General features: G+C 65.1%; 44 protein-coding genes and 1 pseudogene. 23 read left to right on the top strand and 22 right to left on the bottom strand.

Features of this window, described 5'->3' with window-relative positions:
* Positions 1–2,642 (bottom strand): annotated as a pseudogene (locus AC628_RS26970) (hypothetical protein); the annotation flags it as partial.
* Positions 2,643–2,915: 273 nt separating this feature from the next.
* Positions 2,916–3,503: a PadR family transcriptional regulator gene (locus tag AC628_RS26965; RefSeq protein ID WP_074129825.1), complete on the bottom strand. Its 588-nt coding sequence runs from the start codon at positions 3,501–3,503 to the stop codon at positions 2,916–2,918.
* Positions 3,504–3,666: 163 nt separating this feature from the next.
* Between AC628_RS26965 and AC628_RS26960 the strand changes: the two genes are divergently transcribed.
* From AC628_RS26960 to AC628_RS26945, 4 genes are all read left to right on the top strand, one after another.
* A complete protein-coding gene (locus AC628_RS26960; protein WP_074129824.1) occupies positions 3,667–4,074 on the top strand; it encodes a nuclear transport factor 2 family protein in 408 nt (135 codons plus the stop codon).
* Positions 4,075–4,313: 239 nt separating this feature from the next.
* The gene (locus AC628_RS26955) at positions 4,314–6,101 is read left to right on the top strand and encodes an acyl-CoA dehydrogenase C-terminal domain-containing protein (protein ID WP_074129823.1); all 1,788 of its coding nucleotides are present in this window, start codon (positions 4,314–4,316) and stop codon (positions 6,099–6,101) included.
* A 137-nt stretch (positions 6,102–6,238) separates the two neighbouring features.
* The gene (locus AC628_RS26950) at positions 6,239–7,447 is read left to right on the top strand and encodes an acetyl-CoA C-acetyltransferase (RefSeq protein ID WP_074129822.1); all 1,209 of its coding nucleotides are present in this window, start codon (positions 6,239–6,241) and stop codon (positions 7,445–7,447) included.
* A gap of 165 nt (positions 7,448–7,612) precedes the next feature.
* Entirely contained in the window at positions 7,613–9,826 is a 2,214-nt protein-coding gene (locus tag AC628_RS26945; protein ID WP_074129821.1) for a 3-hydroxyacyl-CoA dehydrogenase NAD-binding domain-containing protein, read from the top strand.
* 467 nt (positions 9,827–10,293) lie between these two features.
* Here the strand turns inward: AC628_RS26945 and AC628_RS26940 are convergent, their stop codons facing one another.
* Both AC628_RS26940 and gstA read right to left on the bottom strand, forming a co-directional pair.
* Positions 10,294–10,545: a hypothetical protein gene (locus tag AC628_RS26940; RefSeq protein ID WP_245321327.1), complete on the bottom strand. Its 252-nt coding sequence runs from the start codon at positions 10,543–10,545 to the stop codon at positions 10,294–10,296.
* Between the two features lie 290 nt (positions 10,546–10,835).
* Positions 10,836–11,453: a glutathione transferase GstA gene (gstA, locus tag AC628_RS26935; protein ID WP_074129819.1), complete on the bottom strand. Its 618-nt coding sequence runs from the start codon at positions 11,451–11,453 to the stop codon at positions 10,836–10,838.
* A 130-nt stretch (positions 11,454–11,583) separates the two neighbouring features.
* On the opposite strand from gstA, the gene AC628_RS26930 reads away from it, so the two are divergent.
* The 3 genes from AC628_RS26930 to AC628_RS26920 all read left to right on the top strand — a co-directional run bounded on the left by AC628_RS26930 (position 11,584) and on the right by AC628_RS26920 (position 14,282).
* Positions 11,584–12,120 carry a MarR family winged helix-turn-helix transcriptional regulator gene (locus AC628_RS26930; protein ID WP_074129818.1) on the top strand — a complete coding sequence of 179 codons (537 nt, stop codon included), beginning with the start codon at positions 11,584–11,586 and terminating at the stop codon, positions 12,118–12,120.
* Positions 12,121–12,213: 93 nt separating this feature from the next.
* On the top strand, positions 12,214–13,584 hold the full coding sequence (locus tag AC628_RS26925) for a glutamate--cysteine ligase (RefSeq protein ID WP_074129817.1): 1,371 nt from the start codon (positions 12,214–12,216) through the stop codon (positions 13,582–13,584).
* 143 nt (positions 13,585–13,727) lie between these two features.
* On the top strand, positions 13,728–14,282 hold the full coding sequence (locus tag AC628_RS26920) for a PAN domain-containing protein (protein ID WP_074129816.1): 555 nt from the start codon (positions 13,728–13,730) through the stop codon (positions 14,280–14,282).
* Between the two features lie 219 nt (positions 14,283–14,501).
* On the opposite strand, the gene AC628_RS26915 is transcribed toward AC628_RS26920, so the two are convergent.
* The 5 genes from AC628_RS26915 to AC628_RS26895 all read right to left on the bottom strand — a co-directional run bounded on the left by AC628_RS26915 (position 14,502) and on the right by AC628_RS26895 (position 18,607).
* Positions 14,502–15,068, bottom strand: a complete 567-nt coding sequence (locus AC628_RS26915) for a nucleotidyltransferase family protein (protein WP_074129815.1) — start codon at positions 15,066–15,068, stop codon at positions 14,502–14,504.
* 137 nt (positions 15,069–15,205) lie between these two features.
* Entirely contained in the window at positions 15,206–15,547 is a 342-nt protein-coding gene (locus AC628_RS26910; RefSeq protein ID WP_074129835.1) for an MmcQ/YjbR family DNA-binding protein, read from the bottom strand.
* A 118-nt stretch (positions 15,548–15,665) separates the two neighbouring features.
* Complete coding sequence (lepB, locus tag AC628_RS26905) at positions 15,666–16,436, bottom strand: signal peptidase I (protein WP_074129814.1); 771 nt, start codon at positions 16,434–16,436, stop codon at positions 15,666–15,668.
* Entirely contained in the window at positions 16,436–17,860 is a 1,425-nt protein-coding gene (tldD, locus tag AC628_RS26900) for a metalloprotease TldD (RefSeq protein WP_074129813.1), read from the bottom strand. The genes lepB and tldD overlap by 1 nt, the downstream gene beginning before the upstream one ends.
* A 276-nt stretch (positions 17,861–18,136) precedes the next feature.
* A complete protein-coding gene (locus AC628_RS26895) occupies positions 18,137–18,607 on the bottom strand; it encodes a winged helix-turn-helix transcriptional regulator (RefSeq protein ID WP_083633158.1) in 471 nt (156 codons plus the stop codon).
* A 135-nt stretch (positions 18,608–18,742) separates the two neighbouring features.
* On the opposite strand from AC628_RS26895, the gene AC628_RS26890 reads away from it, so the two are divergent.
* From AC628_RS26890 to AC628_RS26880, 3 genes are read left to right on the top strand one after another with little or no spacing between them, the layout of a single operon-like run.
* Positions 18,743–19,135, top strand: coding sequence for a DoxX family protein (locus tag AC628_RS26890; protein WP_074129812.1), 393 nt, complete (start codon positions 18,743–18,745; stop codon positions 19,133–19,135).
* Positions 19,136–19,145: 10 nt separating this feature from the next.
* A complete protein-coding gene (locus AC628_RS26885) occupies positions 19,146–19,664 on the top strand; it encodes a DsrE family protein (protein ID WP_074129811.1) in 519 nt (172 codons plus the stop codon).
* A 35-nt stretch (positions 19,665–19,699) separates the two neighbouring features.
* A complete protein-coding gene (locus AC628_RS26880; RefSeq protein ID WP_074129833.1) occupies positions 19,700–20,293 on the top strand; it encodes a TlpA family protein disulfide reductase in 594 nt (197 codons plus the stop codon).
* A gap of 141 nt (positions 20,294–20,434) precedes the next feature.
* On the opposite strand, the gene AC628_RS26875 is transcribed toward AC628_RS26880, so the two are convergent.
* Positions 20,435–20,932 (bottom strand): invasion associated locus B family protein, encoded by a 498-nt coding sequence (locus AC628_RS26875; RefSeq protein WP_050422247.1) that lies wholly within the window; start codon positions 20,930–20,932, stop codon positions 20,435–20,437.
* A 614-nt stretch (positions 20,933–21,546) separates the two neighbouring features.
* Here AC628_RS26875 and coxB point away from each other — a divergent pair.
* The 8 genes from coxB to AC628_RS26835 all read left to right on the top strand — a co-directional run bounded on the left by coxB (position 21,547) and on the right by AC628_RS26835 (position 28,166).
* The gene (gene coxB, locus AC628_RS26870) at positions 21,547–22,386 is read left to right on the top strand and encodes a cytochrome c oxidase subunit II (RefSeq protein WP_050628320.1); all 840 of its coding nucleotides are present in this window, start codon (positions 21,547–21,549) and stop codon (positions 22,384–22,386) included.
* A 95-nt stretch (positions 22,387–22,481) separates the two neighbouring features.
* The gene (gene ctaD, locus AC628_RS26865) at positions 22,482–24,098 is read left to right on the top strand and encodes a cytochrome c oxidase subunit I (protein WP_050422215.1); all 1,617 of its coding nucleotides are present in this window, start codon (positions 22,482–22,484) and stop codon (positions 24,096–24,098) included.
* 65 nt (positions 24,099–24,163) lie between these two features.
* The gene (locus tag AC628_RS26860; RefSeq protein WP_074129810.1) at positions 24,164–25,102 is read left to right on the top strand and encodes a heme o synthase; all 939 of its coding nucleotides are present in this window, start codon (positions 24,164–24,166) and stop codon (positions 25,100–25,102) included.
* 38 nt (positions 25,103–25,140) lie between these two features.
* Positions 25,141–25,305, top strand: a complete 165-nt coding sequence (locus tag AC628_RS26855) for a cytochrome c oxidase system small membrane protein (RefSeq protein ID WP_050422213.1) — start codon at positions 25,141–25,143, stop codon at positions 25,303–25,305.
* 5 nt (positions 25,306–25,310) lie between these two features.
* The gene (locus AC628_RS26850; protein ID WP_074129832.1) at positions 25,311–25,940 is read left to right on the top strand and encodes a cytochrome c oxidase assembly protein; all 630 of its coding nucleotides are present in this window, start codon (positions 25,311–25,313) and stop codon (positions 25,938–25,940) included.
* A 105-nt stretch (positions 25,941–26,045) separates the two neighbouring features.
* A complete protein-coding gene (locus AC628_RS26845) occupies positions 26,046–26,942 on the top strand; it encodes a cytochrome c oxidase subunit 3 (protein ID WP_074129809.1) in 897 nt (298 codons plus the stop codon).
* Between the two features lie 67 nt (positions 26,943–27,009).
* Positions 27,010–27,396, top strand: a complete 387-nt coding sequence (locus tag AC628_RS26840) for a DUF983 domain-containing protein (RefSeq protein WP_074129808.1) — start codon at positions 27,010–27,012, stop codon at positions 27,394–27,396.
* Positions 27,393–28,166 carry an SURF1 family protein gene (locus AC628_RS26835; protein ID WP_074129807.1) on the top strand — a complete coding sequence of 258 codons (774 nt, stop codon included), beginning with the start codon at positions 27,393–27,395 and terminating at the stop codon, positions 28,164–28,166. The genes AC628_RS26840 and AC628_RS26835 overlap by 4 nt, the downstream gene beginning before the upstream one ends.
* Before the next feature lie 19 nt (positions 28,167–28,185).
* On the opposite strand, the gene AC628_RS26830 is transcribed toward AC628_RS26835, so the two are convergent.
* Genes AC628_RS26830 through AC628_RS26820 form a run of 3 tightly spaced genes read right to left on the bottom strand, consistent with a single transcriptional unit; the run spans position 28,186 to position 33,034 of the window.
* Positions 28,186–31,305 carry an efflux RND transporter permease subunit gene (locus AC628_RS26830; RefSeq protein WP_074129806.1) on the bottom strand — a complete coding sequence of 1,040 codons (3,120 nt, stop codon included), beginning with the start codon at positions 31,303–31,305 and terminating at the stop codon, positions 28,186–28,188.
* Complete coding sequence (locus AC628_RS26825; RefSeq protein WP_083633157.1) at positions 31,302–32,498, bottom strand: efflux RND transporter periplasmic adaptor subunit; 1,197 nt, start codon at positions 32,496–32,498, stop codon at positions 31,302–31,304. Before AC628_RS26825 ends, AC628_RS26830 begins: the two co-directional genes overlap by 4 nt.
* The gene (locus tag AC628_RS26820; protein ID WP_245321325.1) at positions 32,495–33,034 is read right to left on the bottom strand and encodes a hypothetical protein; all 540 of its coding nucleotides are present in this window, start codon (positions 33,032–33,034) and stop codon (positions 32,495–32,497) included. Before AC628_RS26820 ends, AC628_RS26825 begins: the two co-directional genes overlap by 4 nt.
* Before the next feature lie 92 nt (positions 33,035–33,126).
* Here AC628_RS26820 and AC628_RS26815 point away from each other — a divergent pair, with 92 nt between their 5' ends.
* Positions 33,127–34,071, top strand: coding sequence for a LysR family transcriptional regulator (locus tag AC628_RS26815; RefSeq protein ID WP_245321323.1), 945 nt, complete (start codon positions 33,127–33,129; stop codon positions 34,069–34,071).
* A 79-nt stretch (positions 34,072–34,150) separates the two neighbouring features.
* On the opposite strand, the gene AC628_RS26810 is transcribed toward AC628_RS26815, so the two are convergent.
* The gene (locus AC628_RS26810; RefSeq protein ID WP_074129805.1) at positions 34,151–35,743 is read right to left on the bottom strand and encodes a DHA2 family efflux MFS transporter permease subunit; all 1,593 of its coding nucleotides are present in this window, start codon (positions 35,741–35,743) and stop codon (positions 34,151–34,153) included.
* A 15-nt stretch (positions 35,744–35,758) separates the two neighbouring features.
* Complete coding sequence (locus tag AC628_RS26805) at positions 35,759–37,012, bottom strand: HlyD family secretion protein (protein WP_074129804.1); 1,254 nt, start codon at positions 37,010–37,012, stop codon at positions 35,759–35,761.
* Between the two features lie 204 nt (positions 37,013–37,216).
* Here AC628_RS26805 and AC628_RS26800 point away from each other — a divergent pair, with 204 nt between their 5' ends.
* Positions 37,217–37,957 (top strand): TetR/AcrR family transcriptional regulator, encoded by a 741-nt coding sequence (locus AC628_RS26800; RefSeq protein ID WP_083633156.1) that lies wholly within the window; start codon positions 37,217–37,219, stop codon positions 37,955–37,957.
* Between the two features lie 24 nt (positions 37,958–37,981).
* On the opposite strand, the gene AC628_RS26795 is transcribed toward AC628_RS26800, so the two are convergent.
* From AC628_RS26795 to AC628_RS26765, 7 genes are all read right to left on the bottom strand, one after another.
* A complete protein-coding gene (locus tag AC628_RS26795; protein ID WP_074129803.1) occupies positions 37,982–38,299 on the bottom strand; it encodes a hypothetical protein in 318 nt (105 codons plus the stop codon).
* An 80-nt stretch (positions 38,300–38,379) separates the two neighbouring features.
* Entirely contained in the window at positions 38,380–39,096 is a 717-nt protein-coding gene (locus tag AC628_RS26790) for a dihydrofolate reductase family protein (protein WP_074129802.1), read from the bottom strand.
* A 141-nt stretch (positions 39,097–39,237) separates the two neighbouring features.
* Positions 39,238–40,419, bottom strand: a complete 1,182-nt coding sequence (chrA, locus tag AC628_RS26785) for a chromate efflux transporter (protein WP_074129801.1) — start codon at positions 40,417–40,419, stop codon at positions 39,238–39,240.
* 96 nt (positions 40,420–40,515) lie between these two features.
* A complete protein-coding gene (locus AC628_RS26780) occupies positions 40,516–41,112 on the bottom strand; it encodes a superoxide dismutase (RefSeq protein WP_074129800.1) in 597 nt (198 codons plus the stop codon).
* A gap of 175 nt (positions 41,113–41,287) precedes the next feature.
* Positions 41,288–41,620, bottom strand: a complete 333-nt coding sequence (locus AC628_RS26775; protein WP_245321321.1) for a hypothetical protein — start codon at positions 41,618–41,620, stop codon at positions 41,288–41,290.
* 49 nt (positions 41,621–41,669) lie between these two features.
* On the bottom strand, positions 41,670–41,903 hold the full coding sequence (locus tag AC628_RS26770; RefSeq protein ID WP_074129799.1) for a PepSY domain-containing protein: 234 nt from the start codon (positions 41,901–41,903) through the stop codon (positions 41,670–41,672).
* Between the two features lie 84 nt (positions 41,904–41,987).
* Positions 41,988–42,806, bottom strand: coding sequence for a chromate resistance protein ChrB domain-containing protein (locus AC628_RS26765; RefSeq protein WP_074129798.1), 819 nt, complete (start codon positions 42,804–42,806; stop codon positions 41,988–41,990).
* Between the two features lie 255 nt (positions 42,807–43,061).
* On the opposite strand from AC628_RS26765, the gene AC628_RS26760 reads away from it, so the two are divergent.
* The 3 genes from AC628_RS26760 (at position 43,062) to AC628_RS26750 (ending at position 45,658) form a co-directional block, all read left to right on the top strand.
* Positions 43,062–43,340 carry a metal/formaldehyde-sensitive transcriptional repressor gene (locus tag AC628_RS26760; RefSeq protein ID WP_050422196.1) on the top strand — a complete coding sequence of 93 codons (279 nt, stop codon included), beginning with the start codon at positions 43,062–43,064 and terminating at the stop codon, positions 43,338–43,340.
* A 22-nt stretch (positions 43,341–43,362) separates the two neighbouring features.
* A complete protein-coding gene (locus AC628_RS26755) occupies positions 43,363–44,448 on the top strand; it encodes a nickel/cobalt efflux transporter (RefSeq protein ID WP_074129797.1) in 1,086 nt (361 codons plus the stop codon).
* Positions 44,449–44,569: 121 nt separating this feature from the next.
* Complete coding sequence (locus AC628_RS26750) at positions 44,570–45,658, top strand: Cj0069 family protein (RefSeq protein WP_074129796.1); 1,089 nt, start codon at positions 44,570–44,572, stop codon at positions 45,656–45,658.
* Positions 45,659–46,055 lie beyond the last annotated feature (397 nt).

Here is a 46,055-nt window from a genome sequence, read left to right as displayed (position 1 = left end):
CGAGCGGGGTCGGCGAGGTCATCGRCGCCSGGCGTGCTAGACGGCGCGGCCGGTGCGGGGGCGGGCGCGATGGAGTTCTCGGCAGGCGGCTGCGCGGCGGGTGCCGCGGGCTCGCTGTGCTCGATCGCCGGCACTTGTGGGGCGGAACTGGTGTCGAGCAGGTTCATCGCCATCTTGGCGGTGGAGAGCAGGATCACGACCACGCTCGCGCCGACCAGCAGCGAGCGGATCTTGGAGGTGATGGTCGAGGGCTGGGCCTCGGGCGCGCCGGTCGCGGCTGCGCCGGCCTTGGCGCCGGACTTGACGGCAGCAGCCTTCGCGGCCTTGTCGGCCTTCTCCTTGGCCTTGGCGGCGGCCTTGCTCGCTGCGCGCGCCGCCTTCTCGTTGACGGGTTGTGCGGCGGCGGCCTGCGCTGCGCGGCGGGCGGCGGCGATGAAGCTCGACGTCGAGACCGGCTCCTTCTTGCCGGCAGGAAGATCAGAGATCGCGCGCTCGGAATCCGCGATCCGCTCCGATGGCGACGACACCCGGCCCGACGGGCGCGTGCCCGGCTCGAGCGGATGATCCGGCGGCAGTTCAGGTGCCAGCGCAGCGCGTGCGGACGCAGCATGCGGCTCGAGGATCTCGCTGATCGCGCGCGGCGGCAGCGGCGGCGGCGCGGCCTCGACCGGCTGGGCGGCATGGAATTCGCGCGGCGCGGACATGAAGTGCTCCTGCGCCAGCGCAGGATTGGGCAATTCGGGCCGATACGATTCAGCCTTGTAGGATTCAGGCTGGGGCTGCGCGATCGGCTGCATCGCCGCGCGCGGCATCTCCATCCGCGGTGCGTCCATCCGCAGTTCGGCCGGTGCGGGGGCAGGCGGGGCCGGCGGCGGCGCGGTGCGCACCGTGCGCAGATCGTTCTCGATCATCGCCAGCCGATCGACGACGTGGCCGAGCGTGTTGTGAACGGTCTCCAGCGAATCCTGGGTGCGGCGATCGGTCTCCGACTGGCTGAAGCGGATGTCGGACAGCTCGCGCTTCACCAAATCGACGATGCCGCTGTCCATCATCGGCTGCGGCGCTGATGAGTTGACGCTGTTGCGGGTGGCGTCGGCGAGCGAGGCGATATGGGCGTGCTGCGCCTCGAGGTGCCGCATGATGTCATGCAGCCCTTCCTCGACCCGGCCGAGATTGCCGGAGCGCTGGTCGGCGGACTCCAGGCGCTCGAGCAGGTAGGAGACGCGCTGTTCGAGATGGGTGAATGCCGACGAGCTGTCGTTGCCGACCTGCAGGCGGTCGATCCGCTCCGACAGCGAGCGCAGGGCGCCCTCGATGGCGTCGGTATTGTCATAGCCGGCCGGCCGCTCGCGACCTTCCAGCGACGAGGCCAGTGCCGCAATGCGTTGCTCGATCCCCGCGAAAGCGTCGCCGTAGGAATCCCCGCGCGACATCTGCGACAGCTGGTCGACCTTCGCCGCCAGCGCATGCACGTCCCCGGAGAGCTGCAGCAGCGCGTCGTTGGAGGCGACATTGGAGACGATGGCGCGCAGCGCCGCGATCGCGCTCTCGAGCTGATGCACCGTCGACGGATCGTCGTTGGCGCGCAGGATCATGTCGAGCTTGGCGCCGAGATTGCGGATCGCCTCGTCGTAGCCGGTGAGCTGCTCGGCGGGCGTCAGTGTGCGCAGCGCCTCGCGGATGTCCGACAGCGCGCGTTCGATGCCGGCAATCGCCTGGCCCTGGCCGTTGTTGCTGTCCTGACGGATCTCGTCGATCCGGTGATGCAGCGAGCGGATCTCGTTCTCGATCGACTCGATCGCCCGGCGCGGCATCGCCTCGGTGATGGCCTGACGGATTTCCGCCAGCTCGCCGCGGAACGACGCGATCGACTGCTCGATATGGTCGGGCCGCTGCAGCGCCTCGATCTGGCTCGTGATCTTGAGCAGATGACGCTCGAGCGAGGAGAAGTCCGGCCCGGCCGGCGCCGCGGGCGGCGGCGCGTAAGCGGCCATCGGCGGCGCAGATTGCTGCACCGGCGGCGCACTGCGCTGTGGCATCTGCCGGGGCGCGGGCCCATCGAGCTCATTCTGGCGCGCGGCGATTTCCGCGATCGCGGAATCGAACGACGCTGGGCTCAGCGGTGGCGAGGGGCGGTAGACCTGCGCTGCGGCGCGCTCGACCGCCTCGGCCTGGCGCAGCCTCTCCTCTAGTTGCCGGTCCTGCATTTGCGGCTCCCGCTGCATCTGCGCTTCACGCATCGGCTGCGGTTGGGGCTGCGGCTCGCGCGCCGGCTGTGGCCGCGAGATCTGCGACAGCCGCGCATCGAGGCGCGAGATCGCGTCGTTGAGCTGCCGTGCGACCGCGGGCTGGCCGCGCGGCACTTCGGCACGCACGGCTTCGGCGCGCGTCAACGGTTTTGCAATCTGCTCGATCTGGCGGGTGATCGCGTCGAGCCGCTGATGGATGTCAGCGACTTCGCGGCTTTCCCGGCTCGGCATCGGCTGCCGCTGCTCCATGCGCCAATCCGGCGGGCTCGGTTCACCGACGGTGGAATTGAGCCAGTCGTTCAGCGACATGCCGGCGCGACGCGCAGCCGCTTCGGCCCTGTCGCGGACGGAGGGATCGATGCCGTCAACACTCCACGATACGCGCGAATTCATGATTCCGTCCGGTCCCGACTCCGGCGCCATACTCTGCGCCCGCAGCCTCCCCGCGCATTCCCGTTAAGAGACAATCGAATTCTGCGCTGGTCGTCTGCTTCAGCTGCTGACTTTTTCCCGTCACGGTAAATAACGGGTTAAGGAATGCAGCTGGCGGGCCTTAAAGTTAGGGAATCCGGGAACCTGTTGCGCCGGATCAGGACAGGCCTATCGTTTTCAGGCAACGCGGATTCCGCCACGCCCGACGACACGCCAGCAACGCCGCGATTGTTTCTAGCCGTTGCCTTCGCGCTTGCCGTCGTCGAGCGCCAGCACATTGCTGCGGCCGGACATCGCCGACAGCGCGTCGAGCGCCTCCTCGCACCACTCCACCACCATGCGCTCATGGCGCATCCCAAGCCGCAGGCTGAGCATCTTGCCGACGTCGGCCGGCGGCGCGGTGCCGTCGGGAAAGCGCTTGTTGAGCAGGCGCTCGTAACGCTCATAGCGATCGCGGTGATGCTCCAGCCGCGCCATCAGGTCGGTGCGCAGCGGCTCGATGTCGACGCAGTCGAGCGCGTAGAGCCGGACCAGAAGATCGTCCTTGATCGAGGGCGGAACGCTCGGCCGCGCCGCCCAATGCTTCAACGCCGCGCGGCCCTCGGCCGTCAGCGTGTAGACCAGCTTGTTGGGCTTGCCGGATTGCACCACCTCGCGGCCCTGGACATGGCCCTTGTCGCGCAGCCGGGAGAGCTCCCGGTAGATCTGCTGATGGTCGGCCTTCCAGAAGAAGCCGATCGAGGCGTCGAACGTCTTGGCGAGCTCATAGCCCGTCATCGGACGTTCCGTGAGGCAGGCGAGGATTGCGTCACCGAGTGCCAACGCCCACCTCCATCTCAGTTCCCGAGTTCGCCATTCCGAAGTTCGCTTGACTTTATGCGCTACTGTGCATATGCGTCAATATGCATATGGTGATCGGCGTGCCGCCATGTCGCGCGCGGCCGATGTTCAGGCTTCTTACAACCCCGCCGCAGGAGACGTCCGAATGAGCAAGCCGGGCCTCGACAAGTGGTACGCCTACATGAAGTCCCACGACACCGCCGCTTTGTGGGATCTGCTGCATCCCGACGCGGTGTTCGAAAGTCCGGTCGTGCACACGCCGCAGCGCGGCCGCGACATCACCTTCAAATATCTCACCAGCGCCGCCAAGGTGCTCGGCGGCCCGACCTTCAAATATTTGGGCGAATGGAAGAACGACACCGGCGCGGTGCTCGAGTTCGAGAACGAGATCGACGGCATCAAGCTCAACGGCGTCGACATCATCACGTTCGACGGTGACGGCCGGATCACGCATTTCAAGGTGATGGTGCGTCCGCTCAAGGCGATCAACCTGCTGCATCGGATGATGGGCGAGGAGTTGATGAAGCAGAGCGGCGCAACGTCGCAATCGTAAAGCATGATCCGGACCCGAAGGGCCGCGTTAGCGCAAAGTGCGAAGCGGTTTTCCGAAAAGATCATGCTCAAACAAAGGGCTAAAGCGCGATAACGAGCCGACCCAATCTCATCGCGCTTTCGTCTCGCTAGGACCTGCCGCGGACCCTCCGAACCGGATAAGGTCCGCTCCAACAAACCCAAGGACACGCTGCGCAGCATAGGTCGCACATGCGGCCGCGAGCCAGCCGGGAGATCAGCATGCCGACCTACAAAGCCCCCGTCGAAGACGTCAGCTTCCTGCTCAACGACGTTTTCCAGATCGATCGCTACGGCAATCTTCCCGGCTTCACCGATGCGTCGGCCGATGTGCGCGAGGCGATCCTCGGCGAGGCCGCCAAGCTCAGCGAGGAGGTGCTGCAGCCGCTCAATCGCACCGGCGATCTCGAAGGCTGCAAGCGTAATGACGACGGCAGCGTCACCACGCCGAAGGGATTCAAGGACGCTTTCAAGCAGGTCGCCGAAGGCGGCTGGCTCGGCCTCTCGGCGCCGACCGAATTTGGCGGCCAGGGCCTGCCGGTGACGCTGTCGCAGGCGGTCAACGAATTCCAGATCTCCGCCAACATGGCGTTCTCGATGTATGGCGGCCTGACCATGGGCGCGACCGCGGCACTGCTGGTGCACGGTACCCCGGAGCAGAAGAAGACCTACGTGCCGAAGATGGTCGCCGGCGAGTGGACCGGCACCATGAACCTGACCGAGCCGCAATGCGGCACCGATCTCGGCCTGCTTCGTACCAAGGCGGTGCGCCAGCCGGACGGCAGCTTCAAGATCACGGGCACCAAGATCTTCATCTCCGCCGGTGAGCACGACCTTGCCGACAACATCATCCATCTCGTGCTGGCGCGCATCGAAGGCGCGCCGGCCGGCATCAAGGGCGTCTCGCTGTTCGTCGTGCCGAAGGTGCTGGTCAACGCCGACGGCTCGCTCGGCCAGCGCAACGGCGTCACCTGCGGCTCGATCGAGCACAAGATGGGCATCCACGGCAATTCCACCTGTGTGATGAACTACGACAACGCCACCGGCTGGCTGATCGGCGAAGAGAACAAGGGCATGCAGGGCATGTTCGTGATGATGAACGAGGCTCGCCTCGGCGTCGCCGTGCAGGGCCTAGCGCAGTCCGAAGTCGCCTATCAGAACGCGGTCGCCTATGCGCGGGAGCGGCTGCAGGGCCGTTCGCTGACCGGCGCCAAGGCTGCCGACAAGCCGGCCGATCCGATCATCGTGCATCCCGACGTGCGCCGCACGCTGCTCACCATCCGCGCCTTCAACGAGGCGGCGCGCGCCATGGTGGTGTGGACCGCGCTGAAGAGCGACGTCGCGCACCGCTCCAATGATCCGAAGGACCGCCAGGCCGCAGACGATCACATGGGCCTGATGACGCCCGTGCTGAAGGGCGTCCTGACCGACACCGGGTTCGCCAACACGGTCTCGGCGCAGCAGATGTTCGGCGGCCACGGCTATATCGCCGAGCACGGCATGGAGCAGTTCGTGCGCGATGCGCGCATCGCGATGATCTATGAGGGCGCCAACGGCATCCAGGCGCTCGACCTGGTCGGACGCAAGCTGCCGCGCGACGGCGGCCGCGCCGCGATCGCGTTCTTCGGCGAGGTCACGGCCTTTGCCAAGGAGCATGGCGCTGACGAGGCGATGAAGCCGTTCATCACCCCCCTCTCCACCGCGCTCGGCCATCTGCAGCAGGCCACCGGATGGCTGATGCAGAACGCGCTGACCAAACCCGACAATGCCGGCGCCGCCGCGACCGACTACATGAAATTGTTCGGTCTCGTCGCACTCGGCTACATGTGGGCGAAGATGGCCAAGGTGGCGCAGGACAAGGCCGCCGCCGGCACGACGCCGTACCTCAACACCAAGCTCGTGACCGGCCGCTTCTTCATGGAGAGGCTGCTGCCGGAGACTGCCGTGCATCTGGCCCGGATCCAGAGCGGCAGCGCCACCACGATGGAACTGGCTGCGGAAGCGTTCTGAAGCGTTTTCCGGCGAAGTGGATACCGGTTCGCGTGAAGAAAACGTGCCAAACAAGAAAGCCTTGAAAATTACCGCCGCGCCGCTGCGGCGGCGCTTCCTTCCGTATATATTATGATCCTCATATCAAGGAGGGCGTCATGCCTGAGGCATACATCTACGATCACGTTCGTACCCCGCGCGGCCGCGGCAAGGCCGACGGCGCGCTGCACGAGGTCACCGCGCTGGCGCTCGCCACGGTGCCGCTGAAGTCGCTGAAAGAGCGCAACAATCTTCCCGAAGACTCCGTCGACGACGTCGTGCTCGGCGTGGTCGATCCGGTCGGCGAGGCCGGAAGCGACATCGCGCGCTTCGCCGCGCTGAACGCCGGCCTCGGCGAGAAGGTGCCGGGCGTGCAGATCAGCCGCTTCTGCGCCTCCGGCCTCGATGCCGTGAACTTCGCCGCGGCCCAGATCATGAGCGGCCAGCATGAGCTCGTGATCGGCGGCGGTGCGGAATCGATGAGCCGCGTCGGCATCGGCGCCTCCGGCGGCGCCTGGCCGATGGATCCGTCGATGGCGGTGCCGGCCTATTTCATGCCGCAGGGCATCTCGGCCGATCTGATCGCGACCAAATACGGCTTCTCGCGCGATGACGTCGACGCCTACGCGGTGCAGAGCCAGCAGCGCGCGGCTAAGGCCTGGGACGAAGGCCGTTTCAACAAGTCGGTGGTGCCGGTCAAGGACGTCAACGGCCTGACCATCCTCGCCAAGGACGAGCACATGCGCCCGACCACGACAATGCAGTCGCTGGCGCAGTTGCAGCCGTCATTCGCTGCGATGGCGGCGATGGCCGGCTTCGACGCGGTGGCGATCCAGTCGCATCCCGAGGTCGAGAAGGTCAACTACGTGCACCACGCCGGCAACTCCTCCGGCATCGTCGATGGCGCCGGCGCCGTGCTGCTCGGCAGCAAGGAAGCGGGTGCGAAACATGGCCTGAAGCCGCGTGCGAAGATCCGCGCCTTCGCCAATATCGGCTCGGAGCCCGCGATGATGCTGACCGGCCCGGTCGACGTCACCGAAAAACTGTTCGCGCGCTCCGGCATGAAGAAGTCGGACATCGATTTGTTCGAGCTCAACGAGGCGTTCGCCTCGGTGGTGCTGCGCTACATCCAGGCGTTCGACATCGACAACGCCAAGATCAACGTCAACGGCGGCGCGATCGCGCTCGGCCATCCGTTAGGGGCGACCGGGGCGATGATCCTCGGCACCGTGCTCGACGAGCTCGAGCGCACCAACAAGGAAACGGCGCTCGTCACGCTGTGCATCGGCGGCGGCATGGGCACCGCCACCATCATCGAGCGCCTGTAACCGAGAAGGCCGCGTCATCCTGAGGTGCGAGGGCAACAGCCCGAGCCTCGAAGGATGGATAGATTTACCGGGTCATCCTTCGAGGGCCTCGCAAGAGCGAGGCCACCTCCAGCGACAAAGGCAAAGCCTTTGCGCGGGGATGACGGAGAGATTGGGAACCGCAACATGGCTTACAAGAATTTCAAGTTCGACGTTGACGCCGACGGCATTGCGCTCGTCACCTGGGACATCCCGGGCCGTTCGATGAACGTGTTCGACGAGGTCTCCACCCAAGAGATCGGCGAGATCATCAAGCAGACCACCGCCGATGCCGCGATCAAGGGCGTCGTGATCACCTCGGCGAAGGAGGCGTTCTGCGCCGGCGCCGACCTCTCGATGCTCGAGGGCATGAACCGCAGCTACGCCCAGCTCTTCAAGGAGAAGGGCGAGGAAGCCGCGAACCAGATGCTGTTCGAGCAGAGCCGCCAGATGTCGCTGGCGTTCCGCGCGATCGAGACCTCGGGCAAGCCGTGGGTCGCGGCGATCAACGGCCTCGCGCTCGGTGGCGGCTTCGAGATCACGCTGGCCTGCCACTACCGCGTTGCAGCCGAGAACCCGAAGACCCGGCTCGGCCTGCCCGAGATCAAGGTCGGCCTGTTTCCAGGCGCCGGCGGCACCCAGCGCGTGCCGCGTCTCGTGCAGCCGGCGGATGCGATGCAATTGCTGCTCAAGGGCGAGGCGGTCAATCTCACGCGCGCCAAGGCGCTCAACCTGATTCACGCCGTGGTGCCCGCAGCCGATTTGATCAAGACCGCCAAGGACTGGATCAAGGGTGGCGGCAAGGCGGTCGCGCCGTGGGACGAGAAGGGTTTCAAGCTGCCCGGCGGCCCCGTCTTCTCCAAGATGGGCATGCAGATGTTCCCGGCCGGCAACGCGATCTATCGCCGCGAGACCTACGACAATTATCCGGCCGCGCGCGCCATCATGAGTTGCGTCTATGAAGGCCTGCAGCTGCCGATCGACGCGGCGCTGCGGGTCGAGTCGCGCTACTTCACCAAGGTGCTGCGCTCGAAGGAGGCGGCGGCGATGATCCGCTCGCTGTTCCTGTCGATGCAGGAGCTGAACAAGGGCGCGCGCCGCCCGGCGGGCGTGCCGCCGACCAAGGTCAAGAAGCTCGCCGTGATCGGCGCCGGCTTCATGGGCGCTAGCGTCGGCTACGTCTCGGCGCAGGCCGGCATCGACGTCGTGCTGGTCGATCGCGACCAGGAGAGCGCCGACAAGGGCAAGGGCCACGCCAAGACCGTGGTCGACGGCCTGATTGCCAAGGGCCGGATGAAGCAGGACGCCGCTGACGCCATCCTGGCGCGGATCTCGGCGACATCGGACTACAACGTGATCGCGGACTGCGACCTCGTCATCGAAGCGGTGTTCGAGGACCGCAACGTCAAGGCGGACACTTATGCCAAGGCGCAGCCGCTGCTGAAGCCGGGTGCGATCTTCGCCTCCAACACCTCGACCCTGCCGATCAATTCGCTGGCCGAAGAGTTCAAGGACCAGGGCAAGTTCATCGGCATCCACTTCTTCTCGCCGGTCGAGAAGATGATGCTGGTAGAGATGATCCTCGGCAAGAACACCGGCGACGTCGCGCTGGCGACCGCGCTCGACTATGTCCGTGCGATCGGCAAGACGCCGATCGTGGTGAACGATAGCCGCGGCTTCTTCGCCAATCGCTGCGTGATGCGCTACATCTCCGAGGGCAACGAGATGCTGCTCGAGGGCGTGCCGCCGGCGATGATCGAGAACACCGCCAAGATGGCCGGCATGCCGGTCGGCCCGCTGTCGCTGCAGGACGAGGTCGCGCTCGATCTCGGCCTCAAGATCACCAAGGCGACCGAGGCCGATCTCGGCCCCAACGCGATCGACCAGGCGCAGAAGAAACTGATGGTCGAGATGGTCGAGAACCAGGGCCGCTACGGCCGCAAGAACGGCAAGGGCTTCTACGATTATCCCGAGAAGGGCAAGGGCCAGAAGAGCCTGTGGCCGGGGCTGGCCAATCTGCAGCCCAAGCAGCTCGATCCCGATACGCTCAGCGTCGAGGAATTGAAGCAGCGCTTCCTGGTGGTGCAGGCGGTGGAAGCCGCACGCACCGTCGAGGATCACGTCATCACCGACGTACGCGAGGCCGATGTCGGCTCGATCCTCGGCTTCGGCTTCGCGCCGTTCACCGGCGGTGCGCTGTCCTACATCGACTTCATGGGCACGAAGAAGTTCGTCGAACTCTGCCACAGCTTCGAGAAGAAATACGGCTCGCGCTTCACGCCGCCGAAGCTGCTCGAGGAGATGGCGGCCAAAGGCGAAACCTTCTACGGCCGCTTCCCGCCGAAGAAACAGGCGGCCTAAGCGCCGTCAGCGGCGGCGCTGCGCTCCCTCGCCCCGTTCTTACGGGGAGAGGGTTGGGGTGAGGGGCGGTCTTCGCATATTCGGTGATAGCTGTGTTCGCGGAGACTCCCCCTCACCCGGAACGCATCTAATGATGCGTTCCGACCTCTCCCCGCACGCGGGCGAGGTGAAGTAGAGGATCAAGTCGGTCATCGATCCGACTTGATCCTGTTGCGTGACGGTCATGGCGGTCAAAGTCCCGCCACGCTTGTTCCCAACTGGCACCATGCTGCTGGCATCACTCTTGCTGGTTGATCGTCTAGACGATCGGCAAGGCGACGATCAGGCTGGGGTGTCGTGCAATGCGTGTTGTACTCAAGGAAGGTGCCGCTGAGACAGCGGCGAAGCCATCCATCCCGCTTCTGCCGCCACGACGTCGGAATTTGCTGCGCTTGCGGGGCAAGGGGCCGTCATGGACCGGCCTGGCGCTACTCGTTCTGGCCGTTGATCTTGTGCTCGCGGCCGCGGCGTGGAACGCCGTCGATTTCTTCCGCCATTGAGCCGTCATTGTCCGGCGACAGCAAAGCGCCGGCGAGATAGGCGATCTGGTTGAATGCGAGGCAGGCGACGACGATCGGAGCGCCGGTCGCAAACGCAAAGCCATCGGACTGGAGCACGATTGCCGCGAGCACCGCGACCAGCGGCGACACCAGCATCAATGTCCAAACCCGAAAGTACAAACTGGTTGCCAGCCCGACGAGCGTGCTGGTCAATAAAAGCGTGGAGACGATCGTCACATTTTCAGACCAGTTGGAGCGGAGGGCGCGCCGCAGGTCATAGTCGGTCAGTTGGATCGCACGAACAAGGACAGCTACGCCTTCAGCCGGAAGTACGCCGACTTAGTCTTAACCGGTATAATGCGGATTAAATTTGATCTGTTCCACCTCCAATTGCTGAGAAGAAGCCGTCGGTCACAACAAAAAGAGCCGGATCCGACGATCCGGCTCTTTCGCGATCGTGACGCGCGAACTCAGGCCGCCTTCAGCAGGCCTTCCTTCTTCAGCGCTTCCTGCACCTTCGGGCGCGCCGCGACGCGGGCCTTGTAGGCCGTCACGTTCGGCAGGCCGGAGAGATCGAAGCCGAGCCGATCTTGCGCCCACATGATCATGGTGAAGAGGTAGCCGTCGGCGACCGTGAACTGGTTGCCCATCAGGTACTCGCGTCCGGCGAGCTGGCTGTCGACATATTTGAACTTGCCCATGGCGCGGTCCTTGAAGAACGCCTTGGCGTCGTCGGCGAGCACGGGCGAGAACATCGGGCCGAGATTCTTGTGCAACTCGGTCGTGATGTAGTTCAGCCATTCGAGCAGCTTGTAGCGCTCGTTGGAGTCCCTCGCGGGCGCCAGCTTCTTGTCGGCGGCCTTGTCGGCGATCATCTGGATGATGATCGGCCCCTCGGTGACCAGCTCGCCGGAATCCAGCGCCAGCGCCGGCACCTGGCCCTTGGGGTTCACTTGCAGGAAATCGTCGCCGCTTTCGAGCTTCTTGGCGCGCAGATCGACCTTGACCAGGTCATAGGGCAGGCCAGCCTCGAGCAGGGCGATGTGGGGGGAGAGGGAGCAGGCACCGGGGGAGTAATAAAGCTTCATAGGGGTATTCCTTCCCTTGTTCTTGGCGTCCGGAGAGGGATTGCCTACATGCACCTGCATGAAATAGTCAAGATTGATGCAGATGCATTCAGTGCGGTACAGTCGGTGCCGGGACCTTATGGGCTAGACGATGAAACGCAAGCTATCGAGCGAGGCGACGGCCGCCTGGATCCGCCTGATGCGGGTGCCGAGCCGGGTGCTGGACTGCGTCGAGCAGGATTTGAAGAAGGCCGGCTTTCCGCCGCTCGCCTGGTATGACGCCCTGCTCGAACTGTCGCGCGCGCCGTCCGGCGAGCTGCGCCCGGTCGAGCTGGAGCGCCAGATGCTGATCCCGCAATATTCGACCTCGCGGCTGATCGACAAGCTGGTCGACGAGGGGCTTGCCGCCCGGCGCGAATGCAAGATCGACAAGCGCGGCCAGTTCGTCGAGATCACCGAGGCCGGGCGCGAGCTGCAGAAGAAGATGTGGAGCGCCTATTCGGCCGCGATCGACAAGCATGTCGGGTCGAAATTGTCCGACGCCGACGCCGAACGGCTGTGCGGTCTGCTTGACCGTCTCGGCTGCTCCTGCGGCGACGCCAAAAGCGACGCCAAGGGCGACACGAAGACCGATGCAAAGAGCGATACCAAGGCCGCGCCCGCGCGAGACGGCGTGCCCGCCCGATGATATTCCTGATCCCATCATCCGTGGCCGTTGCGGCCAGCGGATGTCCCTGCCACCGCGCGCCTTCGATCGAAGCGCCCTTGAGTTGGATTTTCTATGGCGCGTGACCAGATCGACATGACGCCGCTGCAGTCGCGCGACGAACTCGTGGCGTGGATTGAAGCCGGCGTGAAGCCCGAGTCCGAATTCCGGATCGGCACCGAGCACGAGAAGACCCCGTTCACGCTCGAGGGCCGTCACCCCGTGCCCTATGAGGGCGCCAAGGGCATCGGCGCGCTGCTCGAAGGCATGAAGCTCCTGCTCGGCTGGGAGCCGATCATGGAGCGCGGCAACATCATCGGGCTCTATGACGTCACCGGCGGCGGCGCGATTTCGCTCGAGCCGGGCGGGCAGTTCGAATTGTCGGGCGCGCCGGTCGAGACCGTGCACCAGACGCAGTCGGAATTGATGGCGCATCTGGCGCAGGTGCGGGAGATCGCGACCCCGCTCGGCATCGGCTTCCTCGGCCTTGGCATGACGCCGTCCTGGTCGCGCGCGCAGATCCCCGTGATGCCGAAGGGGCGCTACAAGATCATGCGCAACTACATGCCGAAGGTCGGCAAATACGGCCTCGACATGATGTTCCGGACTTGCACGGTGCAGACCAATCTCGACTTCTCCTCCGAAGCCGACATGGTGAAGAAGCTGCGGGTGTCGCTGGCCTTGCAGCCGATCGCGACCGCTCTGTTCGCCAACTCGCCGTTCACCGAGGGCAAGCCGAACGGCTTCCTGTCGTTCCGCTCCGAGATCTGGCGCGACACCGACAATGCGCGCAGCGGCATGATCCCGTTCGCGTTCGAGGACGGCATGGGCTTCGAGCGCTATGTCGATTACGCGCTCGACGTGCCGATGTATTTCGTCAAGCGCGGCGAGGAATATATCGACGTCTCCGGCTCGTCGTTCCGCGATTTCTTCGCCGGCAAGAACAAGATCCTCCCCGGCGAGCGCCCGACTTTGTCGGATTGGGCCAACCACCTCTCGACGATCTTCCCCGAGGTGCGGCTGAAGCGTTACCTCGAAATGCGCGGCGCCGATGGCGTGCCGTGGGGCCGGCTGCCGGCGCTGCCGGCGTTCTGGGTCGGGCTGCTCTACGACAATGACAGCCTCGATGCCGCCTGGGACATCGTCCGGCACTGGACCGCGCCGGAGCGGCAGGCGTTGCGCGATGACGTGCCGCGTTTCGGCTTCAAGGCGCGGATCAAGGATCGCTATCTGTTCGAGATCGCCAAGGAGTGCCTGGTCCTTTCGCATGCCGGATTGCGCCGGCGCGGCCGGATCGACCATCTCGGCCGCGACGAGAGCCGCTTCCTCGAACCGCTCGAGCGCATCATCGAGACCGGCCGTTCGCCGGCAGAGGAGATGCTGGAGAAGTTCAACGGGCCCTGGAACGGTTCGGTGGAACCGGCCTATCAGGAGTACGCCTTCTAATCCCGGCCCGGGCCCCGAACGCGTGCGGACGGCGGTGTTGTCGTACCTGCCGCTGCCTCGCCGTTCATCAGCCGTACAGGTTCATGGCGTTCAAATGACGCCCCGCGGGATGCGCGGGGCTGTGCGAATTTGAAAGCAATCTCATGGGGATAGGCCGCCTCTTTAGGGCGTGTGTGGTGATGTTCGCGGCCTTGTCGGCCGTTGCCGTCACGCGCCCGGCATTGGCGCAAACCAATTTCGACCGTCCCGGCGGCGACTATCTGAACGCGCCGGTGACGACGGGCGATCCCGCCGATTGCGCGCTGACCTGCGAGCGCGACCGCCGCTGCCGCGCCTGGAGCTTCAACTATCCGACCGATGCCAACAACGGCGCGGTGTGCTGGCTGAAGAACACCGTGCCGCCGCGGGTGCAGGACAATTGCTGCGTCTCCGGGGTGCGTGGCGCGGGTGTGGTCGAGCCGCGCAACGGCGCCATCGAAACCTCGATCGACCGTCTCGGCGGCGACTACAAGAATTTCGAATTGAAGAGCAGCGACGGCGACGAGGCCTGCCAGGCCGCCTGCACCGCCGACAACAAGTGCCGCGCCTGGACCTACGCCCGCCCCGGCTATGCCGGCCGCGACGCGCGTTGCTTCCTGAAGAAAGAGATCAAGCCGCCGCGCCGCAAGGCGGGGTTCACCTCGGGCGTGGTGCGGTAGCCAGGCATCTCTCCGCATGCACCGCTCCACCTCTCCCCTTGTGGGAGAGGTCGGATTGCATCGCCAGATGCAATCCGGGTGAGGGGTTGCGGTCTCTCGGCAAGTCGAAGTCCCTCGATAGACCGCGACTCACCCGGATCGCATTTCGCTTCGCTTCATGCGTTCCGGCCTCTCCCACAAGGGGAGAGGCGGCATCTCGTATGCGGATGCAGCCCGGATTCACTCCGCCGCCAGCACCGTGATCTCCGGCCACAGCGCTTGCCAGCGCGCTACCTTCTTCATGTAATTCGCCACGGAAAAATTCGCGGTCCGGTTCGGCCGCACGATCATGCCGGCGACATCGTCAAAGCCGCTTGGCGCATACACATCGTAGCCGCCAGCGCCGCGGCGGATGCCGACCTGCACGTTCGCGCTGAGGAAGCGATCGATGCCGTCGGTCGAACATGACAGCGCAGGGTAGGGCACGCCGTGCTTGCCGGGATACCAGAGATGGACGCGGGCCTGGTTGCGGACCTCGATCGCGACGCCGAGATGGCTGAGGCGCGCCGTGAGGTCGCGGATGACAGCGTCCTCGGCCTCCCACGACGTATCCGGATCGAAGTAGAAGACGTCGTAGTCGTTGATGCCGTGATCGAACGGCCGCTTCGTCAGCACGTTCCACACGCTCTGCACCAGGCAGCCGGCCACCAGCCAGGCATCGGGCAAGCCGAGGCGGTCAAGCTCGTCTGTGATCGCTGGATTGACCGGGTTGCGCAGCGCCGCCGTGAGGAATTGGTCCCGTGTCATATTTCCAGGTCTCTCCCCGTCATTGCCTGCGACAAACGCGCAGCGTTTGCGCACGGGAGCGAAGCGACGAAGCAATCCATCGATCCGCTATGCCGTGACACGGATTGCTTCGCTGCGCTCGCAATGACGAGAAACCATTACCCGATCGCGTCGTAATCCCTGACCGCCTTCTTCGAGGCCAGCGTGCGCCAGTGCCGGCGCAGCAGCGGCTCGACGGTTGCGCGCTTGGCCTTCGACAGCCGGATCAGCACGGTCGGATAATCGCGGTAGTGATCGGTGAAATAGAAAGTCTTCGGCTGGCTCTCGACCAGCATGTCGCGCTCGTCCGGTGGCACGCCCGGCATCACCAGGCTGTCGCCGTCCTCCTTGAGCCGCACCAGCATCTTCTTGCGCACCTTCAGCGCCGGTGTGCCGTAGGACGTGCCGTCCTCGACCTCCGGCCACGCCAGCGCGATGTGCCTGATGTCGTCGAAGGTCACGGCCATCGTCCCACAAACAATGTAGCCCGGATGGAGCGAAGCGAAATCCGGGAGATCGTGCCGCGTGGGAGATCCCGGATTGCGCTGCGCTCCATCCGGGCTACGCGCCTACATCAACTCACTGCACCGAGGTGAAGAAGCGCGCGAGGCGGAAGCCGGACAGCCAGGTCCAAACCGGCTGGCTGCGGATGCCCATGTCCCAGGAGCCGACCACCGCGTCGGCGCGGCCGATCAGATTGTCGATCGGCAGCAGGCCGACGCCGCCGTCGCGCACCGGCACGCGGCTGTCGGCGGAATTGTCCCTGTTATCGCCGAGCACGAACAGTTTGCCCGCCGGCACGGTGACCTCGGGCGTGTTGTCGAGCCGGCCGTTGTCGCGGATCTTGAAGATCGCATGGCTGACGCCGTTCGGCAGCGTCTCGATATAGCGATTGGCATCCTCGCCGCCGCCGCGATCGTCCTCGGCAAAGCCGGTGCCGTCGGGCTTCAGCGCCGCCGGATGATCGTTGATGAAGAGCTGGCCCTGCCGCATCTGGATGCGATCGCCGGGCAGCCCGACCACGCGCTTGACCCAGGCCTGCGAGCGGTCGCCCGGCCAACGGAACACGACGACGTCGCCGCGCTTCGGCGTCTCGCCGAACACCCGGCCGGTTTCCGGCAGCGTGATCTGGATCGGCAGCGACGCCGCGCCGTAGCCATAGGGAAATTTCGAGGCGACCAGCGCATCGCCGATCAGCAGCGTCGGCTCCATCGAGCCCGACGGCACATAGAACGGCTCGGCGATCGCGCCCTTGGCGAGGAACACGACGGCCACGATCGCGGCCAGTTGCACGGCCTGTCCGCGCCAGCTGGTCGGCTTCGCCGCCACGACTTCGTTTCCGCTGCTCACTAGCCCGTTCCTCCGACCGTAATCCGTTCCATCCTGAGCGTCGGCTGGCCGACGCCGACCGGCACGCCCTGGCCGTTCTTGCCGCAAGTGCCGATTCCCGTATCCAGCTCAAGATCGTTGCCGATCATGGTGATCCTGTGGAGATCGGTCGGTCCGTTGCCGATCAGCATGGCGCCCTTCAGCGGCGCGCCGAGCTTGCCGTTCTCGATCTTGTAGGCCTCGGTGCACTGGAACACGTATTTGCCCGAGGTGATGTCGACCTGGCCGCCGCCGAAATTGGCGGCATACATGCCGTTCTTCACCGAGGCGATGATCTCGGCCGGGTCGCGGTCGCCGGACAGCATGTAGGTGTTGGTCATGCGCGGCATCGGCACATGGGCATAGCTCTGCCGCCGTCCGTTGCCGGTCGGCTTCATGCCCATCAGCCGGGCATTCTGGCGGTCCTGCATGTAGCCGACCAGGATGCCGTCCTCGATCAGCACGGTGCGGTTGGTCGGCGTGCCCTCGTCGTCGATCGAGAGCGAGCCACGGCGCGAGGCCATGGTGCCGTCGTCGACCACGGTGACGCCCTTGGCCGCGACCTGCTGGCCCATCAATCCTGCAAAGGCCGAGGTCTGCTTGCGGTTGAAGTCGCCCTCGAGCCCATGGCCGACGGCTTCATGCAGCATCACGCCGGGCCAACCTGCGCCAAGCACCACGTCCATCTCGCCGGCCGGCGCAGGGACCGATTCGAGATTGACCAGCGCCTCGCGCAGGGCGCCGTCGGCGGCGTCGCGCCAGGCCTTGGTCTCGATGAAGCGGGCATAGCCCTCGCGGCCGCCATAGCCCTTGCTGCCGCTCTCCTGCCGGTCGCCTTGACCTGCGACCACGGAAATATTGACGCGCACCAGCGGGCGAATGTCGCGATAGCTCTCGCCGTCGGGTCGCAAAATCTCCACCACCTGCCACGTCGCGGTGAGGCTGGCCGAAACCTGCCGCACCCGCGGGTCCTTGTCCCTGACATAGGCGTCGATCTCGCCGAGCAGTTTGACCTTTGCCTCGAACGCGGGCCCGTCCAGCGGATTCTCGTCGCCATAGAGTCTGACATTGGTGTGGGCCGGCGCCGCGGCAAACGTGCCGGCATAGCCGCCGCGCACGGCAGCGACCGCATCCGCGGCGCGGATCAGCGCCGGGATCGAGACGTCGGAGGAATGCGCATAGCCGACCGCGTCGTCCTTGACGGCGCGCAGGCCAAAGCCCTGCGAGGTGTCATAGGTCGCCTGCTTGAGCCGGCCGTTGTCGAACACCAGCGCCTCGGTCTGCCCGAACTCCAGGAACAGCTCGCCGTCATCGGCGCCTTCAAGGCCGCGGGCCACCTCGCGGCGGACGGCATCGCGGTCCAGATTGGCGCGGTCGAGCAGGGAGGTCGTGGCGGGATTGGTCATGGTCACTCCGACGCAGTCTTGGCGATTCCTTGGGCGATTCCTCGTCATCCTTGCCTGAAGCGCAGCTGATTGCCAGTGCGGAACGCGGAAGCAGGGATTCCACCGATTGAAGCAGAGACGAGCGGAAAACTCATCTTACAACCCGGAAACCTGTGCCGGCCCGGTTCCAGGCCCGGACGACGATTGCCAAACATAGTGTTTGGGGTGGCAAACCGGGAGTGCCTGCGACAGTGACATCGGTCACGGCAGCCCCTCAGGATCCTCACCTTGTCGTCATCAGCCGGCGCGCCGGCCGGCCTTCCGTGGCTGGCTTTCCGGCCCGGCTGCATCGCCCGGCTGCGACGGTGGCTGTGCGGCCTTGCCGGCCGCGCCCTGCGCCGAGGTCGGAAAACCGTGCTCCTGCGCCCAGCGGTAGAGCTCGTCGAACACCGGCTTGAGCGCCTTGGCCGATGGCGTCATCTCATACTCAACCCGCGGCGGCACCTCGGGATAGACCGTGCGCTTGACCAGGCCATTGGCCTCGAGATCGCGCAGCTGGGTGGTCAGCATGTGCTGGGTCACGCCGGGGATCGACTGCCGCAATTCGCCGAACCGCCGCTTGCGCTCGACCAATTGCCATAGGATGTCGCCCTTCCATTTCCCGGCCAGCACCGACAGCGCGCGATGAAATTGCGCCGACAGGTCGCCATTACACGGCTCGGACGCCGCCGCCGGAGGCTCGGCAGGCTCAATAGTCTGCTTTTTCATACTACCTCACAAAAATGATCCTACTTGTTCTTTTCATCTTACTCCCGAATTTAGCCCATCGAAAGCCGTGGGCTTGCCGCCGATCGGTCAGGTGGCCGCGCGGTCCGGTCGATTCGAACAATTGGGGAGTCATCAATGTCAGTTGCTGTTGCCGCGGCGCCGTCGCGCTGGAAGTCCGTCAGTCTCTGGGTCGTCAGGGGATTGCTTGCGCTCGCCTTCGCCGCCGCGGGCGCCGCCAAGCTCTACGGCGTGCCGATGCTGGTCGAGGAATTCGAGCATATCGGGCTCGGCCAGTGGTTCCGCTATTTCACCGGATCGCTGGAGCTCATCGGCGCGGTCCTGATCCTGCTGCCGCCGGTCGCAGCGTTCGGCGGCGTGCTGCTGAGCTGCATCATGGTCGGCGCGACTATCAGCCATCTGTTCGTGATCGGCGGCTCGCCGGTCCCAGCGCTCGTGCTGCTGACGCTGAGCGCGATCGTCGCCTACGCCAAGCGCAGCCAGTTCGCGCTGCTTGCGACCGCGCCGTGAGGTCGCAGCGATGCGCCCCTCTCGCCGCATCCTGACGCTCGCTGTGGGGCTTGTGCTCGCATTCGCGGTGCCATTCGCCGTGACCTTGCTGCTCGCCGGCTCGGTCGCGGCGGTCTCCAAACCGGAGCCCAAAAACCTCGGCTCAAAGCAGCCCGAGCCGCGCGTGCATCATGTGGTGCTGCCGATCAACAGCGACGACCCGACCACGATGCGGGCGCTGATCTCGACCGCGCTCAACCTCCCGAAATATTACCGGGAGCGCAACGAGCCGTTCGAGATCGAGGTCGTCGCCTACAATGCCGGCGTCCACATGCTGCGCGCCGACACCTCGCCGGTGAAGGATCTGTTGCGGGTGGTGCGCGGGCTCACGCCCGGCATCCGCTTCGTGGTCTGCGAGGCCACCAAGCTCGGCATGGAGCGCGCCGAGGGCCATCCGCTGGTCCTGCTCGACAATGTCGACCTGGTGCCGAACGGGCCCGGACACATCATCGAATTGCAGGAAGCCGGCTGGTCCTACATCCGGTCGTGAGCGATGCAGCCATCAAGCCAAGCGGAGAACCTGACATGACTGTCGTTCGCGCGCCCACACGCCGCGCCGTCGTCGCCGGCATGATCGGCGCGGGCGCTGCGCTCGCGATGCCGGCGCGGGCCGCGTCGGGACCGCCGCAATTCGGCACCATCCGGCATCAGTTCACGCTGGTTCAAGGCGCTTATCCAGTCCCGCCGGTGGCGATCCCGGCGCTGGCCGGCGGCGCGGTCGATCTCGCCGCGTTCAAGGGCAGGCTGATGCTGGTGAACTTCTGGGCCACCTGGTGCGCGGCGTGCCGGACCGAGCTGCCGATGCTGGATCGCCTCGCCGCCAGCGGCCGCAGCGACCTTGCGGTCATCGCTGTCAGCACCGACCGCAACCGTGCGCTGGTGCCGCCCTACGTCAAGCAGCTCAAGCTGCGTCACCTGACGATCGGCTTCGATCCTGGCGGTCTGGTCTCGCGCGTCGACGATGCCGAGGTCGAGACGCCGTTCGCGCTCTACGGCATGCCGATCTCGTTCCTGATCGGCGTCACCGGAAAGGTCGAGGGCTACTTGACGGGTGAGGCGGACTGGTTGTCCGCCGACGCGAGCGCGTTGTTCGATTATTATGCGGGCGGAGGGCGGTGACTCGCTTGGCGTCGATCAGCGCAGCTTGTGTAGCCCGGATGGAGCGCAGTGCAATCCGGGACCGACATCAACCGCCGGAGAGATTTTTCCCGGATTTCGCTTCGCTTCATCCGGGCTACGCCTTCTGGGATGCTCGTTGGCCTAGGGCAATTTGTCATAGCCCTCCGCCAGGCCGTTCAGGCTGAGCGGAAAGCCGATACCTTCTTCCGGGGTCTCGAAGATGATGAACGTCGCGGTCTTGGCGTTTTTGAGCTGGCCGAGCAGCTTGTCGTCCATCACGACCTCGGCGACGCAGCCATTGGGCAGGCATCTCACGAAGCCGGCGCGGCCGACGTCCTGATTGTCGAGTTTAAGGCCAAGGCCGGAGGGCAGCAGCACGCCGAGCGGGGCGACCACGCGCATCAGGCGGCTCTTCTGGTCGGCAGTCTTCAGCACGATCACGGTCAGGCCGGCGTTGGAGCGGTCTTCGGCTACCACGCTCTGGATCAGTGCGCATTGCTCAGCCTGGGCGCCGGGCGGGGTGTCGCAGCGGATCTGCCAGTCGCCATGGACCGAGCGCACCGCGCCCTGCGCGTTCGCTGTCTGGGTGAGGCCGAGAGAAGAGGCCAGAATCACGAGGCCGCCGAGCCAGCAGGCCATCGTCAAACGAATGTTCGAAGCGCCCATCCGGGTCGATCCTTTGATGTTCGGTCGGACCGGCCGTCCGCCCGGCCGCCGCTAACACGCCCGATCAGGATGCGCCCTCAAAAATCGCATCGTGATCTCATCTCTTTGTTTGAGCATGATCTTTTCGGAAACCGGCTGTCCCTGTTTCGGATCGTGCTCGCCCGTCGACTGATACCGCAATGACGGCGCCTTGAAGGCGATCTTGAAGCCATTCCCGCGCCGGATTGGGGCAGCCCGCAGCGAATCAGGTTCCTGTGGGCTATCCCGTCTGTGGGTACATCCGGCAATCCCCCTGTCAACTGCATGCGGCGACGTTTCGGCGACTTTCGCTTGATTTTGCGGGAAAAATCGCAAGCGGCAGCTTCATCGCGGGCGCATGGCTTTCGGCCCCACTACTGCATTGCGAGCGCCTGAGAATTATGGTTTGAGAGGCTGGATTTCGACGCGTTCTAGCGATCTGGCTCCCGTACCCACCTTGACTCAGAGACGGGTATGTCCGGAAGGCCGTTTGTCAGGGCGGATCGTGCTGCATTTTCGGCCACATGCCGGAGGTGCTTTGGGGAATAATGCAAGGGAGCGCGAGCGGCATGAAGATGTCGATTGGCCGGTTGGGCAGGCAATTGCTGGGGTTGGCGGTAGCGGGTGTGGCGTCTGTCGCCGCGGGATCGGCCTTCGCCGAAATGGGGCAGCCGGCGCCCTGGGAGCACACGCTGCAGGAAGCCGCGACCCCGGTGATGGAAAACATCATCTGGTTTCACAATTTCCTGCTGGTGCTGATCACCGTCATCACCCTGTTCGTGCTGGCGCTGCTGGTCATCGTGGTGGTGAAGTTCAACGCCCGCGCCAACCCGGTCCCCTCCAAGACCACCCACAACACCCTGATCGAAGTGGCCTGGACGCTGATCCCGGTCCTGATCCTGGTCGGCATCGCGGTGCCGTCGTTCCGCCTGCTGTTCCTGGAGCTCGACGTGCCGAAGCCGGACCTCACCGTGAAGGTCACCGGCAAGCAGTGGTACTGGTCCTACGCCTACCCGGATAACGGCAAGTTCGAGTTCGACTCGCTGCTCGACAAGGACAAGCAGCCCCGTCTGCTCGGCGTCGACAACGAGATGGTGGTGCCGGTCAACAAGGTGGTGCGGATCCAGACCACCGGCGCTGACGTGATCCACTCTTTCGCGGTGCCGGCCTTCGGCGTGAAGATCGATTCGGTCCCCGGCCGCCTCAATGAGAGCTGGTTCAAGGCCACCAAGACCGGCGTGTTCTACGGCCAGTGCTCGGAACTGTGCGGCAAGGACCATGCCTTCATGCCGATCGCGGTCAGGGTCGTCAGCGACCAGGAATTCGCGACCTGGGTTGAAGGGGCCAAGAAGAAGTTTGCGACCAACCCGGCGAATTCCTACGCCTCGGCTGGTCAGGCGGCGCAGTAAACCCAAGGCTTAATAGCCAGGGCTTATTGCGACGGATGGAATAAGGGCGACGGGACCGCAAGGTCCGAGAGGGACTGCAAGGCAGGATTTTGAACATGGCGACAGGCGCAGCGACACACGACGATCACGCCCATGATGATCACGCCCACCATCCGACCGGATGGCGGCGTTATCTCTACTCCACGAACCACAAGGACATCGGTACGATGTACCTGGTCTTTGCGGTGATCGCGGGCATCATCGGTGCTGCGATGTCGATCGCGATCCGTGCCGAGTTGATGTACCCGGGCGTCCAGATATTCCACGAGACGCACACCTATAACGTGTTCGTGACCTCGCACGGTCTGATCATGATCTTCTTCATGGTCATGCCGGCGATGATCGGCGGGTTCGGCAACTGGATGGTGCCGCTGATGATCGGCGCGCCGGACATGGCGTTCCCGCGCATGAACAACATCTCGTTCTGGCTGCTGCCGGCCTCGTTCGCGCTGCTGGTGCTGTCGACCTTCGTCGAGGGTGAGCCGGGCGCCAACGGCGTCGGCGCCGGCTGGACCATGTACGCGCCGCTGTCGACCTCGGGCCATCCGGGTCCGGCCGTCGACTTCGCGATCCTGTCGCTACATCTCGCCGGTGCGTCGTCGATCCTCGGCGCCATCAACTTCATCACCACGATCTTCAACATGCGCGCGCCGGGCATGACCCTGCACAAGATGCCGCTGTTCGTGTGGTCGATCCTGGTGACGGTGTTCCTGCTGCTGTTGTCGCTGCCGGTGCTCGCCGGTGCGATCACCATGCTGCTGACCGACCGCAATTTCGGCACCACCTTCTTTGCGGCTGACGGCGGCGGCGATCCGGTGCTGTTTCAGCATCTGTTCTGGTTCTTCGGCCACCCCGAAGTGTACATCCTGATCCTGCCCGCCTTCGGCATGATCAGCCAGATCGTCTCCACCTTCTCGCGCAAGCCCGTGTTCGGCTATCTCGGCATGGCCTATGCCATGGTCGCGATCGGCGGCATCGGCTTCGTGGTGTGGGCGCACCACATGTACACCGTCGGCATGTCGTCGGCGACGCAGGCCTATTTCGTCGCCGCCACGATGGTGATCGCGGTGCCGACCGGCGTGAAGATCTTCTCGTGGATCGCCACGATGTGGGGCGGCTCGATCGAGTTCAAGGCGCCGATGATCTGGGCGATCGGCTTCATCTTCCTGTTCACCGTCGGCGGCGTCACCGGCGTCGTGCTGGCCAATGCCGGCGTCGACCGCGTGCTGCAGGACACCTACTACGTGGTGGCGCACTTCCACTACGTGCTGTCGCTCGGCGCCGTGTTCGGCATCTTCGCCGGCTGGTACTACTGGTTCCCGAAGATGTTCGGCTACATGTACTCGGAGAAGATCGCCAAGGCCCACTTCTGGTTCACCTTCGTCGGCGTCAATCTGGTGTTCTTCCCGCAGCACTTCCTCGGCCTGTCGGGCATGCCGCGCCGCTATGTCGACTATCCGGATGCGTTCGCCGGCTGGAACCTGATCTCCTCCTGGGGCTCCTACATCTCCGGCGTCGGCGTGCTGATCTTCATCTACGGCGTGATCGATGCCTTTGTCCGCAAGGAGCAGGCCGCGAACAATCCGTGGGGTGCGGGTGCGACCACGCTGGAGTGGACGCTGACCTCGCCGCCGCCGTTCCATCAGTTCGAAGTGCTGCCCCGCGTGCAGTAAGTCCAAGACAACGCGGCGCACCTTGGGTGCGCCGCGCCTTTACTTAAGAGAAGTGAGACCTGATCTTGTCGGTTGTCGATCACAACGCCATCGAGCTGCCCCGGATATCCGAGGCCGAAGTGGGCGACTACATCGCGCTCTTGAAGCCGCGCGTGATGTCGCTGGTGATCTTCACCGCGCTGGTCGGGCTGATGATCGCGCCGGTGCACGTGCATCCGGTGCTGGCATTCACCTCGATCCTCTGCATCGCGGTCGGCGCCGGCGCCTCTGGCGCGCTCAACATGGCCTATGAGAGCGACGTCGACGCGTTGATGACGCGCACCGCCAACCGGCCGATCCCGCGCGGCCGGATCACCCCGGCCGAGGCGTACGCGTTCGGCCTGACGCTCGCCTTCTTCTCGGTGATGACGCTCGGCATCCTGGTCAACTGGGTGGCGGGCGCGCTGCTTGCCTTCACCATCTTCTTCTATGCCGTGATCTACACGATGTTGCTGAAGCGCTGGACCGCGCAGAACATCGTGATCGGCGGTGCCGCCGGTGCGCTGCCGCCGGTGGTGGCGTGGGCCGCCGCGACCGGCTCGCTCTCGGTCGAGCCGATCCTGCTGTTCCTGATCATCTTCTTCTGGACCCCGCCGCATTTCTGGGCGCTGGCGCTGTTCCGCTGCGACGACTATGCGCGCGCGGGCATCCCGATGCTGCCGGTGGTCGCCGGTCCCGACGCGACCCGCCTGCAGATCCTGCTCTACACCATCGTGCTGGTCGCGATCGCGCTGGCGCCCTGGCCGCTCGGTTATTTCGATGCGATCTACGGCGTCACCTCGCTGGTAGCAGGCGCCGGCATGCTGTGGCTCGCCATCGAGGTCTATCGCCGCCGCGAAGGTGTTGTGGCCAACCGTGCCACGCGCCGGCTGTTCGCCTTCTCGATCCTTTATCTGTTCGCGCTGTTCGCCGTCCTCCTCGCCGAGGTCGTGGTCCGCGCGATCCTGCCCATCATCATCGGATAGGGACGCCGGGGGGCGAGATGGGGGCGCACGGGATAGCGATGGACGACAAGAACGAACCAGAAGGCATCGTCCTCACCGAGGCGCAGCTCAAGAGCCGCCGCCACCGCTCGATCGCGATTGCGCTCGCGCTCGGCGTCATGGTGGTGCTGTTCTTCGCGGTCACTCTGGTCAAGGGGCCGGCCGTGCTGGTGCGGCCGCTGTGAGCGAGATGGCGAACCAGAAGCCGCAACAGGGTAAGGGCGCCAGGGTCACGCGCCGCATGCTGACGCGCGATGCGCTGGTCGCCTCGATCTGCGGCTTCGTGGTGGTGCTGATGGTCGGCGCGTCCTACGCCGCCGTGCCGTTCTACAACTGGTTCTGCCGCACCACCGGATTCAACGGCACCACCCAGGTCGCGACCGCGGTGCCGACGGATGCGCCGCTCGAGCGCACCATTTCGGTCAGCTTCGATTCCAACGTCGCGCCGGGCCTGCCCTGGAAGTTCGAGGCCGAGCAGAACACGATCGACGTCAAGATCGGCCAGGTCGTCACCGTCTATTACACCGTGACCAACCAGTCGGCCCGCACCACCACCGGCCAGGCCGCCTACAACGTCGCGCCGCTGACGGTCGGCGCCTATTTCCAGAAGATCAACTGCTTCTGCTTCACCGAACAGACCATGGCGCCGGGCGAGAAGCGCGAGATGGCCGTGGTGTTCTATGTCGATCCGGCGCTGGCCAAGGACAGCGAGAACGACACGCTGAAGACGATCACTTTGTCCTACACCTTCTTCCCCGTGCGCGACGCCGCGCCGAAGCCCGTGGCGGCCGGCGAGGCGGAGCAGCGCAAGGGCGGCTAGAGCATGATCCGGAACAGTGGGACCGGTTTTCCGAGAAGATCATGCTGAAGAGACTGGAATTTAAGATTAAGACGTGCCTTGCGGCACGCGAATGGAGAGACGGCAATGGCTGAGGCGCAAGTCAAGCATCACGACTATCATCTCGTCGACCCGAGCCCGTGGCCCGTGGTCGGCTCGATCTCGGCCTTCATCATGGCGTTCGGTGCGATCGGCTGGATGCACCACATGTACTCTGCCGCGCCGATCGTGTTCGGCATCGGCACCATCGGCGTGCTCTACACCATGGCGAGCTGGTGGGGCGACGTGATCAAGGAAGCCCAGTACAAGGGCGACCACACCCGCGTGGTGCAGATCAGCCACCGCTACGGCATGATCCTGTTCATCGCCTCCGAAGTGATGTTCTTCGTCGCCTGGTTCTGGGCCTTCTTCAACTCGGCGCTGTTCCCGGCTGATGCGGTGCACGCCACCCGCGACGCGGTGTTCGGCTGCGGCGCCGGCACGGCGATGGGCGCCTGCTCGGTGCCCGGCACCTGGCCGCCGCACGGCATCGAGACCTTCGACCCCTGGCATCTGCCGCTGCTCAACACCCTGCTGCTGCTGACCTCGGGCACCACCGTCACCTGGGCGCACCATGCGCTGCTGGAGAACGACCGCCAGGGCCTCAAGCAGGGCCTGATCCTCACCGTGATCCTCGGCGCCTGCTTCACCTGCGTGCAGGCCTATGAATACGCCCATGCGACGTTCTCGTTCGGCGGCAACGTCTATGGCGCGACCTTCTTCATGGCGACCGGGTTCCACGGCTTCCACGTGCTGGTCGGCACCATCTTCCTGCTGGTCTGCCTGATCCGCGCCTATGCCGGCCACTTCACGCCGAAGCAGCACCTCGGCTTCGAGTTCGCCGCCTGGTACTGGCACTTCGTCGACGTGGTCTGGCTGTTCCTGTTCATCTGCATCTACGTCTGGGGTCACGGCGCCGAGTCCATGGCCCACGGCGCCCACTAAAGCGCAGGCCGACGTGCTAACAAGGGGCGGCCAGATGGCCGCCCCTTCTGCTTTTTGAAGAGAACCGATGACCGACACCCCGCCCACCGTGACCGAAAGCGCGATCCGCGGCATCGCCTGCCGCTGCCCGCGCTGCGGCAAGGGCAAGCTCTATTCCGGCTTCCTGACCCTGGCGCCGCGTTGTGAGGCCTGCGGCCTCGACTATAGCTTCATCGATGCCGGAGACGGCCCGGCGATCTTCATCATCATGCTGGCCGGCGCCATCGTCGTCGCGGCGGCGTTGATCGTCGAGGTGAAGTACCAGCCGCCGTTCTGGGTGCACGCCGCGCTGTGGCTGCCGCTGATCGTGATCACGACGATCCTGCCGCTGCGCTCGATGAAGGCGCTGCTGATCGCGCTGCAATTCCACCACAAGGCCGCCGAAGGCCAACTGATCGAGCGCGACCCGAAATGAATGAAAGTGAGACTCGTCGGCCGAGCGCGGCCGGCTTCGGCATTTTCACGCTGATCCTGATCGCGGTGTTCATCGCCCTCGGCGTCTGGCAATTGCAGCGCCGGGTCGAGAAGCACGCGCTGATCGCAGCCCTCGACGCGCGGCTGGCCGCCCCGACCGAGGCGCTGCCGCCGCCGTCGGCGTGGCCCACGGTGACCTCGGCCAAGGATGAATTCCGCCGTGTCACTTTGACCGCGACCTACGCGAAGCAGCCCGACGCGATGGTGTTCAGCTCCGGCTCCGCGGTGCGCGACGACGTTTCGGGACCCGGCACCTGGGCGTTCCTGCCGGCGAAACTCGCCAGCGGCGAGACCGTGGTGATCAACACCGGCTTCGTGCAGAACACGATGCAGGACCGCGCCTTCGAGGATCGCGTCACCGGGCGCCTCGTCACCGGCACGCCGGTCGAGCTCACCGGCTATATCCGCTTTCCCGAGCCGCCGGGCCGGCTGACGCCCAAGAAAGATCCGGCGAAGCGGCTGTGGTTCGTGCGCGATCATCGCGCGATGGCGCAGGCGCTCGGCTGGGGGCAAGATGGCGCTAAGGTCGCGCCGTTCTATATCGACCTCGAGGCGCCGGTGCCCGACAGCGGCACACCGAAGCCCGGGCCGCTCAAGGTGCGTCTCAAGGACGACCACATGCAGTACGCCATCACCTGGTTCTCGCTCGCCGCCGCGGTCACGATCGCCTTCGGCCTGTGGTGGCGCGGCCAGCGCCGCCGTGCGGGTTGAGACGAGTTCTCGGCACAGGTCACAAGGCCGCCTCAGGTTCGTGCGGCGCGGCCTTCCGCGCACCTCTACGCAGGTTGGCTAACGACCGGCTCAGCCTGTCGAGATAGATGTACACGACCGGCGTCGTGAACAGCGTCATCAGCTGCGAGACGATCAGTCCGCCGACGATGGCAAAGCCGAGCGGCTCGCGCAGCTCCGATCCGGTGCCGGTGCCGATCATCAGCGGGACGCCGCCGAGCATGGCGCACATCGTCGTCATCAGGATCGGCCGGAACCGCGCCCGGCAGGCCATGTAGACCGACTGTTCGGCGGAGAGGTGCTGGTGGCGCTCGGCCTCCAGCGCGAAATCGATGAGCATGATGCCGTTCTTCTGCACGATGCCGATCAGCAGGATGATGCCGACCAGCCCGATCACGTCGAGCCCGAAGCCGAAGGCCCACAGCGCGAGCAGCGCGCCGAGCCCGGCGGACGGCAGGGTCGAGAGGATCGTGATCGGATGGATCGTGCTTTCATAGAGCATGCCGAGGATCAGATAGACGGCGACCACCGCGGCGAGGATCAGGATCGGCGTGCTGCCGAGCGCCGCCTGGAACGCCTGCGCATTGCCTTGGAAGCTGGTGACGACGGTCGACGGCACGTGCAGGTCGGCGGTCGCCTTCTGGACCGCCGCGACCGCGGTCCCCACCGCCGTCCCCGGCGCCAGGTTGAAGCTCAGCGTCACCGCCGGAAACTGGCTCTGATGATTCACCGAGAGTGGCGCGGTGCCGTAGTCGATGCTCGCGATCTGGCTCAGGGGCACCATCGTCCCCGCGGACGAGCGGACATAGATGCGGTTGAGCGCGTAGGGGCCGAGCTGGAACGACGGATCGACCTCCAGGATCACGTAGTAGGTGTTGAGCGCCGTGAACAGCTGGGCGACATGACGCTGGCCGAATGAATCATAGAGCGTGTTGTCGACCGCGGCCGGATCGATGCCAAGTCGGGAGGCGGCGTCGCGGTCGATCTGCAGCTTGAGCTGACGCGCGGCGTTGGCCTGGTCGGTCGCGACGTCGGCCAGTTCCGGCAACGTCTTCAGCTTCTGATACAGCTTGCCGGCCCACAGATTGAGCTCGTCCTGGTTCACGTCGGTGAGGGTGAACTGATACTGCGTCTTGGACAGCCGGCTGGCGAGATTGATGTCCTGCGTCGCCTGCATGAACACCGACATGCCCTTGATCTTCTGCAGCGCGGTGTCGAGCTGCCGGATCACCTGATCGGCGGACGCATTGCGTTCGGCACGCGGCTTCAGCAGCACGAACAGGCGGCCGTTGTTCTCGGTCACGGTCGGGCCGCCCGGTCCGATATAGCCGGTCGCGTTGGCGACCGAGGGGTTTTTGGAAATGACGTCGATGACGCTGCGTTGCAGCGCCGCCATCTGCGCCGGCGAGATGTCCGCTGCGGCTTCCGTGATGCCGGTGATCAAGCCGGTGTCCTGCTGCGGGAAGAAGCCCTTGGGAATACCCACGAACAGCAGGCCGGTTACTGCGACGCTTGCCAGCATGATCAACAGGGTCGTCGCTTTGTAGCGCAGCGCTGCGGCCAACACGGCCTCATAGGCCGCCTGGATCGCGACGAAGCCCCGTTCCAGCGTGCCTGATACCACGCCGGCACCGGCACCCCGATGTGGCGACAGCAGATACGCGCACATCATCGGCGTCAGCGTGACCGAGACGATCACCGACACCACGATGGCAACGCACACGGTGACGGCGAATTCCTGGAACATGCGGCCGATCACGCCGCCCATCAGCAGCAGCGGAATGAACACCGCGATCAGCGAGACCGAGATCGAAATGATCGTGAAGCCGATCTCGCCGGCGCCCTTCAAGGCGGCCTGCATTGGAGAGAGGCCTTCCTCGATGTGCCGCGAGATGTTCTCGATCATCACGATGGCGTCGTCGACGACGAAGCCGACCGCGATCGACAGGCCCATCAGCGACAGATTGTCGAGGCTGTAGTTGAGCAGATACATCACGCCGAAGGTGCCGATCAGCGAGATCGGGACCGAGACCGCGGGGATGATGGTCGCCCACAGATTGCGCAGGAACAGGAAGATCACGCCGACCACCAGCGCGATGGTCAGCACCAGGGTGAGCTGAACGTCGGCGACGCTGGCGCGGATGGTCTGCGTACGGTCCGAGGCGATCGTCACCTTTATGTCGGACGGCAGGCTCGACACCAGCTGCGGCAGCAGCTTCTTGATGCCGTCGACCGTGCTGATCACGTTGGCACCGGGCTGGCGCTGGATCGCGAGGATAACTGCGGGCTTGTCGTTGTACCAGCCGTGCAGCGTGACGTCCTCGGCCGCCACCACGGCGTGCCCGATGTCTCGCAGGCGCACCGGCGCACCGTTGCGATAAGCGATGATCAGATCGTCATATTTGCTCGCGTTGAGCACCTGGTCGTTGGTGGCGAGCGTATAGGCCTGCTGGCTGCCGTAGAGCACGCCCTTGGGCTGGTTCACGGTGATGTTGCCGAGCGTGGTGCGCAACTGCTCGAGATTGATTCCTGCGGCGGCGAGCTTGGCCGGATTGACCTGCACCCGGATCGAGGGCTTCTGCATGCCGCCGATGGTGACGAGCGAGACGCCCGGCACCTGCGACAATTTCTGCGCCAGGATGCTGTCGGCATAGTCGTCGACCTTGGTCAACGGCTCGGTGTCCGACGTCAGCGCGATCAGCAGCACCGGAACGTCGGCCGGATTGACCTTGTGGAAGGTCGGCGGCGACGGCATGGTCTTGGGCAGTTGCCCGGATGCCGCATCGATCGCGGTCTGCACGTCCTGCGCGGCCGCATCGACGCTGCGGTTCAGCGCGAATTGCAGCGTGATCTGGGTGTTGCCGAGCCCGCTGCTCGAGCTCATGCCGGTCAGGCCGGCGATCTGGCCGAATTGCCGCTCCAGCGGCGTCGCGACCGAGGAGGCCATGGTCTGCGGGTCGGCGCCGGGCAGTTGCGCGGTGACCTGGATGGTCGGGGTGTCCACCGTCGGCAGCGCCGAGACCGGCAGCCGCACGAAGGCGATCATGCCGACCAGCACGATGGCGATGGCCAAAAAGGCGGTGGCGACGGGTTTGCGGATAAAACCTGCGGAGACGTTCATGGCAGCATACCTGCGCTTGCGGTGGTTGCGTCCTGGACCTGGTCCTTCTTGTCGTCCGGCACGATCTCGACCGTCGTCCCCGGATTGAGCCGGTACTGACCTGCGATGACCACGGTCTCGTTCGCGTCGAGGCCTTGCTCGACCAGGACCTGTCCGTCGCGCGATTGGCCGGTCGTGACATTGCGGATGCCGACGACGTTGTTCGCGCCGACCGTATAGGCGAAGGCGCCGTCCGGTCCCTGGCGCACCGCCGTCAGCGGCACGGTGAGCGCGTTGTGCCGAACCGCGATCGTCAGATGGACGTTGACGAAGGTGCCGGGCCACAGCGTGTTGCCGGCATTGGGAAAGGATGCCTTCAGCTGCACCGTGCCGGTCGAGCTGTCGACCTGGTTGTTGATCAGCATCAGGCTGCCGTGATCGAGCTTTTGCTTGTTCTGTGCATCATAGACGTCGACCGACGCGTCTCCGGATGCCAGCGCCTGCCGGATACCGGGAATGTCGCCGGACGGCAGCGTGAAAATCACCGCAATCGGCTGCAACTGGGTGAGGACCACGAGCCCGTTGGTATCGGTCGGGTGCACGACGTTGCCGGGATCGATGCGGCGGATGCCGGTGACGCCGTCGAACGGCGCCGATATCGTGGCGTAGCTCAGCTGGGTCTGTGCGGCTTCCAGCGCGGCCTTGTCGAGCGCGACGGTGCCTTCGCCCTGCGCGACCTGCGAATCCTGGGTGTCGAGCAATTGCTGGGTCGCAAAGCCGCGATTGGCGAGCGGCTGCGTTCGCGCCAGATTGGTCCTGGCGTTCTTCAGGCTCGCCTCGTCGCGCGCCAGCGCGGCCTCGGCCTGGTCGACCTGGGCCTCGTAGACCCGCGGGTCGATCCTGGCGAGCACATCGCCGCGCTTCACCTGCTTGCCCTCGACGAAATCGACGCTGTCGAGCGTGCCTTGCACCTGGGTGCGGATGGTCGCCGTGTTGATCGGCGTCACCGTGCCGAGTCCTTCAAGCACGATCGGCACATCATGCTGCACGACTTTGGTCGCCGTCACCGGAACGGCAGGCGTGGCCGTCTTCGACTGGGCCGCTGCCGGAGCCTTGTCGGCTGCGCGGTCCGGCCGATCCACGGCATAGAGGCCGACGCTGACTGCGGCGACCACCAGGCACGCGCCCGCGATCTTGAGGGTCTTCGATGTCATGGATTACCAGCTCCATCGGTGGTCCGGCGGCCGATCGTTGCAACCAGCTCGAGGACAAAGGTTTCAGTTGCGCTCGCCGCGGCGGCTTGCGTCCCGCGGCCGGCGGTCAGGTCGAGATTGATGATGCGTGCGTCGAGATCGGCGGCGCGCAACGCGCCGATCAGGCTGCCTTGCGGCGCTTCGTCGTTGTGATGAATGACGAGCCGGATCGCGGTTACCGTCGGCACCACGGGAAACGGCGGTGCCTCGGAGGCGACGTCGATTGCGACAATGCCGCCGCAGGGCAGTTCGCCCCGCAGCGTCAGTTCGAGCATGCGCCGCGCGATGGGCCCCTCGCCCAGCAGGATCAACTGCCGCGGGCTCATGCCGGTGCGGTCGAGAGCTGCCGCAACGCCGTTCAGGATGCCCGCATAGCTGGTTTCGCGAAGCGCGATCGGCTGCCATGTCGCGAGCGGCGTGAGCTGCCGCCAGCGCGCGAAAGCTTCCGGCATGGCGATCTCAACAGCATCCGGGGCGACGAGGACGCCGACCAGCACGCCTGTGGCGGCGCGGAGGGGCGGGGCTGCGATGGCGCTGTGCGGGCTCTCGGGCATGCCCGGAAGATGGGCCCAGGCTCGATATTATTCAAATGAATTGTCTTTATCCACCAATTCACATCGTGCATGATGGCGGCATGCGGCTGCGCAATCTCGATCTCAATCTCCTGTTGGTGTTCGACGCCGTGATGCGCGAGCGCAGCGTGGTGCGCGCGGCCGCCGCGCTTGGCATAAGTCAGCCCGCCGTGAGCCATGCGCTGAACCGGCTGCGTCACGCGCTGAAGGACCAGCTGTTCGTCCGCACCCCGTCCGGCATGCTGCCGACGCCGCGGGCCGAAGCGCTGGCGCTGCCGGTCCGCAAGGCGCTCAACGAACTGCAACTGGCGGTCGAAGGGGATCGCTTCGATCCGGCGCAGGCGGATCGGCGCTTCGCCATTGCCGTCAACAATTATGCTGCGGTGGTCGCCGCCGGCTCGATCATCGCGGCGGTGCGCGCGCAGGCGCCCAGGGTGCGGCTGACGCTGGTGCCGAGCGGGACGCTCAATCTCGCCGATAGGCTCGATCGCGGCGAACTCGACCTTGCGATTTCCGCCGGCGCGCTGGAGGGCGAGCGCTTCGCGGCCCGTCGGTTGATCGAGGATCGCTTCGTCGCGGTGCTACGCGCCGGTCATCCGGCCCTGCGCAAGAAGCTGACCGGTGAGACGCTGGTCGAGCTGCCGCATCTTGCGATCACCTCCAGCGGCGAGAATCTGGATTTCATCGATGCTTGGCTGCAGGCGCGCAAGGCCGAGCGCATCATTGCGGCCGATGTGCCGTATCTGTCCGCCGGCGCGGTCCTGGTGCAATCGAACATGGTCGCGATCCTCGGGCGCAAGCTCGCGCTCGAATTCCGCCGCGCCTATCCGATCGAGATGCGGGAGCTGCCGTTCGATGCATCGAGGCTGCAGAGTGTCATGAGCTGGCACCGCCGCTTCGACGATCTGCCGGCGCACCGCTGGCTGAGGGACACGATCGTTGCCGCCACGAGCGGCATCTGACCTCTATCGAGACGATCCCAAAGCGATACGCCCGCGCCGATCTCCGGCGCGGGCGTGTCGCAGTTGACCTCTGCGTTCGTTAATGGCCGACCGGCGCGGGACCGCCGAGCTTCACCTTGCGCAAGGTCAGCGCCAGCGGGATCGCCGAGAGCGCGATCAGCATCAGGACCCAGAACGCATCCATGTAGGACAGGAACGAAGCCTGGATCTGCACCTGCTGGCCGATCCACTGGATCGCCTGTTGGTGCGCCTGCGCCAACGCATTGCCCTGGGCGACGAAGTAGTCGGTGACCTGATGCAGGGTGTCCTGATATTGCGGACTTGACGGCGTCACCTGCTCGACCAGCCGGCTCTGGTGGAACTGCTGGCGATGCGTCAACACGTTGGAGACGATCGAGACGCCGATCGAGCCGCCGGTGTTGCGCGCCGCGTTGATCAGTGCGGAGGCCTGGTCGGTCTTGCCGGCGGGAATGCCGTCATAGGACGCCGTCATGATCGGAATGAAGATCAGCGGCAGGCCGATGCCGATCAGCATGCGCGAGCGCGCCATGAACCAGAAGCCGAGATCGCCGTACACGTTGGTCATGCTGTACATCGAGGCCGCGATGACAAGCGCGCCGGCGATGATCAGGTATTTCGGCTGCACCTTGGCGGCGAGCCGGCCGACCACGAACATCATCAGCATGGTGACCACGCCGCCGGGCGACAGTACGAGGCCGGCCCAGGTCGCGGTGTAGCCGAAATCCTGCTGCACCAGCTGCGGCAGGAACTGGGTGGTCGCGAGCAGGATGGCGCCGGTCGCCAGCATCACCAGGAAGCAGGCGCCGAACTGCCGGGTCGCGACCATGCGCAGGTCGATCATCGGGTTGCGGCGTCTCATCTCCCACGGGATCATCAGCACGAACGCGATGGCGCAGATCGCCGCTGACGTGATGATGAAGGGCGAGGCGAACCAGTCGTCCTCAAGGCCGCGGTCGAGCATCACCTCGAGCGCGCCGAGGAAGGTCGCGACCAGCGCGAAGCCGATGAAGTCGAAGGTGTTGTCCTGCGGCTGCGCGCCCTTGGCCTTCGCGGGCTCCTGCAGCACCGCGGCGATCAGCGCGATCGCGAACGCGCCGACCGGGGCGTTGATCAGGAAGCACCAGTGCCAGGACAGATTGTCGGACAGCCAGCCGCCGAGCGTCGGGCCGACCACCGGTGCCACCACCACGGCGATGCCGAACACCGCAAACGCCTGCCCGCGCTTGGCCGGCGGGAATGCGTCGGCGAGGATCGACTGTGCCACCGGCACCATGCCGCCGCCGCCGAGACCTTGCAGGATGCGGAACAGCAGCAGCGCGTTCAGATTAGGCGCGAAGCCGCACAGCACCGAGCTGACGGTGAAGATGCCGAGGCAGATCAGGAAGAAGGTCTTGCGCCCCAGCATCCTTGCGAGAAAGCTGGAGGCGGTCAGGATGATGGCGTTGGACACCAGGTAGGTGGTGACCACCCAGGAGGCCTCATCCTCGCTCACGCCCATGCCGCCGGCGATATAAGGCAGCGCGACGTTGGCGATGGTGGTGTCAAGCACCTCCATGAAGCTCGCGAGCGCCACCACGATGGCGATCAGCCAGGGATTGACGGTGACGCGCGGAGCAGGGAGGCTTTGGGCATCGATTGCTGCTGCACTCATGACAGCCTCCCGGGATCAGAGCTTGCCGAGCCGCTCGAGCAGCGAGGGCGCGGCGTTGATCCGCACCGTCGGGACGACCGACATGCCGGGGCCGAGCGCGACGTCGGTCGGCGGGTTGTCCATCACGATCTTGACCGGCACGCGCTGCACGATCTTGACGTAGTTGCCGGTGGCGTTCTGCGCCGGCAGCAGCGAGAACGCGGTGCCGGAGCCGGGCTGCACGCTTTCGACATGGCCGTTGATGGTGCGGCCGGGATAGGCGTCGATCTTCAGCGCTACCTTCTCGCCCGGACGCATCTGGTCGAGCTGGATCTCCTTGAAGTTCGCGGTGACCCAGGTCTGGTCCGGCACGAACATTGTGAGATTGGCGCCGGCCTGCGCGAACTGCCCGACCGCGGCGGAGAGGTTGACGACGCGCCCGGGCTGCGCAGCGGTGACCGTCGTGTAGGACAGGTTGAGCTTCGCCTGGTCGCGCTGTGCCTCGGCCTGGGCGAGGTTGGCGACCGCGCTCTTGCGCTGCGCCTTCAGCGATTCCACCTGGCGCTGCGCGAGGTTGAGCGTCGCCTGCGCGCTCAGCAGCGATGCCTGCTGCTGATGCAGTTGCGAGGTGTACTGTTCGGAATTCTGCACCGTGCCGTAGCCGGTCTGCTCCAGATGCTGGTAGCGCGTCGCCTGCTGCTGGGCGAAGGTCAGCGCCGCCTGCGCCTGGTCCACCTGGGCCTGGTTGGCCGCGATCTGCGCCTGCTGCACGTCGAGCTGCGCATCGACATTCTCGATGCTGGCGCGTGCCGCCGCGACCTGCGCCTCGGCCTGCGCCAGCGCGACGCGATAGTCGCGGTCATCGAGCCGGGCGATCACGTCGCCGGCGGCGACATGCTGGTTGTCGGTGACCGGAACGGCAGTGATGTAGCCGGAAACCTTGGGCGCCAGCGCGGACTGCCGTGCCGCGACGAAGGCATCGTCGGTGGATTCGAAATGCTCGGTGTAGTCCCAATAGAGATAGCCGCCGCCGAGCGTTGCGGCGAGCAGCACCGCGCCGATCGCGGAGACCACCGGACGACGGCGCAGGAGGCCGCGGTTCTGTGGTGTGGCCTCCGGCGGGATCGTTGCCGGCGGGGCGGGCTCCTTGCTCACCGGGCGCCCCTCGGCGGGAGCCCGCGCGGTAATCTCCGGCCGCTCTGATGTGGTGGGCTCATGAGAGATCGAGGGCGCGCCCTCGATACCCTGGTGCCCCTCGTGGGCGCGCTCCAAAACAGTGTCTTCGAACATGATGGCTGCTCCTGCTGTCCGGCGAGGTCTGCAAGGCCTTCGCAAAAGGGAACGGTACCGTTCCATTCTGTGCGGCAAATAGCCCTGGTTGCGCGACGCGTCAATAGGAACGGAACTGTACCGTTCTATTTACAACTAGATGTGATACGGCTATATTGCCTCAGATTGCCGGCCTGACCGGCTCATGGAACCCGGGTCGAGGCGATGACCACGAGCACCCTGAAGACGCCGCGGGCGCCTAACACCAAACTGGCGACCGGACCCGCGGCCGGTCCGATCGAGGTGCGCGCTGGCCGGCCGCCAAAGGAATTGGCCGGCGAGGTCGATGCGCGCATCCTCGATGCCGCGCGCAGGGTGTTTCTGCAGCGCGGCTTTGAAGGCGCGAGCATCGACGAAATCGCGGAAGCGGCGCGCTCCGGCAAGCGCACGATCTATGCGCGCTTCCGCGACAAGCGCGCGCTGTTCACCGAAGTGGTGACGCGGGACATCCTGTCGCGCATCGCCGAGTTCAAGGCCGACCCGCCGGTCGGCGCGACCATCGAGGAGCGCCTGACCAGCGTCGCCTCGACCCTGCTGCATTGGGGCTTCGATGCCGACCGGATCGGCCTGATGCGGCTCGCCATCGCGGAGGCCCACCGCTTCCCGGACCTCGCCGCCACCGTCAACCGCCGGGCGCGTGCGCTCAGCACCGAGCTCGGGATTCACCTGCTGCGCGAGCTGACGCAATCCGATGAGCTCGGCAAGCTGCCGGCCTTCGCGCCGGAGCATCTGCCGACCACGGCGCGGCTGTTCCTCGACATCATCGCGGTGCCGATGCTGCTCCGGGCGCTGTTCGAGGTAGACCTGAAGGCGCTCGATCCCGAGATCGATGAGCACGTCGCGCGCGGCGTCGCGTTCTTCGTCGCGGCGTGCCGGAACGGTTGGCCGCAGAACCCGAGGCAATAGCCGATCGATCGCCGGGCTGCGCGCTCAGCGTGACATCGGATCGTCGCGATACTGGAACAGCACTTCCGCCGCGATGCTGAGGTCCTTGCGCACGTCCCGGGCGATATGGCGACTGGCAAAACTGGCCGCAAAAATCTCCGCCTCCGTCATGCCGAGATCAGCCATCAGGCGCGTCGCACTGAACAGCTCGTCGGGTGATTTCTCCTTCTTCGCCTTCAGGTATTTCTCGAGCCGTGTGCGTCTCGAACGCTTGTTCGCCCAAAACACGATGGAGGCGCCGGCCGCGATGATCGATGTCAGGATCGAGGCGACGTTCGCGCCTGTGCGAAGCCAATGCTCCATGCCGCCCCCGCATCCGTCATGTCCGCAGGCGCAGAGTGAGCCGGATCGCCGTCCTTGTCGAGAGTTCGGCCGTCTAGCGTTCAGCCCGGCGCGCGCTCCACGGCGTGGCGCAGCCAGACCATGCCGCCTTCCAGCGTCTCGCAATGCGTCAGCCGCAGCGATTGTCCGGCACCGGGACGGTCGCCGTCGGGTCCGTGGTAATCGACGATGCTTTGCGATCCCGCAACGCCATCGACCGCCGGGAAGATCAAGGTGCTGAACTCGTCGATCAGCCCGTGCTTGAGGAATGCGCCGTTGATCCCGCCGCCGCCTTCGAGCAGCAGCGTCCTGGCGCCGAACAGGGATGCAAGCTGCGCCATTGCGCCGGGCAGATCATCCCCTTTGGGGCCCGCAAAGATGTAGGACGCGCCGTCCTCGCGCAGCTCGGCGAGATGGCTGTCGGAGACCTGTTCGCCGAGCACTGCAACGGCGTGATCGCCGCCGACATTGTCCTTGCCGAAATGCACGCGGCCCGACGGATCGATGCCGACAGCAAGCTTGCGGCCGTTGCGGCTCGAAAGATGCGCCTCGCGCGGCAGCCTCAGTGGATTGGCGATGTGCCGCTCCGTTCCCTTGGCCATCTCGTTCATGGTGACGCGGCCGATGATCCATCCATCGGCACCGAAGCCGTCATGGATCCTTTCATAGTGGCTGCGCAGCACGTCGGCGGGAATGCCGCTAGCTGCCTTGGTGAAGCGGCTGGGATGAAGCCGGCCGTCGATCGACGTGCCCATGTGGCAGATGATGTGGGGTCGCATGAGATGAACTCTTCGGTGAATGCGGGATCGTGCCGCAGCGGCGGGTGGGGCAGCTCCTCATGTAGAGAGCCGCAGTCAGGTTCTCAACGCGCGTGGGCCCCGACCGGGATGGTCGGAGGAGCGGCGAGTTGGGCTGGTCGGCTAATGGACCATCACCCAGCTCGGTTGCAGCCATGGATACGCAATCAGGCCGACCACCGCGGTCGCCGCGATGAGCAGCGGATTGCTGATCTTCCAGCGGAACAGCACCGCCAGTGACACGATTCCGATCAACGCGGTGAGCCAGTCGCCGATGGCGATCTTGCCGAGCAGGATGCAAGCGCCGAGGATGGTTCCGATCGCGGCTGCATAGGCGCCCTTCACGAAGCCCTGGACGTTGGCGTTTCCGCGATGCCGCGCGAGCAGGGGAGCAACGATCAGCACCAGCAGGAACGACGGCAGGAAGATGCCGATCGTGGAGACGACCGAGCCCCAAAATCCCGCCACGAGGTAGCCGACGAAGGTTGCAGTGATCACCACCGGTCCCGGACTGATCATGCCGATCGCGACCGCGATGAGAAACTGTCGCTCGTCGAGCCAGTTGTATTGCTGCACGAGCCCTTGCTCGAGGAACGGCACGATGACGAGGCCGCTGCCGAAGGTCAGCGAGCCGGCCTTGAGGAAAAACAGCAGAAGCTTGGAGAGCGTGGAACCGCTTGCGACCGGCGCGATCGGACCGGCGGCCGCCGGCACGATGGCAATTCCCGGCAGGATCGCAGGCGAACGTTTGAACGGCTTGCCGTAATAGAGAATGCCGACGACGCCCGCGCCGATGAACAGCAGCGCGACCTCGGCCTGGAGGATGACCGTGACGGCGAGGCAAACCGCCGCAATCGCCCATTGCAGCCAGTCTTCCATACCGAGCCTGGCAAGCCGGTAACAGGAGTGAAGGATGAGCGCGATCACGGCGGGACTGACACCGTAGAAGATCGCGGTCACCGGCTGGAGATCGCCGAGATAGACGTAGAGGGCGCCGAGCGAAGCCACGATGACGAAGTTGGGCAGGATGAAGCACCATCCGCCGACCCAGGCGCCCCAGAAGCCACCGCGAAGCCAGGACACGTAGATGCCGACCTGAATCGCCAGCGGCCCCGGAAGCGATTGGCAGATGGCAATCGATTCCTTCATCTCCTGCTTGGTCAGCCATTTCTTACCGTCGACCAGTTCCCGCTCCATTTGCCCGACCAGCGCGACCGGGCCGCCGAAGCCGAGAAAGCCGAGGCGCAGGAAATAACGTGCCAGTTCTGCCAAACGGCTGCGCTGCGAATCCGTTGGCGTGATCACGGGAAAGCTCCCTGCAGAGAATTTTGCTCATCGCTGCGGATCAGGGATGGTTTTCGGAAGATCGCCTCATTCATTCGCTTGCTCACAGAACTCTCCTCACGTCTCCTTCGAATATTGCTCATACAGCTTGGCCGCGTTGTCCCAGCGGATGGCTTCCATGTAGATGTCGACATAGCGGGCCGCGGCTGCGCCGAAGTCCATGTGATAGGCGTGCTCATACATATCGAGCACCAGGACCGGACGGCCGCCGGCGAGCGTCGTCGTGTGATCGGCCGCCCATTGGTTGACGAGCCGCTTGTCGCGGGGCGAGTAGGCGAGGATCACCCAACCCGACCCGCCGCCTTCGGCCTTGCCCATGGCCGAGAATTCTGCGCGCCAGCGCTCCATGCTGCCGAAGTCGCGTGCAATCGCCTCGGCCAGCGCGCCGCCCGGCTTGCCTGCGCCGCCGAGCCCATCGAAATAGATCTCATGCAGGATCATCGAGTTTGACGCGATCAACTCTTCGCGTTTCAGGCCGTTGATCACAAAGTTCGGCGCCTTGGCGAAGTCGAGTTCGGCGAGCTGCGTGCCGATGGCGTTCAGCCGCTTTACTGCGCCGACGTAATTGTTCTCGTAGTGGCTGACGAGGATCTTTTCCGAGATGCCGGTGATCGACTTCGGGTCGAACGGCATCGGCTTGGCTTGATAGGACATCGCCCTGGCTCCTGTCTGTGGGTTGGCTTCGGCAAGGGCTTGGTTGGTGCCGAGCACGGCTGTTGATGCCGCTGCGGCACCGACCCCTGCGATAAAGTTCCGGCGTTCGGTGTTCATGGTCATCGGACTCTCCACATGTGAATTGATCGCATCGTTGATGCTTCGGATCGCGGCTCTATTCCTTGGCGAGCCCGACGATGGTTCGGAATCCGGAGATGTTCTGCACCGAGATTTCGACGGGATCGCCGAAGCGGACGGCGTTGAAGATCAAGCCGTCCTGAACCTTGAATGGTTCGGTCCTGTCTGCGGACAGCCGTATCAGCAGCGTATCGTTACCTTCATCGACGCTATCGACGATGCCGCGCAGCGTTTCGGTTGCGGGCGGATGAAGGGTCGCTGCCCGCGATGTCACGGCGGCTTCCCGGTCATCGCTGAGCGCAGCCGGTGTCGCCAGAATCCCAGCCGGCCACAGGATGGCCAGGCACAGGGCCAGGGTTGTTCTCATCATTGTTGTCACTCCATCGCTTTGGATTTGACGGCTTGCGCGGTACAGGGCCTCAGTTCTGCTCCCTGACCTGGCCGCTGCTGTCGATCACGAGCCTCACAGGCTTGCCGTTCTTCATCGCCTTCGCCGTGATGCCTTCGGCCGTCGACTTGACGTCGCTAATGCTCGCGTAGCCGGCAGCTTGAAGTTTCGCGACAAGCTCGTCCTGCGTCAGCGCGCGGGCAGGCATCGCGGCACCCGTGATCGCGAAGGCAACAATAAGGTGAAGGAGTTTCTGCTTCGGCATGGCTGTCCTCCTGGTTGTGTTGTTCTGCCCCAGGTTGTCCAGAGGCGCGATTTTCCGCGCGCCTCTACATGGCCGAAAAGTCGGTTACGGCTTCACCTTGCTGGTCGGCCAGTTGTGCGTCTCTTTGGTCGCGTCGCGGCACCAGCGATAGAAGGCGTCGTAGAGCAGGAGGCCGGCGCTCAACTGTTCGAGGTCGTCGTCGAACATGCGCGACAGGCCGAGCGAGGCCGCGAGCAATCCAGGCGCCTCGGGCGACAGATCGAGCCGCGCGGTATCCGCCGCCCGCACCATCGTCGCCAGCCGCTCCAGCGCCGGCGTCGAGAGGCCGAATTCCCGGATCATCACATCGAACGTGCAAAGCTCTCCGCGATGGCTCCAGAACACGTTCTCGATGTCGAACGGCGTGGCGTCGAAGCGTTCGGCGACGGCCTCGACCTCCGCTGACGTCACGAACAGGAACACGGCCGCCGGATCGACGAAGCGGCGGATCAGCCACGGACAGGCGATGCGATCGATCTTCGGCCTTGATCGCGTCACCCAGACGGTGCGACCGCGGCCGTCGCGTTTCGGAATTTTGTCCGCGGGAACAGTGGGAAGTTCTGCCTCCCGCCACGCGAGGTGGCCGCCCTCGAGAACTTCCGCCGCGATGTTGCCGCACCGCAGCCAGGCGGCGGTGCCTTCGCTGAGCTTCTGTCCCTTTTGACAGATCACGACCACGGACTGGCCGCTGAGGCCCGAAGCCCAGTCCTGGACGTCGAGATGGGAGCGCCTGATCGCGCCCGGGATCAGGCGCGGATCGGCGGTGAAGTCTTCATCGATGCGAACGTCGACAAGTGTCGGCGCCTTGGCCGTGCCGATGAGACGAGATAGTTTTTCGGATGAGATCGATGTGTATGACGACATGGTGCGCCCTCGGTGACAGGACGCGATTCTTGGGCATGTCGCCTCGCGGGGAGATCGCACATCCCCGTGCCGTCAAATAGAAGACCAATACGCCTTGCTGTCAACCGCACAGCCGGATCGGCGGATCACCAAGAATTCAGCAATTATGACAGGAACAATCACAGCGCTGAGTTTGGGCCCGTGATGTCGCGGATTCCGCCGAAACGAGCCGACAGCAATATTGACCAATATAGGGTACCCCCCTATATTATTTGCATGTCGCACACCATCAAGCACAAGTCCAAGCTCGTCGGCAGGGTTCGCCGCATCAAGGGTCAGTTGGAGGCCGTCGAGCGGGCTCTGGAATCCGAGATCGGCTGTGCCGACGTGTTGATGCTGGTGGCCTCGGTTCGCGGTGCGATCAACGGCCTCACCGCCGAACTGCTCGAGGATCACATCCGCCATCACGTCGTGGATCCCTCCCGGGAAAAGGATCCCGAGAAGGCCCAGGGCGCCGCGGATCTGATCGACGTCGTTCGTACCTATTTGAAGTAACGCCCGTCCTGAAGCGAAGTCTATGACCGATCTGTCTCAGTTGCTGCAGCAGAGCAGCGCGCATGCATGGCTGTTCATCCCGAGTGCGATCCTGCTCGGCGCATTGCACGGTCTCGAGCCCGGCCACTCCAAGACGATGATGGCGGCCTTCATCATCGCGATCCGCGGCACGGTGGTGCAGGCGGTGCTGCTCGGCCTGTCGGCGACGATCTCGCACACCGCGATCGTCTGGATCGTCGCACTGACGGGGTTGCATTTCGGCCAGCAATGGTCCGGCGAACGCAGCGAAGCCTATTTGCAGCTGGCCTCGGCGGTCATCATCATCGCGATCGCGGCCTGGATGGTCTGGCGCACCTGGCGCGAGCAGACCTCCGAGCACGATCATCACCATGATCACGATCATGATCACCATCATCACGACGAAGCGCGCCAATTGACCCTGGCCGGTCAGCCGCTGTCGCTCGAAGTCTTCGAGGATGGCGTGCCGCCGCGCTGGCGATTGCGGAGCGAGGCCGGAGGGCTGCCGGCTGCCGGAGAGGTTGTTGTCGTGACGATCCGCCCCGACGGCAGCGAGCAACATTTTCGCTTCGCCGGGCAGAACGGCTATCTGGAAAGCATTGATGAAATTCCGGAGCCGCATGAATTCAAGGCACGCGTGTCGGTGCGGGCAGACATTGCGGAAGTCCTGTTCGAGGAGCACGACCATGCGCATATGGACCTCGGCGAGGCGGACGATGCGCATGCGCGCGCGCACGCGGCCGACATCCGCAAGCGCTTCGCCAGGCGCACCGTCACGACCTGGCAGATCATCCTGTTCGGCCTGACCGGCGGGCTCATTCCGTGCCCGGCGGCGATCACCGTGCTGCTGCTTTGCCTTCAGCTCAAGCAGTTCAGCCTCGGCTTCGTGCTGGTGCTCTGCTTCGGCATCGGGCTTGCCATCACCATGGTCTCCGCCGGCGTCGCGGCCGCGCTCAGCATTCGCCATGTCGAGCGTCACTGGGGCGGCTTCAGCCAATTCGCACAGCGCGCGCCTTACGTGTCGGCCGCGCTGATCGTGCTGGTGGGCCTCTACACCGGCTGGCTGGGGCTGCACGGGATCATGGCGTGATCCTACGTCGATCTTGAAACCTGCGCGAAGTCGTCTAGAGTCGCTCCCACGGGGACAAGCAGACTCCCGGTGAGACTTCGGTCCAAGCTCTGCGCGACATCAACCGTCGTGGAGCTTTGATATGGACACCGAACCACGCACATTTCTTCGTTCCGAAAATCGTCGTTTCAGGATCGCCATCCTGTGGCGTGGAGATGCCGCAGCGCGCCGCGAGGCGACGCCGCAGAACAGCCGTTTCGTTCGCGTCTTCGAAGCGCTCGATGCCGCCGGCATCGAGGCCGTGCCCGTCGTCTATGACGAGACATTCGCCGATCTCGTCCGCGACCAATTGCTGACCATGGATGGCGTTTTGGTCTGGGTCGATCCGATCCACCAGGGCAAGACGCGGGCGGCGCTCGATCCGCTGCTGCGCGAGGTCGCGGCGAAGCGTCCGTGGGTCAGCGCCCATCCTGACGTCATCTTGAAGATGGGCGTCAAGGAGGTGCTCCATCGCACGCGTCACCTCGGCTGGGGCGCCGACACGCATCGATACGCCACGGCCGATGCTTTCTACGCCGAATTCCCGCCGCGGCTTCGCGCGGCCGGTCCGCGCGTCCTCAAGCAGAATCGCGGAAATGGCGGGCAGGGCGTCTGGAAGGTGGAAGCCCTACCGGATGCGACGGTGCGTGTGCTGCACGCGCTGCGCGGCAGCCAGCCCGAGGAGCTGCCGCTGGAGGCCTTCATGGCGCGCTGCGAGCCGTATTTCGGCTGGGGCGGCTGCATCATCGATCAGCCATTCCAGCCGCGCCTGCCCGAGGGCATGATCCGTTGCTATGTCAGCGGATCGAAGGTCGCGGGCTTCGGGCATCAGCTGATCAAGGCCTTGATCCCACCGCCTCCGGAAGGCCCGGATTCACCGCAAGCCCAGCCCGGCCCGCGCATCATGCACGGCCCGGATGCGCCGCAATTCCAGGCGCTGCGACGCCTGATGGAGGACGAATGGATTCCGCAGCTGATGGAGACGCTGACGATCGACGAAGCGTGGCTGCCGGTGATCTGGGATGCGGACTTCCTCTACGGCCCGCGCGATGCGGATGGTGCCGACACCTACGTGCTCTGTGAGGTCAATGCGAGCTCATGCTTTGCGATCCCCGACGAGGCGCCGGCCGCGATCGCGCGGACGGTCAGGGATCGCATTGCTCGGAATGTGGAGAGCGATACCGGCGGATAAGCAAAGCTCGGACGATTCGTGTCAGGAGAACGCGAAGCGGTGTCTCCACCAATGCTGTCATCGCCTGGCTTGACCGGGCGATCCAGTACGCCGCGGCATCTCGGCTCAAGCGTCGGTGCCTCTGGAATACTGGATCACCCGCATGCGCGGGTGATGACAGCGGTTGTTTGACATCATGAATCGAGAGCCATCCACCGCGTCGTCCTGGCGAAAGCCAGGACCCATTACCCCTGCCGGTCGTTATTGTTTAGCGCTGGGGCCACAGCTCACTTCAACGACACCACCTGTGGTTGGGTCCCTGCTTTCGCACTAGGGCATGCACACATCTCTGAGGCTCCATCCTTGGGCGACGGCGTGGAAGTGTTCGAGGCCGGTTTTGAAGGTGATGGGGCCTGGC

It is taken from the genome of Bradyrhizobium sp. NAS96.2, assembly GCF_001908235.1.
Taxonomy (GTDB): Bacteria; Pseudomonadota; Alphaproteobacteria; order Rhizobiales; family Xanthobacteraceae; genus Bradyrhizobium.
The sequence above is the reverse complement of the archived record's forward strand: the minus strand, read 5'-3'. Positions and strand labels throughout refer to the sequence as shown.

Bases quoted from the DNA above. Each gene is read 5' to 3' on its own strand.
- AC628_RS26960 (WP_074129824.1), top strand. From the start codon at position 3,667: ATGAGCAAGCCGGGCCTCGACAAGTGGTACGCCTACATGAAGTCCCAC.
- AC628_RS26955 (WP_074129823.1), top strand. From the start codon at position 4,314: ATGCCGACCTACAAAGCCCCCGTCGAAGACGTCAGCTTCCTGCTCAAC.
- AC628_RS26950 (WP_074129822.1), top strand. From the start codon at position 6,239: ATGCCTGAGGCATACATCTACGATCACGTTCGTACCCCGCGCGGCCGC.
- AC628_RS26945 (WP_074129821.1), top strand. From the start codon at position 7,613: ATGGCTTACAAGAATTTCAAGTTCGACGTTGACGCCGACGGCATTGCG.
- gstA (WP_074129819.1), bottom strand. From the start codon at position 11,453: ATGAAGCTTTATTACTCCCCCGGTGCCTGCTCCCTCTCCCCCCACATC.
- AC628_RS26930 (WP_074129818.1), top strand. From the start codon at position 11,584: ATGAAACGCAAGCTATCGAGCGAGGCGACGGCCGCCTGGATCCGCCTG.
- AC628_RS26925 (WP_074129817.1), top strand. From the start codon at position 12,214: ATGGCGCGTGACCAGATCGACATGACGCCGCTGCAGTCGCGCGACGAA.
- AC628_RS26920 (WP_074129816.1), top strand. From the start codon at position 13,728: ATGGGGATAGGCCGCCTCTTTAGGGCGTGTGTGGTGATGTTCGCGGCC.
- AC628_RS26915 (WP_074129815.1), bottom strand. From the start codon at position 15,068: ATGACACGGGACCAATTCCTCACGGCGGCGCTGCGCAACCCGGTCAAT.
- tldD (WP_074129813.1), bottom strand. From the start codon at position 17,860: ATGACCAATCCCGCCACGACCTCCCTGCTCGACCGCGCCAATCTGGAC.
- AC628_RS26895 (WP_083633158.1), bottom strand. From the start codon at position 18,607: ATGAAAAAGCAGACTATTGAGCCTGCCGAGCCTCCGGCGGCGGCGTCC.
- AC628_RS26890 (WP_074129812.1), top strand. From the start codon at position 18,743: ATGTCAGTTGCTGTTGCCGCGGCGCCGTCGCGCTGGAAGTCCGTCAGT.
- AC628_RS26885 (WP_074129811.1), top strand. From the start codon at position 19,146: ATGCGCCCCTCTCGCCGCATCCTGACGCTCGCTGTGGGGCTTGTGCTC.
- AC628_RS26880 (WP_074129833.1), top strand. From the start codon at position 19,700: ATGACTGTCGTTCGCGCGCCCACACGCCGCGCCGTCGTCGCCGGCATG.
- AC628_RS26875 (WP_050422247.1), bottom strand. From the start codon at position 20,932: ATGGCCTGCTGGCTCGGCGGCCTCGTGATTCTGGCCTCTTCTCTCGGC.
- coxB (WP_050628320.1), top strand. From the start codon at position 21,547: ATGAAGATGTCGATTGGCCGGTTGGGCAGGCAATTGCTGGGGTTGGCG.
- ctaD (WP_050422215.1), top strand. From the start codon at position 22,482: ATGGCGACAGGCGCAGCGACACACGACGATCACGCCCATGATGATCAC.
- AC628_RS26855 (WP_050422213.1), top strand. From the start codon at position 25,141: ATGGACGACAAGAACGAACCAGAAGGCATCGTCCTCACCGAGGCGCAG.
- AC628_RS26850 (WP_074129832.1), top strand. From the start codon at position 25,311: ATGGCGAACCAGAAGCCGCAACAGGGTAAGGGCGCCAGGGTCACGCGC.
- AC628_RS26845 (WP_074129809.1), top strand. From the start codon at position 26,046: ATGGCTGAGGCGCAAGTCAAGCATCACGACTATCATCTCGTCGACCCG.
- AC628_RS26840 (WP_074129808.1), top strand. From the start codon at position 27,010: ATGACCGACACCCCGCCCACCGTGACCGAAAGCGCGATCCGCGGCATC.
- AC628_RS26835 (WP_074129807.1), top strand. From the start codon at position 27,393: ATGAATGAAAGTGAGACTCGTCGGCCGAGCGCGGCCGGCTTCGGCATT.
- AC628_RS26830 (WP_074129806.1), bottom strand. From the start codon at position 31,305: ATGAACGTCTCCGCAGGTTTTATCCGCAAACCCGTCGCCACCGCCTTT.
- AC628_RS26825 (WP_083633157.1), bottom strand. From the start codon at position 32,498: ATGACATCGAAGACCCTCAAGATCGCGGGCGCGTGCCTGGTGGTCGCC.
- AC628_RS26815 (WP_245321323.1), top strand. From the start codon at position 33,127: ATGAATTGTCTTTATCCACCAATTCACATCGTGCATGATGGCGGCATG.
- AC628_RS26810 (WP_074129805.1), bottom strand. From the start codon at position 35,743: ATGAGTGCAGCAGCAATCGATGCCCAAAGCCTCCCTGCTCCGCGCGTC.
- AC628_RS26805 (WP_074129804.1), bottom strand. From the start codon at position 37,012: ATGTTCGAAGACACTGTTTTGGAGCGCGCCCACGAGGGGCACCAGGGT.
- AC628_RS26800 (WP_083633156.1), top strand. From the start codon at position 37,217: ATGACCACGAGCACCCTGAAGACGCCGCGGGCGCCTAACACCAAACTG.
- AC628_RS26795 (WP_074129803.1), bottom strand. From the start codon at position 38,299: ATGGAGCATTGGCTTCGCACAGGCGCGAACGTCGCCTCGATCCTGACA.
- AC628_RS26790 (WP_074129802.1), bottom strand. From the start codon at position 39,096: ATGCGACCCCACATCATCTGCCACATGGGCACGTCGATCGACGGCCGG.
- AC628_RS26780 (WP_074129800.1), bottom strand. From the start codon at position 41,112: ATGTCCTATCAAGCCAAGCCGATGCCGTTCGACCCGAAGTCGATCACC.
- AC628_RS26775 (WP_245321321.1), bottom strand. From the start codon at position 41,620: ATGATGAGAACAACCCTGGCCCTGTGCCTGGCCATCCTGTGGCCGGCT.
- AC628_RS26770 (WP_074129799.1), bottom strand. From the start codon at position 41,903: ATGCCGAAGCAGAAACTCCTTCACCTTATTGTTGCCTTCGCGATCACG.
- AC628_RS26765 (WP_074129798.1), bottom strand. From the start codon at position 42,806: ATGTCGTCATACACATCGATCTCATCCGAAAAACTATCTCGTCTCATC.
- AC628_RS26760 (WP_050422196.1), top strand. From the start codon at position 43,062: ATGTCGCACACCATCAAGCACAAGTCCAAGCTCGTCGGCAGGGTTCGC.
- AC628_RS26755 (WP_074129797.1), top strand. From the start codon at position 43,363: ATGACCGATCTGTCTCAGTTGCTGCAGCAGAGCAGCGCGCATGCATGG.
- AC628_RS26750 (WP_074129796.1), top strand. From the start codon at position 44,570: ATGGACACCGAACCACGCACATTTCTTCGTTCCGAAAATCGTCGTTTC.